A 55618-nucleotide genomic window follows, 5' to 3' on the forward strand; every position below is an offset into this window, starting at 1 on the left:
GTTGCAGCACCTGGGACCGGCGTACTTTCTGAAGTGGCCGCACACGATGTTGGACACGATGCCCTCGCTGATGCCGCTGAGGATACCCATGTCAATCCCTCCCGGCGGCGGGCGTCTCGGCCCAGCGGTCGTTGGTTCTGTTCTCTATCTTCGAAGTCGCAACGAGGCATCTGCCAGTGTCCGATGCCACGTTCACATCTACGACATTCATGTTCGCTTCGATGTTCCGGGTACGTTGATAACCATTATTGGTTGAGAATCGCAATTGATACTTACTTCGATCGATCCATGTCACTCCGCCATTGTAGTGGCCAGACGTGCTCCGACCGCTGGTCCCTCTCAGTTCCATGGGCGCATTGTCTCTTTGCTGATGAAAAGGACCCCGGCCGGGGACGGGTTAAAGATTATATCCCTCAGGAACCCGAAGTTCCAGCTGAATGGTGGACCTCAATCCCGCCCAGGAGCTTTTCACGGCGTTCTTCGCGATCTATTTCACTCTGACGATCGACCGGTCGTTCAAGGAGTATCGCGCCTACGATACCTTTTCGGCCTGGAAGGGCGATCGCTCGGCCATACGGCGGCTCCTGCTCGCCTGGACCTTTCTGATAGTGCTCCCCATATTCCAATACGCCATAATCATGGGCCTCCTCCCGAGGGTCGAGCTAAGATTCGACCTGGCTCCGACGGACATCCTCTCTATCGCCATCATCGGCCTCCTGTCCTTCTTCGAGTTTGGATATTACAGGATCTTCGAAGCGTTCATTCATCTCAGGCCTCATGCGTTCTTTCCCGAGGACTTCGTGAAGGAGGCCATACCAGAGGAGCGCCAGGAGTTCTGGTCACATTTCATCCCGGGGATCGGCTACATCGCGGCGACGCTGCTGCTGTTCATGTATGTGGTTGTATTCTACCATTGATCGCACCATATCTGCGGACGAGGGGGGACGCCCGGGCAAGGACGAGAAACCTCATTTTATTGGGCCCCGGAAAAAGTGGGAGGGGGGCCTCGCGCGGCATGAAGCGTTCGACCACCGAACGTCCCGTGGATACGCTGGCGAGCACCTCGTAGATATGCTCGACGATGGGACCACATGGAGAAGAACGGAGAACAGCTCGATCAGGAGGGTGAGGGGCGGCGAGGAACACCAACATTAATCGACGGTCGTGCAGGGGTGGTTATGAACGGGCTCCTGTCGCTCCCCCGATGTTCGAGTATGGAACTCTAAATAAAGCTGAAGCAAAGGAAAACAGTAGCTCCATGTTAGCAGCCAGGCTGATTTCGTTCCGAGAACGATGCGCTCAGCTCACCGCTTTCTTCACCAGATCGGCAATCCTAGCCTCTTCGGCGGGGGTCAAGTCCTTCAGCGCGAAGGCGACCGGCCACATGACTCCCTCATCAAGGTTCGCCACGTCATTGAAGCCGAGCGTCATGTACCTCTCCTTGAACTTCTCTCCGGCGCGGAAGAAGCAGACGATCTTGCCATCCTTGGCGTATGCGGGCATCCCATACCAGAGCCTAGGCGTCAGGGAGGGGACGCTGGCCATGATCACGGCGTGAGGCCGCTCGCCCATGGCACGGTATTCCCCTGGCATCGCGGCGATAACGTCCAGCACGGCGCTTTCACCCTCGGCTTGCTTGGCGGTGCTCTTGGCAGTTTTTTGCTCATCGTCCTGCACAAGTTGCGGTCGTGTGTTCCCCAAGTATGTCACCTCATTTTTCCGATGTAGAACGATCGTTTTTAAACGCATATAAATATTGAGAAAATTACGCTGGATGGAGGGGGTGTGCACAAAAAGGAGTTCACCAAAATGTTCAGCCAGCGCCGAGGGGCAGGTCCGGTGAAGCGGTCAGGCCAAAATCTCTGGGGGACATCCGAATTAGAATAGAGGCGCACACGGAGGGATTCGAACCCTCGACTTGCAGCTTAGGAGGCTGCCGCCATATCCAAGCTAGGCCACGTGTGCTTGTGTTCGCATAAGGGAATTGGATAGAAAAGGTTTGCTGAGGGGTTTGAGCTTACTGCTTCTCCTGGGGGAGTTCTTCCTCGGCGATCTCCTCCGGGGCAGCTTCTTCAGCGACCTCGGCGGGAGCGCTCTTGACGTACTCCTCGATGAAGCGGACGTTCAGGGCGCCCAGGGCCTCCCTGAGGTCGGCCACGACGCGGTACTTCGCGAGCATCCACTTCTGGTCGTACTTGCCGACATCGGGCAGGACAATGCTGACGTCCTTGCCGTCGACGGTGATGCCGAAGCCCTCGGTGGTGCCGTAGTCCATCTCCAGAATGCTCTTTACCTTCTCCTCGTCGCCCTCGGTCTTGGAGAGCACCTTGAAGTGGTACTTCAGGTTCTTGCCGGCGAGGCGCCTGTTGAAGTCGACGCGGACGCGTCCGGCGGTGACGGCGGTGATGATGCCGACGCGGTTCCTGATGTTGACCTCCATGCCGACGTGGGGCTCGATCTCCTGCTTCAGGAACTCCCTGAGAGGGAGCATCTCCACGAGCTTGGGGTCTCTCTGCCCGGCTGCCTTCTCGGCCGGGACCACAATGTCGTACTCCTTGCCGACCTCAGCGCCCTCAAGGGCCTCATCCAGGCCGGGGAACACTCTGCCGCCCCCGACCAAGATGGGGATGGGGACGTACTGGAGCTTCTCGTTGTAGACGCCGTTGTCCTTGGCGGTCTCGGCGTTGGTGGTGTCGAAGATCTCGTTCGAATCCTCGGTCCAGCCGTCGAAGTCGATGCGTACAATGTCTCCCTTGACGACCTTAGCGGCTTGGTTGGTATCTTCATTGGACATAAATATCACCCTGAATCAATGGCTGAATATGAGGTGGTGTCATTAATTCGTTGATTTTATAGTTTGTGGTGTTCCGGCAGGCCCTGTTTTCAATGTGTGTGGAGCATGCTCCCGCCGGACTGAATTTTACCCCTGCCTTCATCCGAGGCCGCCTCACACATAAAGTTCAAATCACAGTGTTGAATTCGAGGTCATAGGCCACCATGGCATAGCTCGGTAGCGCGGCTGACTTGTAATCAGCAGGTCGGGAGTTCGAATCTCCCTGGTGGCTCCAATTATCCCCATGAACGGCCATGCCGTGCTACATTCGGCTGGAATAATACTGGGTCAGGGAGATAACCAGCACGAGCTCCAGCACCAACAAAGATGAGACTACGAGGAGGACGCCGACATCCGCGCCAATGATCCCCAATATCATGATGACCGCCGATATGGCGAGCACGATGAGGAAATTGGCCTTTGACCCGGCCTTCTCCCGGACCCTCACGTTCCTTTCATCGTTCACTTCGATCTCCTTCCGCCTCATCGTTTCCCCGTCCTCGTTTATGAACAGCCTGATAACCACGTTGCCGATGCCCACGGATGCCGCCGCGGCACCGAGCCCGTAGCATAAGCCCGAGATCGTTTTCACGCTTTCGTCGACAAAGACAAAGGCCCCTATGGCGAGCAAAGTCGCGCCCAGCGCTGCCAGGAGCACATATGGCAAGAGATTCTTCCCGTTCATTGGTCACGCCCCCTCATAAATGAAGACCTCCTCGATGCTCAGGTCAAAGTACCTCGCGATCTTGAACGCCAGCTCTATTGATGGGTTGTACCGCCCGTTCTCCAGGGACCCGATGGTCTGTCTCGATACTCCCAGAAGATCGGCGAGTTCTTCCTGCTTCAGACCTCGCCGCCTGCGAAGCTCTTCAAGCCGGTTCTTCATTCCGTTGCCTGAATATGGAAAGTATACTTTCCATATTAAACTATCCATGGGGCCTGATAAGATCATCCAGCCGGGGCTTGACGGAGTCGATGCAGCACGTCACCAGTCCATGTCCTGCTCACAGCCAGACAGTGTCATCATCCCGGTAGTCGACCTTGAGCACAAGGAACCCGAAGTCCTCCTCCGCCGCGGGGGTCTCGTGCACCTCTCCCGGCTCGCATACCACAATGTCCCCGGGCTCCAGGGAGAGGCGGGTACCGCTGACGACGAAGGAGCCTCTGCCAAGGACATAGAATACCTCGGTCTGGACTTTGTGGTAGTGCGGCGGCACCGCCTCTCCCCTCCGAAAGCGGACCTCCTGGACCAGGTCGACGTTCTTCGGCAGGAACCCCTGGCCCAGCAGCCTCTTCTTGCGGTACCCTTTCCCTTCCACCCACTCGCCCGAGCTCGCCCTGAAGTGCTTCATTCCGTCACCTTGCGGCGTCGCGCAATGCGCTGGCGAGGATATCAATCCCTTCGTCGATTACGCTCTCGTCCGTGCTCAGGGGAGGCACGAAGCGTATGGCTGATCGCCCCGCTCCGAGGAGGACGAGCCCGTGCCTGAAGCAGAAATCGGTCACCCCATCCCTGAACTCGGAGGCCGGCTCCTTGGTGCGGCGGTCCTTCACCAGCTCGATGGCTTGCATCAGCCCCAGGCCGCGCACGTCGCCAATCGCGTCGAACTTTTCTTGCAGCTCCGACAGGCGCTTGTTCAGGTAAGCTCCCATCCTCTCCGCATTGGCTACCAGGCCCTCGCCCTCGATGACCTTGAACGTAGCGAGGGAGGCGGCACAGGCGAGAAGGTTTCCGCCATAGGTGTTGGAGTGGGCCGCCGGCCCGAAGTCCATGGGGGCGGGGAACACCGTGGCCGCGATGGGAGTGCCGGAGCCCAGGGACTTGGCGGTGCACAATACGTCCGGCACCACCCCGGAATGTTCGATCACCCACATCCTGCCGGTGCGGCCCATTCCGGCCTGGACCTCGTCATCCACCAGCAGGATGCCGTGCTCCCGGCATATCCTCGATATCTCCGGCACGAACGCCTTGGGCGGCACGATGTAGCCGCCCTCCCCCTGCACTGGCTCCACGAACAGCGCCGCCACCTCTTCGGGCGGCAGGAAGGTCGGGAAGTACACTTCCTCCAGGACCTTGGCGCAGTGCATGCCGCAGCTCTCCGGGCTCATGCCGTAGGCGCAGCGGTAGCAGTATGCGTAGGGGATGTGCTCGACCCCCGGCACCAGGGGAAAGTACCTCTCCTGCTGCACGGCCTTGCTCGCCGTCAGCGACAGCGCGCCCATGGTGCGGCCGTGGAAGCCACCGATGAAGGAGATGAACCTCTTCCTCCCAGTGTGCCAGCGGGCCAGCTTCATGGCCGCCTCGTTGCTCTCGGCCCCGCTGTTGCTGAAGAACACTTTCTTCTCATAGTTCCCGGGCGTCACCTCATCAAGCTTCTGGGCGAGCTCGACTTGGGCGTCATAGTAGAAGTCGGTGCCAGCGTAGTGGAACAGCCTGCCCGCCTGCTCCTGCACCGCCTTGACCACCGCGGGGTGCTGGAAGCCGACGTTGAGAACAGAGACCCCCGCGACGAAGTCTATGTAGGTGTTGCCATCCACGTCGGTGACGGTCCCTCCCCTGGCCTCACGAATTGCCAGCGGGTGGGCCTTGGTGGCGGTGGCGATGTAGCGACGGTCCTTTTCTATAAGAGCGCGAGCCTTCGGCCCCGGAGGCTCGACTACGATCCTGGCGTGCTTCCCCATGTCCTGTCGCTACAACGTTGGGCTCGGGCGATATAATACCGTTTCTGGCGTGGCGCGACATATCGGTTTACACCATAGTAACGATAACGATGACTCCACCTCCGACCAATGATGTCTCTTCATAGTCAGAGGCTTCAATTTCACGTAGTCTCGCATATCGAACTGGCGAAAGCAAACAGAAGACCCATAGAACCAAGCCAATGCCATGCCGCATCTAACATGAAGATGATCGATGAATGATGGGCCTAGGATTGCACAAGAGCTATCGGAAAGAATGACGTTGGATCAAAAAGGATGACATTCTATCATAGTCAACTTTTTTCTCAATTCTGTCCAGCCTCTGCTCGATTCGAACCGGCCCGTAGATATTGGCGCCGACATCCTAAGCCATAGGGGAACCTTCAGCCATGATTGTGGCTGAGAAAGAAAATAATGACATTTAATGCAACTTCCCTCCAGAGCGCCGAAAATGGTTATCGACTTTAAGGACTGGATGTCCGAATGGAATGGAGGCGCACACGGAGGGATTCGAACCCTCCGCCACAAAGTGATTTGTGGGGCGGATGGAAAGCCAAAGTTGCCCTCAATCTTCCGGGTTCATCTTTTCCGCGGACTCGATGCACTTCGACAGGATGGAGTACGCCTGCATCATGTCGTCGGCGTCGACGATGAAGATGGTGTCGGTGAACACGCTGACCGACTCCAGGACATTGATGCCCCCGTCGGCGAGGTTGTTGGCCAGGTACGCGAACACGCCGCTGGTCTCACTGATGCGCTCCGGCGATTTCACCGAGATCTCCACTAAGTTCATACGAGTCTTGACCACGTTCTCCGGCCCCACCGAGTTCACCACCTCGGCCTTCAGCTTCTCATCGGCGATGATGGTGATGGCCTGGGTACCCTGGATCACCTGCATGATCGACTTCTCGTTGAGGAGCTTCTTGAAGATGGCCTCCAGCCGGTGCAGGACCGTCCAGTCGTTCTTGGCGGTGACAATGCAGATCTTGGTCTTCAGCTCCAGGCGGGAGTTTCGCAGCACGCGGAGGATCTCGTTCTCATGGTCCTGCCTCCCCAGCTTCACGGCGTAGCGGCGGCAGGCGATCATGACGGCCTCCTCATTGGATATGTTGAGGTCTCTCATTATGAGCCGGGCCAATGAAGAATAGTTTATGAGATCCTTGGAAATGCAATCCTTGACGCTAGGGTGCGCGTCAATGTACACCCTGGTCCTCTCAGCTATGCTCTCCTTCTGCACTTCCTTTTTCATTGGGTCGAGAGAATAACGGGGTCTGCTCTTAAATGTTTTCACCAGGGACCGCTGGGGGGCCACCACGCCAGCGGCCGGGCGCCGAGATAGCTCATGATTTCCTCCCCTTCCCGCCGAAGTGATGCCATCACTTGAAATAAGGCGACCTTGCATTGAAATTGAACGATGCCTGAGCCGAGCGTCCTACTGAAGATCCAAGCGGCCCGCTCAGACGAGAAGGCCAGGAGCCTGGCGGAGCGGTTCAGGACCGACGGCTTCGCCCCGTTCGAGGAGCAGGATATATTGATAGGCTTCGTCAGGGCCGTAGAGGAGGACGAGAACGGATACACCATCACTATCGAGATGTCGGAAGCGGTGGTGGACGGCTACCTCCGCGGACAGCCTTGGGACTTCCCCGAGGACGAGTGGAGCCTCGACGACGAGTGAGCCCCTAATGTTTTTCACCGAGGGGATGCAATGGTCCAGCATGCATCGCAGTGTCCCCTTGACCAAGACGGTCCAATGTCCCAAATGTGGGCTTCGCCAGCAGATCACCTTCACGGACGATTCCGTGGGAGTGGAACAGCGGTGCATCGGCTGCGACGAGTTCGTATGGTTCGTTCTCCCCCCGGCCGGGTCGGTCATCAAGGACACTTTCAAGCGGCTTTTCGGGTGACGCCCGCGCCTACCAACCAGTCGCATAGCTGATGGAGAACACCGTGAATCCCAGCGCAGCCAGGAACAGGACCGCCGGCCACCTCCTGCGGTTCAGGTTCCTGGCATAAGCCGCCCCCAGGACGGCCATCATGGCGGTGGCCATCAGCCGCGACCAGTATATCCCGCCCTTGAGGTCCCCCAACAGGAGCAGCGGGGCCACCAGGGGGATGACGAACAGCACGTCTATCGCCACGATCCCCAGGGCATAGCGCCGGTCCGCTTTGCCCGGCCGGTACGAGGCGGTGCGGGGGTCCCGCTCGGGGACGCCCGCGGCGATCTCGTCAAGAATGCGCTTCTTCTGCTCCCTGCTCAGCCCGGCGGCGATGGTGTCGTCCAGGGCATCCATGGCGGAACCCCTGGTCCCCGGGTCGTTGAGGACCTGGAGGTCGTACACCACCTGGTCGGCCTTGGCCCGGTTTATCAGGTTCCCGTACATCACGGAGAGGCCGTCGATGATGCCCCATACGGCGTTCACCGAGAAGGCCAGGAGGATGACCGTGAGCACCTCGAGCCGGGAGCCGGCGATGCCGCCCAAGAGCCCCAGGGTGACCACCACCATCCATACGGCGTAGAAGCACTCGCCCAGCCGGTCGCCCAGGGGCAGGTACTCCTCATAATATTCCTTGATGCTCCTCGGTCCGAGGTCCATATCAGTGATCCGGGGGATAATCCCGGCCCGCCGTCATAATACATGCGCGAGCTCGGCCGCGCTCACAGGATGAAAAAAGGAAGGAAGGGGCGAGCTCAACCCTTGGCCGAGGAGGCCAGGAAGCTCTTGAAGATGCCGTTGAACTCCCGGAGGGACCGCTCGCTCACGATGAGCGGCGGGATCAGGCGGACCACCCTGCCAGCGCAGACGTTGACCAGGATGCCGCTCCGGAACGCCAGCTCCTGCAGCCTCTTGGCCTCGTCGCCCATCTCCATTCCGATGATGAACCCCTTCCCGCGGACCTCCTTCACGACGTCGGACCCCGAGGCGATGGAGCTCAGCTCCCGCATCCACTTTCCGCCGATGTCGGCGGCCCGGTCGGGGATCCTCTCGGCCTTCATGGTCTCGATGACCGTCCTGGCCACCGCGCAGGCGAGCTGGTTCCCTCCGAAGGTGGTGCCGTGCGTTCCGGGAGTGAAGGTCGACGCTATCTCCCGGGAGGTCAGGCACGCCCCGATGGGGACCCCGTTCCCCAGGGCCTTGGCCAGGCTCACTATGTCCGGCACCACGCCGTAATGCTGGAAGCCGAACCACTTGCCCGTCCGCCCCATCCCGGTCTGGACCTCGTCCACTATGAACAGGGCGCCCTTCTCGTCGCACACGTCCCGGGCGGTGCGGAAGAACTCCTCGCCGGCGGGGATCACCCCTCCCTCGCCCTGGATCGGCTCGCAGATGAACGCCGCGGTGTCCTTGGTCACCGCGCCCTTGAGGGCCTCGACGTCGCCGTAGTCGACGAAGTCGAAGGCCTTGGAGAGCAGGGGCTCGAAGCCATGCTGGTACTTCGGCTGGCCGGTGGCCGACAGCGACGCGGCGATGCGGCCGTGGAAGGAGTTGTTGGTCGATACCAGGCGGGTGCGCCCGGTATGCTTGACCGCAAGCTTCAGCGCGGCCTCGTTGGCCTCTGCCCCGCTGTTGACGAAAAGCGTGGCACTCAGGGGCGCCGGGGCGATGGAGGCGATAGATTCGGCCGCCAAAGCCTGCTCCCTGTTCAGGTACAGGTTCGAGGCATGCATGAGCTTCTGGGCCTGCTCGCAGACGGTCCTCACCACCGCGAGGTGGGAGTAGCCGAGCGAAACGACGGCGATGCCCGCTACCAGGTCGATGTACCTCTTGCCTTCGAGGTCGTAGAGGAACTCCTTCTCGCCGCGATCGAAGCACACCTGCTGGCGCGCGTAGTTCTGGAACAGGTATTGCTTGTCCAGTTCCTTGACTTGTTCGATATTCATAATCACTCGACCGTTATCTCGGTGCCGATCTTCTCGTGCTGGATCATCTTCCTCACCATGGAGTGCGGCTCCTTCCCGTTCAGCATGAGCACGGCGCTGACGCCGCTGCCGAGGGCGGCGCGGCACGCTTCCACCTTGGGGATCATGCCCCCGGTGATGACGCCCCCCGCGATGAGCTCGTCCACCTCGGACAGGGTAAGGGACGGGATGACCTCCCTGCCCCCCTCGCCCCCTTTCAGTATGCCCGGCACGTCGGTCACCAATATCATCTCGTCCGCGCCGACCGCCCTGGCCACGCTGGCCGCTACAGTGTCGGCGTTTACATTGAGCCTGCCGCCATCCTCGCCGGCGCATATGGGAAAGATGACCGGCACCTTCCCCGACGCCACCAGGGGCTCCAGGACCGAGCGGTCCACCCGGGACACCTCGCCCACGCGGTCCAGGTCGACCTTGATGTCCCTGCCGCCCTCGTCCTTGGCCGCCACCGGCGGCATCTTCGCCGCCACCACCGCGCGGGAGTCGCAGCCGCACATGCCCACGGCATCCACTCCCTCGCCCTTCAGCGACGCGACTATCTCGGAGTTGATGCGGGCCAGTACCTCAGCGGCCACCTGCAGCGCGGCGTCGTCGGTGACGCGCAGCCCGGAGACCTTCTTCACCTTGAGGCCGCGCCTCTCCATCTCCTGACTGATCTCCGGCCCCCCGCCGTGCACTATGATCGGCCAGACGCCGGAGCGCAGGAGCCGGGCGATGTCCTCGCTGAAGCGCTTCAGGTCGCCCTCGCCGCTCAGCGCGTTCCCTCCGAACTTGATGAGGATGCGCTTGCCCGTGGAACTCGACGCGTTCATGGCCGCCGCCTTAGGTGGTGTACTCGGCGTTGATCTTCACGTACTCGTAGGTGAGATCGCAGCCCCATGCCTCAGCGTACCCGTTCCCCACGCCCAGTTCCAGGGACATGGTGATGCGGGGCTGCGACAGGAGCCTGCGGGCGGTGACCTCGGCCTCGGAGCACGGCTTGACCTGGGGGACGCCCCCCTCGAAGAGGATGACCTCCTGTCCTGCGCTGCCGATGGTCAGCCTGACCTTGTCGATATCGAACTCGCTGCCGGAGTTGCCCAGCGCCGCGAGCACCCTCCCGAAGTTGGGATCGGCGCCGAAGATGGCGGTCTTGACCAGACTGGACGAGATGATCCACCGGCCGGTGGTCCTCGCTTCCTTGTCGGTCTTGGCACCGGAGACGTGCAGCTCGATGAGCTTCGTGGCGCCCTCCCCATCGATGACCACCATCTTGGCCAAGGACTGCAGGACGTACAGGACCCCTTTCCAGAACTCGTGATCGTCATCCACGGCCCTTCCGCCGGCGGCCCCGTTGGCCATCAGCACGGAGATGTCGTTGGTGCTCTGGTCCCCGTCCACGTTGATCATGTTGAAGCTCTTGTTGATGCAATCCTGGAACTTGTACAGCGGCGGCTTGGTCAGCACCGCGTCGGTGGTGATGAAGCTCAAGGTGGTGGCGTGCTGGGTCTTCATGGACGGCGAGATCATGCCGGAACCCTTGGCCATGCCGGCGATGGTGACCACGGTCCCGTCCTTGAGCGTTACCTGGCAGGCAGCCTCCTTGATGACCTTGTCGGTGGTGAGGATGGCTTGCGCGGCCTTGTGATCGTAGTCCCGCCCGCGCCCCATCTCGGCCGGCGATGCGTTGATCCCGGCCGCGAGCTTCTCCATGGGCAGGAAGCGCCCTATGACCCCGGTGGACGATACGCCCACCATCTCAGGCTCCAGGCCAAGCGCCTTGCCGGCGATCTCGGACATGGCGATGGCGTCCTTCATGCCCTGGGGGCCGGTGATGGCATTGGCATTGCCGCTGTTGATCACGAAGGCCTGCAGCTTGGGGCTGGACCGCTTCATCATCAGTTCGATGGGCGCCGCCCGCATCTTGTTCTGGGTGTACGCGCAGGCGGAAAAGGCCGGCCTTTCCGAATAGATCATAGCCAGGTCCAGCCGCTCCTTCTTTATGCCGCAGTGAACTCCAGACGCCTTGAAACCCTTGGGAGTTGTTACTCCGCCATCGATTATTTCCATCCTTCATACCCCCAGACCGGGATAGTCGAGCCCCATGGCCTCATCCAATTTGAACATTATGTTCGCGTTCTGCACGGCCTGGCCGGCACCGCCCTTGACCAGGTTGTCGAGGGCGCCCATCGCCACGACGGTGTTCTCCCCCACCAGCTGATGCCCTATCTCGCAGAAGTTCGACCCCGTGGTGGCGGGGATCGCCGGAGCGACGGAGGGGCGGACGAACCTGCGGCCGGAATAGAAATCAGAGTATGCCTTGTCCACGTCTTCGGCGGTGGTGCCCTCCTTGACCGAGACGTAGCTGGTGGTGAGCATGCCGCGCACGATCGGCAGCAAGTGAGGAGTGAACACGACCTCGGTGGGAACGCCGCGCACCCGTTCCAGGACCATCTTGATCTCGGGAGTGTGGCGGTGCGCGCCGATGCTGTATGGGGTGACGGACGCGCCGCAGGCGGGATGGTGGAGCCTCTTGGACGGCTCCTGCCCCGCGCCGGACGTTCCGCTCTTGGCGTCCACGATGACCTTGCCCTCGGCCAGTCCCGAGGCCATCAACGGCGCGAGGGACAGCACCGAGCAGGTGGGGTAGCAGCCGGGGTTGGCCACCAGCCGGGCGTTGGCGATGTCGTCTTTGAACAGCTCGGCCATGCCGTAAACCGCCTTCCCCAGCCCGGGGAGGTCGGTATGGGGGTGCCCGTACCATTTCTCGTAGGTCTGGGGGTCCCGGAGGCGGTAGTCGCCGCTGAGATCGATGACCCTGGTCCCGCTCTTCATGAGGGATGGGATTACCGCCATGGACGCCCCGTGGGGCGTGGCGGCGAACACCACGTCGTAGTCCGCACCGTCGGCCAGCTGGGCCTCGAAGGTGAGGTCGGTGAAGCCTTTCAGGAAGGGGAGTATCTTCGACACCGGCGTACCGGCGTTCTGCCTGGAGGTGACAGCCTCCAGCGATATCTCGGGGTGCCGGCAGAGAATGCGTGCCAGCTCGCTACCGGTGTACCCGGAACCTCCAACGATCGCGGCCTTTATCATTCCAGTTGTCCTCGTAGCTCGTGTTAAGAGGCTGTGATAAAAAGGTGCGAACCTTAAGGATGATGACCCAAATGAGACACTACACCCCCTAGCTGTTGCAGAAGGGACTAGCTGGCCCCTGAGCCTTCCCTGGTGTCTCCCAAGGGACTACGAAGGTGCTGTTTGTCGGAGGTCGTTCATCAATCCTTTATAATCTGTTCAAGGTGGACCGAAAGATCGTAATGCAGTCCAGCAACAAGAAGGGTAAGAGTTCAAGCTCCACCAAGAACAAGATCGTCCTGGCGTACTCCGGCGGCCTGGACACCTCTGTGGCCATAAAGTGGCTGGAGGACAAGTACGGCCTTGAGGTCGTGGCCGTGTCCATAGACGTCGGCCAGCCCGGGGATATGAAGGCGAACATGGAGAGGGCCAAGGGGATCGGCGCGGTGTCCGCGTACGCCCTGGACGCCAAGGAGGTGTTCGCCGAGGAGTACTGCTGGCCGGCCCTGAAGGCCAACGCCCTGTACCAGGGAGTGTATCCCCTGTCCACCTCCATTGCCCGGCCGCTCATCGCCAAGCTGCTGGTGGATGTCGCCAGGAAGGAAGGCGCGTCCCATATCGCCCACGGCTGCACCGCCAAGGGGAACGATCAGGTGCGTTTCGACGTCTCCATCGGCGCCCTCGCCCCGGACCTCAAGATAATCGCCCCCATGAGGGAGTGGGTCATGACCCGCGAGGAGGAGATCGACTACGCCAAGGAGAACGGCATTCCCATCCCCGTGAAGAAGGCGTGCCCGTACTCCACCGACGAGAACCTGTGGGGCCGCAGCTGCGAGTGCGGCGTGATCGAGGACGCTTCCAAGGAGCCTCCCGAGGACTCCCACGAGTGGACGGTGTCCCCGCTGAAGGCGCCCAACAAGCCCACCTACGTCGAGATAGGGTTCGAGAAGGGCGTCCCCGTCTCCCTGGACGGCAAGAAGCTCCCGTCCGTTGAGCTGATCGTCCGCCTCAACAAGCTGGCCGGCGGGAACGGGGTGGGCCGCATCGACCACGTGGAGGACCGCCTGGTCGGCATCAAGTCCCGCGAGACCTATGAGTGCCCCGCCGCCGTCGTTCTAATCAAGGCCCACCAGGCCCTGGAGGGAATGGTGCTGACCAGGGACACGCTTTCCTACAAGAAGGGCGTGGAGCAGCGCTTCGCCGAGATGTCGTACGACGGCCTATGGTTCTCCCCGCTCGTGGAGGCGCTGAACGCCTTCGTGGACAAGACCCAGGAGTACGTCACCGGCACCATCAGGGTGAAGCTGTACAAGGGCAGCGCCGAGGTGGTGGGACGCGAGTCGCCGTACTCGCTGTACAACGAGGGCCTGGCCACCTACGCCAAGGGTGACGAGTTCGACCACACCTCTGCCAAGGGCTTCATCTACGTGTGGGGCCTGCCCCTGAAGACCGTGGCCGCCGCCCACAGGTCCAAGGTGAAGATCGTGGAGGCGCCAGCGAAGAAGAAGGTCGCCGCCGCCAAGACCGCCGTCAAGAAGGCCAAGAAGTAACGGCCAAACCCCTTTCCCAAATTTATTTTATTCACCTGCTTATTGCACACTCGTTCTGGAACAACAAAGAGGGATGTCATTGAGCAACGATCAGAAAGTATTGTGGTCGGGACGGTTCAAGGAAGGCGCGGCCGAGTCCACTCTGGCCTTCACCTCATCGCTGGATGTGGACCAGCGGCTGGCAAGCTATGATGTCATGGGCTCGATAGCTCACGCCCGCATGCTCGCCCGGCAGGGCATCATCTCCAAGGAGGACGGCGAGAAGATAGAGGCGGGCCTCAAGGAGATCCTGGCCCAGGTGGAGGACGGCACCCTCCCCATCGACCCGAAGCTGGAGGACATCCATTCCAACGTCGAGTTCCTGCTCACCGACAAGGTCAAGGACGCCGGTGCCAGACTGCACACCGCGCGGAGCCGCAACGACCAGGTCGTCACCGACGTCCGCATGTTCCTGCGCGACGCTGTCCTGGACACCGTCATCGCCATCATGGGGCTGGAGAAGGCCCTCATCGACACCGCCAAGGAGAACGCCGAGACCCTGATGCCCGGCTTCACCCACATGCAGCACGCCCAGCCCATCACCGTGGGCCACCACCTGATGGCGCATCAGGCCCGCCTGCAGAGGGATGCCGAGCGCCTCATGGACTCGTACCAGCGGCTGAACGTCAGCCCGCTGGGCTCGGCCGCCCTGGCGGGGACGACGTACAGCATCGACCGCCGGTACACCGCCAAGCTGCTGGGCTTCGAGGCCCCCTGCGCCAACTCTATCGATGGCGTCTCGGACCGCGATTTCGTCGCCGAGTACCTCTTCAACGCTTCGCTGTGCGCGGTGCACCTGTCGTCCCTGTGCGAAGAGCTGGCGTACTGGTCATCGCCCGAGTTCGGCTTCATCGAGATGGCCGACGCCTACTCCACCGGGAGCAGCATCATGCCGCAGAAGAAGAACCCCGACGTGGCCGAGCTCACCCGCGGACGGGCGGGGGCCGCCATCGGGGACCTGGTGAACATCCTGGTGACGATGAAAGGCCTCCCGCTCTCGTACAATCGGGACCTCCAAGAGGACAAGGGCGCACTGTTCGCCTCGTACGACCGCCTGGTCCCCTGCCTGCGCATGTGCGGGGCCATGTTATCCACCCTGAAGTTCAGGAAGGACCGCATGCTCGAGGCCGCCAAGGAGGGGTTCCTCAACGCCACCGACCTGGCCGACTACCTGGTGGTCAAGGGCATGCCGTTCCGCAAGGCCCACGAGGTCGTGGGCGGGGCGGTCCGCTACTGCATCGACCGCGGGAAGCGGCTGGACGACCTGTCCCTCGACGAGCTGGTGACGTTCAGCGGCCTCATCGGGGAGGACGTGTTTGAGGTCCTGCCCATCGAGAAGTGCGTGCGCCGCCGCCGTTCCCTCGGCGGCACCTCGCCGGACGCTATGCCGGAGCAGGTCCACCATGCCACCGAGTCGCTGGAGCGCCAGGGCGTGTTCGCGGCCAGGGAGCGGGAGAACATCCGGAAAGCGTTCGCGAACCTGGCCCGGTCGGCCTGAACGCCGCGCTGCCGCCCCGGACCCGTGAACAAGTTATTTATCCGCGGCGCTGAGAGTCCAATAGCGGAGGGACCGACGAATGGTATGGGACACCGGCAGGGCCATCATCACCGCGATGGTGAGCACCATCGTGATGATCCTGCTGAGCGTGGTCTACTTCGCCATAACGCTCTTCTTCGTCAGGACCGCTGCGGACATAATATTCGCGGAGAGCGTCAGCGTGGACTGGGCGGTGCTGGCGGCGGCGATAATAACGTTCGGCTCGATGGTCGGCGCGGTGCTGGGCTCCCGGCAGTGAGGCTTATTCGTCCGGCCGGCCCAGAGCGTTCCATTCCAGAGTGTGCTTGATCCCTGCCTTGGACAGCATCTTGCTGATCTTCTCGCCCAGGCGGACGACCTCGCTGCTGGCGTTGTTGGACTTGATGTAGAACTGGTTCTCCCCTATGGGGAAGATGAGCCTCATGCGGCCCTTGCGGTTGTACCCCTCGGGCTTCTCGTTCCTGCGAAGCGCCTGGACGTTGAGGAAGATGAACATCTGCATAACGTCATCGTCATCGGGCATCTGGTCCGTTTCCTCGAGGAAGTTGGTCAGGATCTCCGGGAACACTTCCTCAAGGTCCTTGAACTCAAATGAATCGTCGAAAACGAAGTGCCCGCTGGTCGCCTTCATTGTCTATTCGTAAGGTAGGTGTGTATTTAAAAGTTGCCACACCGCACGTCGCTGGACATGAAAAACCTGGGCGGGCCCAACGGGTGCGGTGCAGTTATATCAGCAGTAGTGGATTGGTGGAGGCATGCTCGTAGCAATGACCATCGCGGGCTCCGATTCCTCGGGCGGGGCGGGCATCGAGGCGGACATAAAGGCCATGGCCTCCCTCGGCGTGCACGCCGCGTTCGCGCTGACCGCCGTCACGTCCCAGAACACCCAGAGGGTCGCTTCCATCTTTCCCATCCCTCCTGAGGTGGTCGTCTCCCAGATCGACTCCGTCCTGGAGGACGTGCCGGTCTCGGCAGCCAAGACCGGCATGCTGTTCTCCGCACCCATCGCGGAGGCGGTGGCTCAGCGCCTATCCGGGGAGGACGTCCCTCTGGTGGTGGACCCGGTGCTGGTAGCGGGGGTCGGGGACCCCCTGGGCCGCGCGGACCTGGTGGACGCCATCAAGGAAAGGATCGTCCCGCTGGCCACCATCCTCACGCCCAACGTGCCTGAGGCGGAGGCGCTGGTGGGGCGTAGGATACGCAACGAGGATGACGTGAGGAGAGCCTGCCGCGAGCTGGGGGACATAGGCGCGGAGGCGGTGCTGCTCAAGGGAGGGCATCTTGGCGACGGGGAATGCGCCACCTGCACCGACACTTTGTACTTCAACGGCAAGTTCCTGCAGCTGGAAGTGCCCCGCCTGGAGGTCCGCGGGCACGGAGGGGGGTGCATACTGTCCTCCTTCCTGGCGGCCAACCTGGCCAAGGGCATGGGGGTTTGGGAGGCGGCGGTGGCGGCGAAGATCATCATCAATGAGGCGGTGCGCTCGAACTATCCCGTGGGGAAAGGCGTCCCCGTGGTGGACCCCATCGGCAGGGTAGTAAGGAACGCCCAGCGGTGGGACGCGGCGGACCGCCTGAAGCGGGCCGCGGAGAGCTATGCCGGGCTGGTCCCGGCGGAGTGGGTCCCGGAAAGGGGGAGCAAGATCCTCTACGCTCTGCCGGGAGCGGCCGTCCCCGGCGACGTATGCAGCGTGGACGAGAGGATCGCGTACGGCGCGCGGGCCGGGGGCGTAAGCTTCGATACCTCGCCCGAGGACGCCGCGCCGGTGCTCACGGCCATGCGCTTCGACGAGGGCGTCCGTGCCAGCCTGGACCTCCCGGCCTCGGAACGGCAGGAGAAAGCGCTAAGAAAGAGTGGGCTCAGCGTGGTGGCGGCCGACGCAGTGGCCAAGGAGCGGGAGAGCGGCCTCCTGAGCATGGAAGATGTATTAAGGGAGCTACGTTTTGTACCTGACGCGGTTCTGATAAAGAGCGGCCCCCGATCGCCGGCGATATACCTGCTGGCCCAGGGCCCTGAGGAACTGCTCGCCAAGCTCGGGCGCGTTCTAAGGTGATGGATTTGCGCATCGCGATGTTCACCGACTCGTACCTCCCTTCCAAGGACGGGGTGGTCACCTCCATACTGCTCACGAAGCAGGAACTGGAGAAGCTGGGACACGAAGTGTTCATATTCGCCCCGGAGCCCTGGGACTACCGGGACCGGGAGAGCGGGGTATACTACTTCAAGTCCAGGGGCTTCAAGAGCTACCCTGGCTACATGATCCCCATGTTCCCGACCAACAAGTGCGAGATACTGAGGGAGCTGAACGTCGACCTCATCCATACCCATGGCCTTCTGTTCATGGGCTTGCGCAGCATGTTCGCCGGGAGGACGCTGTCCAAGCCGGTGGTGGTGACGTTTCACACCATGGTCACCGACGCGGCCAAGTACTACGCCAGGATACCTATACCGGACTGGATGACCAACCGGCTGTTCTGGATATACCTCCGGGAGCTGCTGGAGAGAGCTGACGCGGTGGTAGCCCCAACCGACGCCATACGCACCGAGCTTTTGAACTACGCTCCCGACATGAAGCGCATCGAGGTCATTCCCACCGGGGTGGACACCGCCCGCTTCAGCCCCGCCAACGACGGCTCCGAGGTCAGGAACAAGTATGGCCTGGACGGGGAGAAGGTGCTCCTCCACCTGGGCAGGATCGCCTGGGAGAAGAACCTGGACCTGGTGCTGAAAGGGTTCAGGAAGCTCTCCGCCGAGGACCGCGACATCCGGCTAATGATCGTAGGGGAGGGGCCAGCCAAGAAGCACTACCAGAAGATGGCCTCGGAGCTGGGGATCGAGGAGAAGACCATATTCACCGGCTTCGTTCCTGACGCCGACCTGCCGCAGTATTACGCGGCCTGCGACGCCTTCACCATCGCGTCGAAGTTCGAGACCCAGGGCCTGGCGGCCTTGGAGGCCATGGCCAGCGGGAAGCCCGTGGCCGGGATCGACTACCGGGCCGTCGCCGAGCTGGTGACCCCCGGCCAGGACGGCTTCCTCTTCGATGACTCGCCGGATTCGTGCGCCGATGCCATGTCCGCGGCGCTCTCGAGCGGCGAGGATGTCCGGAAGAACGCGCGCAGGAAGGCCGAGGCCTTCGGCATGGAGAAGAGCGCGGTCAAGCTGGTGGACCTGTACAAGTACGCCGTCGAACACAAGGCCAACGGCCATTAACGGAAAGGTTTTCTAATGGGGACAGGCTGTACCCACCCGAATGGACTTCAGCTCCTTCGGTGACCTAATCAGTGAGCTTTTCAAGCCCTTGGGACTGTGGGGGGCGCTAATCTGCATATTCATACTGTTCTATGTCGACTCGATCCTCTTCCCCACTCTCCCAGAGCTGTTCACCGTGATCATCTTCAACTCAGGGATACAGACCGGTGCGGATCAGTTCCTGTTCGGGGTGGGCATGCTCGCCACCATAGTGATCGCGGAGGTCCTGGGCGTCCTGACGCTGTATTCGGTGGTAAAGTTCGTCAGGCTATCAGGCAGGATAGAGAGAGCGGTCCGCAAGTTCCGCGATTTCCTGGTGGTCCCGGACGAGAGGATGATCCTGGTGAACAGGGTCGCTCCGATCCTTCCGTTCCTGGGAGCCTTCGTGGCGCTGTGCGGGTGGAACCTGAGGAAGTCCCTAACCTACGTGATGATAGGCGGCTCCTGCAAATACGGCGTCATATTGGTCCTCAGCGGCCTGTTCTTCATCTACCTGAGCAACGATATTGCGTGGCTGGTCACCCTGACGATGATCGTGGCGGTCATAGCATTGAGCATGGTGGCCACTTACATCCGGAAGAAGAGGATGGATAATGCGTATCGTCCAGCTTAACCCGTACCACTATCCGTACATGGGCGGCATAGAGCACCGCGTCCATGAGGTGTGCAAACACCTCTCCCGCCGCCATGAGGTCGTAGTGCTCACGGCCCAACTGGACGGGGCAAAGGAGGTGGAGGAGATCGACGGGTACACCGTCCGCAGGCTGCCCTCCCGATTCCTGAACATATACAATCCCCCCTTCGTTTCTACCCCGGGGGTCTTGGAGGCGCTGAACGGCATAGAGCCGGACCTGGTGGACTTCCATTTCCGATGGGCGCCTTCCTACACCCGGGCCATGACAGAGTATGACGGGAGGTGGGTCTTCACATTCCACAATACCTTCGGCGAGGGAAAAGGGCTCATAGGGGCCGCCAGCACGGTCAACGATTCCCTCTTCGCCCGGCACATCAGGGACCGCCGGGTCATCTGCGTCACCGACTTCGTAAAGAGGGACCTACTGTCGCGCGGCTTTGACGAGGCGCAGCTGGACGTGGTGCCAACGGGGGTGCACCTGGCCGAGGGGAACGGGCATGATGACGGCTTCGTCCTGTTCGCCGGCAGGCTGGTCGGCACGAAGGGGCTGCCCTATCTCATCAAGGCCATGGCCCAGGTCGACGGCAGGCTGGTCATCATGGGCTCCGGCCCGGACCGCGATAGGCTGGAGTCCTTGACCGGGAGGCTGGGCCTGGAGGACCGGGTGCAGTTCACCGGGCAGGTCGACGAGGACACCAAGCAGAGGCTGATGTCCTCCTGCTCGGTGTTCGCCATGCCCTCGCTGTTCGAATCGCTGGGCCTGGCGGCGGCGGAGGCGATGTCTTGGGGCAAGCCCGTAGTGGCCACCCAGGTCGGCGGCCTCCCCGAGATCGTGGGCGACGGCGGGATACTGGTGCCCCCCAAGGACCCCCCGGCGATGGCGGGGGCTCTGAACCTCCTGCTGTCGGACCGGGAGAAGCGCAGGGAGGTAGGGGCGAAGGCCCGCGCCCACATGAGGAAGTACGACTGGAACATCGTGGCCAGGGACCTTGAGAAGGTATATCTCCGGGCCGCCGAGGAGTAGGTGGACCCATGGGGCCTGGGACCGCGGTCCTCCTCGTCCTGATCGTGGCCGCCGCGACCACCGCCGCGCTGCTGTCCCGGGGGCGTTCACCTTCCGTTCTGCTAAAGAGCCTTTCCGCGGCGTGGCCCTGGCTCTTGCTCCTGGTCATGTCCAACGCCGTTGAGCTCGCCATGAATAGGGCGGTGCCGTTGAGCTCGCCGGTGGGAGTGCACATCACCTCCTTTACCAGCTCCTTTCTCCCCGGCATCCCGTCCTGGCTACAAGCCGTCCTTCCCGCCGATCCCCTTGTTCTGGCCCTCGGCCTTGCATACATCCTGGGCCTTCCCTTCGTGCTCATCGTCGTCCCTCTCACTTTGGCGTGGAGGGGCGAGGTCCCCGCCCTGAGGACCTACTGCCTGTGCCTCGCCATCGCGTACGTGTCCGGGATCGCCCTTCACCTGGCGTTCCCTTCGGCCAGGCCGTCCCTGCATCCCGGCTCGGGCATACTGCCGCTGCTGTATTCCGATCCGGTCCTGGGGCCGCTGCACTCCGACCTGGGGACGCCCGGCCGGAGTTTTCCTAGCTGGCACGTCACCCAGCTGAGCGCGGCGCTGTTCGCTCTCATCGACAGGAGACATGCGCGCGTGGCGCTGTCGGCCGTCCTGGCTATCACTGCGCTGGCGGTCCTGTTCCTGGGGGTCCACTGGCCCGCGGACGTCATCGGAGGTCTGATTTTGGGAGCGGGGGCTGCGCTCATCGGCAGGGAGACAATGAAAAGATGGGAAGAAGGTTCAAAGGGTTTCAGGACACGCTGAGGATTGTGACCACGAAGTATATGGTGGTCCCCTTGACCTCGGCCTTGCTGTCGGTGTTGATGGTCACCTTTCCGTCGGCGACCTGGTACACGATGAACTTAGAGGAGTCGCCCCCATCGTAGCCCTTCACGTACCCGGCGCTGGACCCGTCAAGCTGGTGCACGACCGTGATGCTGCCCCCGCTGACGGTTGCGGTGATGTCCCACCCATAGGATGCATCGTCCGAGTTGGCGTAGGCCTTGTAGGTGCTGCCGCTGGTCACATCGTTCCAGACGGTGACCTGGCCGGTGACGGGATCCACACCGATCACCCAGACATCCCACCCGTACCGGGGGTCCGTGATCTTGGAAACGGACGTGGCGTCCACGCCGAAGATAGTCTTGAACTCGGCCGTAGTCAGAACATCGGTGACAGGGACGGTCTCCGTCAGATCAAAGGTCACGAGCTTGGTGCTGTCGATCGCACCGTAGCCCAGGGATACCGGGATGGAGATGTTCTTCGTCTGCCCGGCCTTCAGGCCCAGGATGCCATATTCGAAGCCCTTGATGTACCCGCCCTGGCCGACGGTCAGCTCCAGAGGCTTGTCGCTGGTCCCCGAGAAGCTGAACAGAGGGGTCTTCGGATAAGTGGTGTTGTCGACGGCTACAGAGTAGATGGAGGTGTCGAACACGCGCCCGTCCGGCAGCTTGCCGATATAGCTCAGCTTGACCTTGGAACCGATCTTTACTTCCGTGCCGCTCGCCGAGGCGTCCCCGGTAACGAACAGGAACGCTCCAATAGTAGAGGCCAGGAGAACTACCACAATGATGATGGCCAAGATGCTCTTGGCTCCGCTCTTTGAGCTTGTAAGCGATCGCCTTCCGCTCTGCATCGCGCCAGAGATTTCACTCTCTGGATTTAACATTATGGTCCATAGAACCCCGGACCGATGACAGGGCCGCGGACCGCAGGGGGCGGACCCATCCATCCGGGACGCGCGCTCGGGGGCGGCACGACCGCCCCGCCTGGCACCATGCCGCGAGCGTGTTGCCGTTCGTAAAAGAACAAATATAGGGCAGGAGTTACTTGCCCCCTCGATGAAGACCTTATTCATTCACGCTGATTTCCTGGAGTTCAACGTCAAGAAGCCCACGCCCGTCGCCGATCAGATCACTGACGAGGAGAAGCACGGGCGGTACGACGAGGTTCTCGTGGCGTTCATCAGCGTGGAGAAGCAGGACGAGGCGGAGCCCGAGGCGGTCGCCAAGCAGGCCGTTGCCAACATCAAGGATATCGTCGGCAAGGTCGGGGCGCAGAGGGTGGTCCTGTACCCCTATGCCCACCTGTCTTCATCCCTGTCCTCCCCGGCCGCCGGTAAGAAGATGCTCCGGGACATGGAGAAGCTTCTGATGGACGATGATATCGAGACCCACCGCGCTCCTTTCGGCTGGTACAAGGCCTTCGACATCGCCTGCAAGGGCCACCCCCTCTCGGAGCTGTCCAGGGACATCAAGGTGGCCGAGAAGAAGGCCGAGGCCATCGACCCCGCTGCGCTGCTCAAGCAGATCTCCAAGGCAAGGCTCAGCAAGGAGAACCTGAAGGAGAACGACCACCGGATCATCGGGCAGAAGCTGGACCTCTTCAGCTTTTACGATGTCGCTCCCGGAATGGTCTTCTGGCACCCCAAGGGGCTGATCATCAGGAACGCCCTGATCGACTTCTGGAGAGAGGAACACAGGAAGGCAGGGTACCAGGAGATAAAGACGCCCCAGGTCATGAGCGACATCCTGTGGAAGGTCTCCGGGCACTGGGGCCACTACAAGGACAATATCTTCCTGACCAACTACGACGACCGGCAGTTCGCGGTCAAGCCCATGAACTGCCCGGGCGGCCTGCTGGTGTTCAGCAGCAGGGAGAGGAGCTATAGGGAGCTCCCGCTGAGGATGTCCGAGCTGGGGGAGGTCCACCGGCTGGAGCTTTCCGGGGTGCTGTCCGGCCTGTTCCGGGTCATCCAGTTCACCCAGGACGATGCGCACATATACTGCACGGAAGAGCAGCTGGAGCAGGAAATCAACGGGGTCATCGACCTCATCGACAAGTTCTACAAGCTGTTCGGGTTCGAGTACCGCATGGAGCTGTCCACCAAGCCGGAGAACTCCATGGGCGATCCCGCGCTGTGGGTGAAGGCGGAGGCCGCTCTCAGGAACGCACTGGATGACCGGGGCGTAAAGTACGAGGTCAATGAGGGGGACGGCGCGTTCTACGGCCCCAAGATCGACTTCAAGATAAAGGACTCCCTGGGCCGGGAGTGGCAGACCGCCACTATCCAGCTGGACTTCCAGATGCCCGAGCGGTTCCAGATCAAATACGTGGGGGACGACGGCAAGGACCACACCCCCATAATGCTGCACCGGGCCATCTACGGCTCCCTGGAAAGGTTCATCGGCATATTGCTGGAGCACCTGAACGGGAACCTGCCGGTCTGGCTCGCTCCCATCCAGGCACGCGTCATCGCCTTCAAGGACGACAACGCCAAGGCGGCCGAGGACGTTCGCAACAAGCTCTTCGACCAGGGGTACCGGGTCGACCTGGACGTGAGCTACGGCACGGTGGAGGGGAAGATCAGGGACGCCGAGCTGCAGAAGATCCCCTACATCATCGTGATCGGGGACAAGGAAGAGCAGAACGACACCCTGGCCGTCCGGCGGCACGGGACCAAGGCTCCCCGGTACGGCGTCAAGTTCGACGACTTCGAGGCGCAGCTGAGAGAGGAATGCCGCCTGAAAACCGCTTAACCTTCTTCAATCATCTCCTCGAGAAAAGTGTTATGCTTGCCCAGGGGCTCCGTTCCTTCGATGAGCGCCCCCGGACTCACCGATGAAGCGCAGCTTGCTCGCCAAAGCTTGTGGCTGAAGGAGTATCGCCTGTGGCTCCTGGACACATTTGTCCTCCCGACATTTGCGGCCGCTAAGCCGGCCGCTCTGGACGTCGGCGGCGGCCCCGGCGTGATGGCCGAGGACCTCTCCTCCCGCATGGACATCACGGTGCTGGACCGGGACCGCGGGATGGCCAGGAAAGCGAGGGGCAAAGGCCTTGAAGCTCTGCAGGGGGATGCTTGCACGCTCCCTTTCGCGGACGGCTCCTTCGATGTCGTCTGCTGCTCCTTCCTCTTGCTGTGGACCAAGGGCCCGGAAATAGCGCTGAGAGAGATGGTCCGGGTGTCCCGGGGCTGGGTGCTGTGCCTGGCCGAGCCGGACCACGGGGGCCGGATCGATCATCCTGCGGCCTTGGCACCGGTCCGCGACCTGGTGGTGGAAGGGATGAGGCTGGAGGGGGCCGACCCGCTCATGGGGCGAAAGCTGTCGGGCCTGTTCCACGCCTGTGGCCTGGTACCCCGGATCGGCATCTACCCCGGCGCCTGGAACATCGAGGAGATCCGCCGGAACGCCGAGGAGGAGTGGGGGTGGATAGTCGATGCCGCAGGTGAGGGGCAGGGGCTCGAAAGCGTCAAGGCGGCGTGGGCTGAAGCTTTGGATGAGGGCAGCCTCTTCCAGTTCGATCCCATCTTCTACGCCATCGCCAGGAAGGGTCATGCCCCGGGGCGGGGGTCGAGGCAAGAGTAGTCGCCATGCTCCCGGGCCAGGGGGCAGCCGCCCCCGCAGGTGTCCCGGAGCCCGCAGTCCACGCACTTGCCGTCGAGGTAGTTCCGCTCCCGGATGTCCCTGCACAGGCGGTGGTTCCAGATGTCCGCCCAATCATCCACGAGGATGTTGCCAAGCGGCCGGTAGTAGCTCTGGCACGGCAGAACGGCCCCGTCCGGCTCCACGGCCATGTTCAGGGAGCAGGCGGTGCACTGCTTGATCCCCAGCCCCAGGTTGATGGGGTTCAGTTCGCAGTAGGGGGTCGGGGTGTACCACGTCATCCTCACCCCCGCCTCCTCAGCCACGGCCTTCAGCCGCACCAGCGCATCCTCCAGCTGCCGCATCTCCACGCCTTCGGCGTTCTTGCCCCGGCCTGAGCGTATCAACCCGTTGAAGGCGATGTTCTTCACTCCCAGGGAGATGAGGAAGCGCATCGTTCCCTCGATCTCCTCCAGGTTGGAACTCATGATGGTGGTGTTCGTGCTGACGTACAGGTCCTCGCACAGCGCCGTCTTCAGCCCCTCGATGGTTTCCTTCCACGCCCCAGTGTCCCCGGCCAAGCGGTCGTGAACGTCATCGCGGTGCGAAAGCACGGTTATCTGTACATGGTCCAGGCCTGCTTCCACCAGCTCGCGGAGGTACCCGGGCTCGCGGAGCTTGCGGCCGTTGGTCACCAGCCCCGTCACCTGTCCGAACTCCTCCGACGCGGTCACGAGTTCGCGGAGGCCGGGGAACAGGGTCGGTTCGCCGCCGGTGAACACCACGTGCGGCACCCCTGTCTCCCAGAGGCGCGCGATGGCTTCCTTCCACCGCTCGGTCCCGAGTTCGTCGAGCTGCCTTGGCTCGTTATAGCAGTGGCCGCATCGGTTCTGGCAATGGTAGGTCAGGATAAGGTCCATGCGGTACGGGGCGGGGAAATCGTCCGCCCCGATGGTGGGCTTGTTGGGCCCTATGGTGCACATGACCTCATCATCCCCTTGGATGAATCGCTCCAGCCGCTCCTTCACCTGAGCGTAGTGCCGCAGGGCGGTCTCGGCCCCCAGGCCCTTGTACCGGTGCGTCATGTACCGCGCCGCGTCCTTCTCGGAACGGCCCTCCAGCAGGCAGCGGGCGTAGTCCAGGGCGGTGCCGTTCAGCTCCACCAGGCGGGAGGCGTCGACGATGAGGACGCCCCGGTGGCACGCATCCACTCTCAGATGGAAGCGGTGGTGGGCCAGGTCGCCCTTCCCGTCGAAGCGGTGGGCCCCCGGCTCCAGGCCCCTGCCGAGCAGGTCGCTCCACCGGTCGCGGAGAGGCATCAGCGCCCTCCTCCCGCGCAGGCGCATGCACAGGCGCAAGCACAAGCGCAGTGGCAGCTGGCCCCGTGCCCGCCCGAGCCTTGGGCGACCGGCGGAGGTATGGGAACGGGATTGGTGTAGGGAACGACCTCGCGGGTCAGCCCCCTGATGTCCCTCACCACGTTCTCGCTGGAGGTCCGCACCTTGTCCACGTAGTCCTGGGCAATGGTCTTCACCCCCGGACCGGCTTCCTGCGGCCAGCCGGGGATCGGACCGTAGCGGGGATACAGGAGGATGGGGAGGGGGAAGATGTCCCTGCGCATCCTCGCTTCATAATCACGGTCCAGCATCATCCAGCCGTTGCTCTCTTGGAGGGATCGGGAGAACTCCTCGGGCGTCTTGGCCTCGATGACCTGCTTCCAGGCCTTGTCGGCAATGGAGCGGTAATATGACCTGGTCGCCTCTATGTCGAAGCCTTGCACCTTCTTGGAGGTGGCGCGGATGAGGTCCACCATGGTGCCGCGGAGCCCCGTCCGGGACACCGTGCCGTCGCCCTCGATCGCTCCCAGGTACGCCGTCTCGTAGTCATGGTCGCCCTGGTCGGAGAGCTTCTCCAGGCGCATGGGCATCTGATCGGACAGCACCCGTACCTTGTTCTTATTGATAAGCCCGAAGAGGATCATGGTAGCGATCGTATCCAGGGGTTTTTCCAGCACCACCGCCGCCTCGATTGCGGTAAGGTCCCTGCGGGGTCCCGCCCCGACCACGTTCATCTCCGGCTCGAAGTAGTCCTCCCTCCTTTTCCTGGCCTTGGCGATGCTGACGATGATGACGACCATAACCACGGCGATGAGGATGAGGGGCAGCAACAGGCATACGAGCGTGCCAAGGTCCCCGAGAAGGCCGCCCGAGCCGCCCGGCTCGAAGAAGGCGTCCACGTATTCCTGGGGGAACCCGGCGCCGACGTTGTAGGCGCCCCTCTCCTGGTCCACCGGATCCACACCGGTGAACTGCCAGGTGGCGGCCATCCGTCCGGTCGCCTCATCGATATAGAGCGCGTCGTAGGGATGGTCCTGCAACCACATGACCTGGGAAATATTGGTGAAGCCTGCGGGCATCAATATGGTGGCGTTCAGGAGCCCAGTGTTGCCGACCTGCATGTCCGGATCGAACCAGGCGGGCTTGAACTGCACCCCCACGGTCCCGTCCACGACCTCGTTCCGGTACACCATGTGCGGGTTGTTCACGTGGAAGTTCAGGACGAAGGAGCCGGTGCGCTCTATCTCCTCAATGGTGACTTCATCGAACTCCACGGCCAGGCCGACGTCGACATACGGGGAGGGATGTATCAGCTTGGGCGAATAGGCCACCCCGTCGACCACTATGCTGGCCTGGGCCGAGTTAGCGTCGTAATAGCTGTTGGGAAGCCCCACGTCCACGCCGTCAAGGAACGCCACATTGTCGAAGCGGAAGACGTAATCGATGTCCACGCTGCCGTCCTGGATCACGGTGACGTTCACCCGCTCCTCGGCCACGGAGAAGGAGTACTCCTGGGCCTCCGCCGCGAACGTCGGAACGAGCGGGAGCGGGACGAGAACGCTGAACAATATCAAGACGGAGACAAGGAGGGAGCGCGATGACGCTGCCCATCTCTTGGAAGGTGGGGTCACCACTTCGGTTCCTCCTCGAACGCATAGATGGTCCCGCAGTAGGGGCACTTGACCACCACGCCTCCGTCCACCACCCTGAGGTCCTTGTCCTCCAGCGCCGCGCCGCAAGAGCGGCACTTCAGCTCCCTCTGTTTCAGCTCTCCGGAGCCGCCCATCTTAACATTGAAGGTCTGGTTTATCAGCTTGGGCTTGGACGCCTCGATCCTCTCATAACGGTAGACAAAGAAGAGGAGCAGGGCCGCTATAGCGAGGAACACTCCGCCCGCCAGGATGTTCTCCGTCCCCGAAGCGATGACGAATATCGCTCCGAGCAATATCATGAAGATAGCCAGGAAAAGCAGCAGGGCGGACGCGATGCGGTTCATGCGAACCGCCTCATGCTGATGCCGAATCATAAAGCTGACCTTTCCGCAGTGAGATGAAAACGTTGTAAACCGGCCTTCCAAAACAGGCGCATCATGTACCGAGGACGGGATCCGATCTGATGGCCGCACCGGGAGGTCACCCAAGCTCGAAGCTGGTAACCCCGAAGACCTTGCCCAGGGGGACATTGGGAGCATATTTCGTATATATGCGGGCAGTGGTGAATACCTCCTCCATGTGATGGTCCTGGGCCATGGCCATCCCCTCAACGTTCGGCTCCGGGACGTCCAGGAAGAACCTCTCGCCCGGAACTTTCGATATCAGGCCTCTGAGGATCTTCTCGGCCGTCCTACCATCCTCGGCAAAGAGGGGGCCGATCTTATGGGCGACCCCGCACTCCCTTATCACGCCATAGCCTGCGAGCTCCCCTCCCCGGAACGAGGCCAGAGCAACTGAATCCTCTTGAGCGGTGAAGTAACGCAGGAAGGCTTCACGGGGAGCGGAGAAGATGGCCTGATCATAGGAGACCACCTGGTCGAGGTTCAGCTCGGTGATGGGCTGTAGGCCATCAGGCCTTTCGCCTCCGCCCCACCCCTGGAAGCGGTGGTTCCAGTGCGCGAACTTGAAGCCGTATTGCAGGTAGGTCGGGAGCATCGCTTTAACGCCGTCAGCCCCCAGGTTCCTCTCCCGGGAGCTCTCCAGAACGAACCTGAGGATCGCCCTGCCGATGCCGCTACCCCGCAGGTCCTTTCGCACGATGTAGAATCCGCCGAACCTGAGGTCCCCAGGATAGTCGACGAGGGATACAGAAGCTACCATCTCATCGTCGATCGTACCTGCGAAAAAGCCGTCAGGATATGACCGATAAAAGACCCCAGCATCATGAACACCGGGATTCCAGCCCTCCTCGGCCGCCCATCCAACGGCCGTGTCGAGCTCCTCCCGGCTCATTCTCCGGATTGTCAACGGTCCCTCAGGTCGGCACATAGCGTTCGCGGGGTCCACATGAACGGACGAATATTATATTTCTCCCATGAAATATGGTTGGGTTAAAAGAAAAATAGAGAGGTCCAGAGACCTCTCTATTGGATTTTCCGTTGCCTCAGGGCGCCTTCGGCCTCCTCGCGTACATCAAGGAGAGAGCGACCGCGGTTATCCCGACGATCAGGCCCACCGCCCCCAGGACGAGCGGCAGGGAATCCCCCTTGACCTCGCTGAGTTCCTTCTGGGTGGAGGACAGATCGTCCTGCGCCACATTGAGATCGGACAAGGCGCCCTCAAGTGCCTCGTTTAGGTCGTCCACCTGTCCCTGCAGGCGGTCTAGATCTTTCTGCTGCTGGTCGACGTAGGTGACGTGCACGGATGAGCTCACCTCAGGGAAATCGCCCATCGACCTCGCCTTGATCGTGTTGTCGCCTTCCAGGAGAGCGACCACTGCCGAGAACGTGCCGTCGTTCCCCACGATCACCTGTAAGCCGTTGATGATCAATCCGTATCCCGGGGTCGCCGTCCCGGTGACCAGCACCGTGGGCGTATGGACCACCGAACAGCACGCCGGCGAGGTTATCTTTACCTCGAACGACTCAAGGGCCAACGGGTACAGGTCCTGGCTGCTGCCGTGGTCTATGTCATACGGCGCGTCGACGATACCGTCCTTATCCAGGTCGGGCGAGGTCCAGTCGCTCCAGTAGTTGCCGTAGTACGGGTACGAGGAGGAGTTCCAGTAGTTCGTTCCGCTGATGTCGACGGCCTGGGGGACTTTAATGTTATCCTTGAAAATGTTGCCGTAGATGATGTTGCCCGAGCTGCCGGTCGCAACGACCCCATACTGCAAGTTGCCAATGAGGCTGTTGTTCACGATGGTGTTCCCATCGCTTCCCATTTCTATGAAAATGCCTTGCCAATCGCCGGAGCACATGTTTTTCTCGATGAAGTTGTCATCCGAGCCGTCGCTCAGCAGTATGCCAGTACCACTATCGTCGCCGCTGCAGTTGTTGTCCTTGATGACATTATTATTCGAGGAACGGAGGTAGATGCCGTGATAGTTACTACCACTGCAGTTATTGTTCGCGATGATATTATCATCAGAGAATTGTAGTTTCATCCCAGGACCAGCATTGCCGTTGCACTTGTTGCTACCTATCGTGGTGTTTTTTACATTGTAAAGCGTCAATCCTGTACCGGTCCCCCAGGGATCGCTGACATAATCAGCATCATATAACGTGCAGCCGCGAATGACCAGATGAGCGGTGGTGTTGCCGATGTAGATGGCAGCTCCACATCCAGTAGCGTTGATGTCCAGGTTCTCGATGATGTATGGATCAAGGGCGGTCCCGGAACCGTCCCATCCTTCCGATTGTATGAGGTCCTCAAGCTCCGCATCGCTGTCCACGCATATGACGTCGTGCGGGGCAAGCGCATCGTCCGCCAGTGTCGTGGCAGTCGCTCCGGATAAGGCGATGATCGATGTGATCAGGGTCATCGCCGCAATAATACTGTTCCTTTTGCTAGCATGGTTCATAACCCAACCTCCGAATGATATTTATTTAGAGCTATTATAGATTCTCTATTTATAAAACATCTATAGCGGTTGCCAGCATGATGCCTCAGCGCACGCTGGATACAGGTGATCGCCACCCGCCATCGTTCGAGATGATCGAAAAAATAGAAGGAAGAAGGTGTTTACTGGGCCGAGCGGACCAGGTCGACGATGGCGTCCCCGGCCTGCTTGGTGGTGAGCGCGCCGCCCATGTCAGGCGTGACCATTTTTTGCTTCATGGCCATCTTGACCGCCCACTCGATGAGCTTGCCGATGTCCGGCCGCCCCAACTGGTCGATCATCATCTTCCCGGCCAGGATGGCGGCGATGGGGTTTGCTTTCCCCTGGCCGGCGATGTCCGGCGCGGAGCCGTGCACCGGCTCGAACATGGAGACCCCGTTCGGGTTGATGTTGCCCGAAGCGGCGACGCCGAGGCCGCCCATGATCTCCGCCCCGATGTCCGTCAGAATGTCCCCGAACATGTTCGGACAAGCGACGATGCCGAAGCGCTCCGGCGCCCGCACCAGGGCCATGGCCATGGCGTCGACGTACATGTACTCGACCGGGATGCCGTGCTCCTTGGACTTCTGGGAGAACACCTCCCTCCACATTCCGTACAGCGAGGTGCACACGTTGGCCTTGTCCACGGCGGTCACCTTGGGCCTGCCCATCTTCTTGGCCAGTTCGAAGGAGTAGTCGGCGAAGCGCTCGATGCCCCTGCGGGACATCATGCCGATCTCGAAAGCATAGTCGTCCGCGGAGGTCGAGCTGGAGGAGAGCGTGAGATCGATGTCGTACAGCTTCCTCTTCAGCTCAAGGTCCACGGCGTCGCTCCGGCCCTTCAGCACGCCGCCCGCGCCCATGTAGAAGTCCTCGGTGTTCTCCCGGAGGAAGATTATATCGAAGTTCTTCTCCCCCTTGAGGGGGGTGTAGGGGTGCCAGGCCTTGGATGGCCGCATGTTGATGTACTGGTCGAAGGTTGTGCGCATCTTGATGAGGATGCCTTTCTCCAGTATGCCCGGCGCGACCCGGGGGTCGCCGATGGCGCCAAAGTACACCGCCTGGTTCCTCTTCATCAAGGCGATATCGTCGTCGGTCAGGAGCTCTCCGGTCCTGAGGTACCGGTCCGAGCCGAGGTCCATATACTCCAGCTGCAGCTCCACGTGCTCAGTACCGCAGGCCGCCTGGAGCACCTTCACTCCCTCGGCGATGACCTCCTTGCCGATCCCGTCGCCAGGCGCCACGGCTACTTTGAACATCTTTTGGCCTCCTTCAGGCGCGCCATCAGGCCGCCGGAGCTTATGAGGTCCTTGACGTACTGGGGGTACTGCGGGAACGTCCACGACTTCCCGGTGGTCTCGTTCCTCACGGTCCCTTTGTCCACGTCCACCGACAGCACGTCCCCTTCGGACGCCTCCACCTTGCATTCGACCAGCACCAGGCCGAGGTTTATGGAGTTGCGGTAGAAGATGCGGGCGAACGACTCCGCCACCACGCAGGTGATCCCGGCTTGCAGTATGGACCGCGGGGCATGCTCCCTCGAAGAGCCGCACCCGAAGTTCTTGCCGGCCACGATGATGTCGCCCTTCCGGACGTTCTTGGCGAGGTCGGGGCGCACCCTCTCGAAAAGGAAATCGCCCAGGCAGTTGTTGTTCTGGCTGATGAGCCGGTCCGCGGGTATGATCTGGTCCGTGTCCACGTGGTCCGCGAACTTCCAAACGTTGCCTCTGATAGCATCCATGTGAATCACCTCAGTCCGGGGCCACGATCTTCCCGGCGATGGCGCTCGCGGCGACGACCGCCGGCCCGGCCAGGTACACCTCGGAGTCCTTGTGCCCCATGCGGCCTATGAAGTTGCGGTTGGTGCTGGCGACGCACTTCTCACCTTTCGCGAGCACGCCCATGTGCCCGCCCAGGCAGGCCGCGCAGGTCGGCCCCGAAACGAACGCCCCGGCCTCCACGAACTGGGCCAGGAGGCCCTCGTCCAGGGCTTGCTTGTACACCGGAACCGACGCGGGCACCACGATCATGCGCACGTCCGGGTGGACCTTCTTGCCCCTGATGATCGCCGCGGCCGTCCTCAGGTCCTCGATGCGCCCGTTGGTGCAGGAGCCCAGGAAGGCCTGGTCGATGGTGACGTCGACGTCCCTGGCGCTCCGCCCATTGCTGGGCAGGTGCGGCATCGCCACCATGTAGTCGAGCGAGCCCAGATCGTACTCCAGGGTCTTCCAGTAGCGGGCGCCCTCGTCGGCGGCGACGGGGGCGTAGGGGCCGCGCACCTTTCCCTTGAGGAACGCTTCGGTGGCCGCGTCGCACGGGAATATGCCGGCCTTTCCGCCGGCCTCGATGGCCATGTTGCTGATGGTCAGCCGATCGGACACGGTCACGTTGGCGACCCCGGGGCCGGAGAACTCGAAGGCCTTGTAGTTCGCGCCGTCCACCCCGATGTCGGTGATGATCTTGATGATGAGGTCCTTGCCGGAAACTTGCTTCCTGAACTTCCCGGTGAGCTTGACGTTGATGGCCTCGGGCACCTTGAACCACAGCCGGCCCTCGGCGAAGCATGCCGCGGCCTCGGAACTGCCGATGCCGGTGGAGAACGCGTTGATCCCGCCGTAGGTGCAGGTGTGGGAATCCGCTCCCACTATCAGCCGGCCGGGGGCGGCGTAGCCCTCGTCCACCATGACCTGGTGGCACACCCCGCTCCGTCCGACCTCGAAGTAGTTCTTGATCCCGTACTTCTTGACGAACCGGCGCATCTCCGCGGCCTGCTCGGCCGAGGCGACATCCTTGTTGGGGACGAAGTGATCGGGGATCAGAACGATCTTATCGCGCATGGGCTCGCACTCCAGCGCCTCGAACTCTTGGAAGGCGAGGGGGGCGGTGACGTCGTTGGCCATGACGTAATCGATCTCCGCCTCCACTATCTGGCCGGCGCGCGCGTCGGTGCCGGACCTGGCGGACAATATCTTCTCGGAAATGGTCTTGGGTGCTGTCATCGTGATCTTACTCCTTCTTGCGGCAGTACAGGCGGTCCAGCGCCTCCATGGTGGCGTCGACGCTGGACTGCACTATGTCGGTGCCCACGGCCTTGCCGACGGACATGGCCTTGCTGCCGCCGTTCTTTCCCACCTTGACCGTCACCTCGCAAAGGGAGTCGCTGCCGCCGGTGATGGCGCTGAGGCGATATTCCTCCAGGGAGATGTCGTTGCCCATTACCGCCTTGATGGCGTTGATGGCCGCGTCGACCGGGCCGATGCCGGTGGACGTGCCGGTCTTCTTCTCCCCATTGATGTCGATGGACACGACCGCGGTGGGCGTGGTGTTCATACCCGTGAACACTGCGAACTCTTTTAGCTTTACCTTCTTGGACTCCCTCTGCCCCATGATGTGCGAGGCGAGGGCCACCAGCTCGGCGTCGTCAACGTCCTTGCCGCTGTCGGCGAGCTTCTTTACCTTGCTGACTATCTGCTCGATCTGCTCATCGGTGAGATCGATCCCGTATCCCTCAAGCTTGTCCTTGACCGAGTGCGCGCCGCTGTGCTTGCCGATGACGATATTGCGCTGGACGCCGACCAGCTCGGGGCCGAAGGCTTCGTAAGTGGAGGGGTCCGCGAGAACCCCGTGAACGTGAATGCCGGACTCGTGCGCGAAGGCGTTGCCGCCGATGATGGCTTTGTTGTCCGGGACCGGGATGCCGCTGAGCCTGCTGACCAGCTTGGAGAGCGGCCCGATCCTGCGGGTATCGATGGACGTTTCCACATTATAGAACGCCATCAGACCGAGGACCGTCTCCTCGAGCGCGGCGTTGCCCGCCCTTTCCCCCAGCCCGTTGACCGTGACGTGGACCTGCTGCGCGCCGCTGCGGACCGCGGCGAGGGAGTTGGCCACGGCGAGGCCGAAATCGTCATGGCAGTGCACCGCTATGGGCACCTTGGTCACGGTCATCAGCTCGGCGATGAGGTACTCCATGGCCGGCGGCGATATCGTCCCCACGGTGTCGGGCACGTTGATCTTGTCGACCTTGGCCTCCTGCACGGCGATGTGCATTTCCTTGAGGAAGTCCAGGTCGGTCCTGGTGGCGTCCTCGCAGGAGAACTCCACGGTAACGCCCCTGCCCTTGGCGTACTCCACCGACTCCACCGCCCTGGCCTTCACTTCCTCCCGGGTCATCCTCAGCTTGTGCTGGAGGTGGCAGTCGGAGGTGGCAATGAAAGTGTGCACATAGTCAAGGCCGCAGTCGACCGCAGCGTCTATGTCCTTCTTGTTGCAGCGCGCGAGGCCGCATATCCTGGGGCTGAGGCCAAGGGCCTCGATCCTCCTGAACGCCTCCTTCTCCCCATCGGAGGCGGCCGGGAACCCTGCCTCGATGACGTCCACGCCCAGATCGCTGAGCGCCTGGGATATCGCGACCTTGTCCTCTACCGAGAGCGCCACCCCCGGGGTCTGCTCTCCGTCCCTCAGGGTGGTATCGAATATCATCACCCGTTGGGGCAGGGTGCCCGCTACGGCCTTGGCATTGAAGGGGCTGGTGTACACTCTCTTTCGGTCCAGTGAATTTCTCGGACAGGATGGGGATTGCTCTATCGCGCTTCGGTCGATCATAAGAATCGCCTCGGACGGCCCTGTTCGCAGCAATGGCACTAGTATTCACGCAAAAACGATGCCAGGTCATTGCCTATGACGAACATTATGGGCCTCTTGTGTGGCTACATCTCGTAAATGATTTTGGCTATTTAACATTTACAATAGTTAGAGATCGCCGAGGCGGGGATCTCAAACCCCCCTCTTGCCCCCCCATATTATCTTGTGCAGCTGCGGGAGCACCCGCACCCACAGCCGATCCTCCAGCACCCACTTGGCCAGCTCTTTGAGGTCTGTCCCGCCCACCGGCGTCATGATGACCGGGCAGTTGACCTCGTGCTCCCTCAGTATCTTCTTGGCGAACAGATAGTCCACGCGGTCGGCGATGACGAACTTGAGCTGGTCCCGCGGAGAGAGGAAGGAGAGGTTGTCGTACATGATGCGGTGGCTCATGCCCGAGCTGGGGCACTTCACGTCCATGGATATAAGCAGCTCCTCCGAGGAGGGCAGGGACTCCAGGGCCACCGCGCCGTTGGTCTCCACCGTCACGTGGTAGGAGTCCTCCAGCAACGCCTCCACCAGGCGGCTGACCCCTTCCTGCACCAGCGGCTCCCCGCCGGTCAGGCAGACGAACGGCGCCCCGAGCTCCTCCACCCGGTCGACGATCTCATCCACGGACATCTCCTCCCCGCCTTCCTGCGCGTACTTGGTGTCACACCACTCGCAATCGAGGTTGCAACCGGCGAACCTGACGAAGGTGGTCGGCACACCCATCAGGGTCCCCTCGCCCTGTAGGGAATAGAACATCTCGATGACTTTCATGGCCCGGCCTCGTATTCCACCGGATCGCTGTATCCGGCCTCTTCGAACCCCTTCAGGCGGAGCAGGCAGGAATCGCAGTGCCCGCAGGCCCTCTTCCCACCTTTATAGCATGACCAGGTGAGATGTAGCGGAGCGTCCAGCTCCTTTGCCAGCTTCACGATCTCGGCCTTTGATTTCCTGAGTATGGGGGCCTTGATCTCGATCGGCCGCCCTTCCACGCCGGACTTGGTCCCCACGCGCAGCACCTTCTCGAAGGCCTCGAAGAACTCGGGGCGGCAGTCCGGGTACCCGGAATAGTCGATGGCGTTGGCGCCGATGAATATGACCTCACCGCCCTCGGTCTCGCACAGCCCTGCCGCCAGGCTGAGCATGATGATGTTCCTCGCCGGGACGTAGGTGACCGGGATATCGTCGCCTATGCCTTCCGCGGAATCGCGCAGCGGGACCTCCACGTCCGGGCAGGTGAGCGCGGAAGTGCGCAGGAAGCTTAGGTCCAGGTCCATCACGATATGCCTCTTCAGGCCGTAGTGCTTCGCCACCGCCTTCGCGGACTCCAGCTCGCGGGAGTGCCTCTGACCGTAGCTGACGGTAAGGGCGACCACATCGTAGCCCTTCGACAGCGCGTAGGCGAGGGTGGTGGTGGAGTCCAGGCCGCCGGACAGCAGGACGACCGCTACGGTCACGCCCGCACCTCCCTTCGAGCCCAGGCAGTCTGGCCCCTCTCCTCGTCCAGGCCTATCTCCACCGCCTCGACGTTGGAGGGGAACTCCAGGGCCTTGACGAGCTTGTCCAGGAACATCTCGGCCATCTCCTCCGCGGAGGTCTGGGCGATGTCCAGGACGGCGACGTCCTCGGAAGGGAACACATACCTCTTGCCGCCGACAGCGACCTCGACCTCGGGCCCCTGCACGATCTTCACCGTGGGCGATCTTCCGGGAAGAAGCACACGGTGGTCCAGTTCGTCCACCATGCCCCGAAGGGCCTTCTTCAGGTCCACGAAGTCCATTATCATGCCGTCCGAGCCTTTCTCCCCGTGCAGGACGAGGTGAAGGATGTAGGAATGGCCGTGCAGCCGGCCGCACTTGTGGTGGCCAGGGATGAAATGTGATGCGGAGAACTTGATCCCCGAGTATTCGCCGTCTATCTCGATCCTCATCATCTAACGGAGACGCATATCTCCATTAAATTATTTCTCAAACCCTTGGCGGCCGTATCGCTCGGTCCCGTTCATCCGCCAAGGCCGCGGCGAGGGCTACGGAATCGACATAGCTGGCCTTGGCTCGGGAGGTATCGATGTACACCCGGTCGATGTTCAGGACCGGCGCCCCCATGGCCACGCCGCCGCCCAAAAAGTGGAGGGTGCGGAAGATCAGGTTCCCGGATATGCCGTCCGGGGCGATGATGACATCGCAGTCCTTCACGGCATCCTCGATGAGGATCTGCACGTCCTTGGCGCGGAGGCCGTCCTCCGCCAGGATCGAAAGCGCCTGCAAGGCGTCATCGATGGTCCGATCGACCTCGGCCATGCGCCCCTTGTCGCTGGAACGGCCGCCTGACATCATGCCTATGACCGGCTCCACTCCCAGACGGCGCACCGTCGCGGCGCACAAGCGGGCCAGCTCGACCTTCTCCGGGACAGTCCATCCCTCGTCCACCCCCACCGGGGCCAACAGGAACAGGCGCCCTCCCTCCGGCTTCATGAACGCCGCCCGCAGCACCTTGGGAACGCCGAACGCCTCGCGCACCGCGCTCATGGCGTCGTTGGAATCAAGGTCCCCCCGCACCGCCGCGTCGATCCTACCGTCCCGCAGATCCCTGGCCATCTCGACCGGGTCATCGTAGATGGTGACGGCCCCATGCCCCGTACGCTGGGCCGCTTCAGCACTGTCGATGACCTTCCGGCGGTCCTCGCCGGCGCCCATGCCAATGCGCAGGTGGGGCCTCAGGCCCCGGGAGATGACGGAATCCGTGGTGAGCATCGGGCGTGGAATGACCGTCCACTGTATTATCTTTGCGTGAAGGGGCCATTTTCAAATAAAACAGGGGGGCAATGGGTGCATACCCACGCCCCCCAAATAACTGCAAAGCCCTAGCGGGACATGCGATGAGGAAAATTATCCGGTCGATGATGTGGCGAGAGGATCAGGCATGAATGCTGGATGAGCGTCCATCTAGCTCACCGGTGATGAAATCCATGCGGTAGTCCGACCAGTCCCTGATGCCCAGAACTATCTCCAGCTCCACCGGGGTCAGGATCGGCTTCTGGTACCTGAGGTAGTCGTCCACGGCGATGCGCGGGCACGCGGTGGACACGTACGCGTCGGCCTGGTAGGGCATCAGGAGCTCGGGGTCGAACCGTTCCATCATGACAATGTCCGCGGACTTACCGCGAGACTCCAGCAACTTCTTCAGCCTCAGCGCCAGGTCCATCCTGACCTGCCCGACCTTGGTTGACACCAGGACGAGGTAGCGCTGGGCCTTCTCAGCTCTCACAATGGCCCCGTGCCTCTGCCGCAATATCTTGTCCTTGAGGCCGCCCATGTCCCTGACCTCACCAATAAGGGGATCGAGAACGAGGACCTCCTTCCCGGTCTCTATGGCGACGCTCAGGGGATGGAAGTCCCCGCTTCCGATATACAGGAACTGCTCCACCTCTCCGCCCACCGCCCCGGCCGCGCTGATATTGCAGCCCAGCAGCTGGCCGTCGAACAGCACGCGGTTGTCGCCCCGGCCGATCAGCGCGCTCTTCCCGCGCGACTCCAGCCATTCCCTGACCGCGTCAAGGCCGCGAACATGCTGTACCGTGGTGATCAGCCCGACGCGGCCCTTCAGGCGCGGCAGCACCCTCTCCAGGAGGGGTACCATGTCGACCTCGAAGTAGACCTCGACGAACAGCACCCTGGGATCCTGCCCCATGGCCGGGATCTCCGAATGCCCGAACTGGACCAGGGCGTCGGCGTACGTCGGGAACCGCGAGTCCACGTCGCAGGCGCCGTAGCAGGGATCGCCGATGAGCAGGAAGGTGGCACCGGTAGCTTTCTCCAGCTCCGCCTTGATGCGCTGGCCGTGGGGCTTGAGGCCCTCGGGCATCTGCAGGGCGACAACGGCCGCGCCGCGCTTCCTTATCCAGTCAGCAACCTCCTCCAGCCTGAAGTCGTACAAGTATGGCCCCCGTCTGTTTCGATCCATGCACCTGCGAGGGATGCGACTAAATGATATAAAGAAGGGGTTAAAGGGATTTGTGTGAGGTTTAAGCTATCAGCTCAGCGCCCTTCGCCACTTCCATGTAGCAGGGGGAGGGGAGCTTCATGGAGGCCTTCCACAGGGCCTCCTTGCCGGCGGGGAAGGCCTGGGGTACGAGCCTCAGGGTGATGACGGTGTCCCCGCTCTGGACCCTGGCGGCGGTGCCCACGGCCTTGCCGAAGGCGCCGCGCATGCCACCGGACACACGGTCCGCGCCGGCGCCGGTAGCCATCTTGTGCTCCCTCAGCACGATGTGGGGGAACAGCCTGATCTTGAGGTGGTAGGTAGAAGGGTTGGTTCCCTTGGACAAGGCCCTGTTAGCAGCCACACGGGCCGCTTCCAGCGAAGTGTGCCTGATCTGGCAGGGCTCCTTTACCCTGAGGTTTAGGACTATGGGGAAGTCCCCACTGGTGTTGCCGAGGTCGTAGGTGCTGATACGAGGGGCGGGAACGCCACCCATATACTCCCTGCGGGTGTAAGCCTGACCCCTTATCTGACGGTACATTCTTGCGGGCTTCCGTGACATACTGGTTCACCTGTGAAAGTCGATTTGAAGATTTGCTTACATTATTGTTATTGTATTTAAGCATGATGGCTAGTGCGGAAGCCTTGTACGCCCATGGAATGAAGTCTGGGTTCAAGCCGGGGGCGCGCGCTCGCCGGCCTGCACCAGGCAGTGGTCCTCGACCCTGCCGTCGACCAGCTCCATCTTTACGCGAACCTCTCCCCGGTCCAGGAAGATAGAGGCCTTCCTCAGCTGGGACTGGTACACCGATATGCGCTTACCGGAGGGGGCGATCCTCATCTCCACACACTTCAGGAGGCCGAGGTTCTCCAGGGTCCTGATGCGGTTGTAGCAGGCAGAGATCGGTATGCCCAAGCTCTCGCTCATCTCCGACGCGGTCCTGGGCTTCTCGATGGCCCATACCATTATGCGGGCGGCGTACTCGTCGTTCATGACGTTCGATACGGTAAAGGCATCCATCCTATCCCTCGCGGGGGAATAACATTGATGTCATATAATTTATTGCATAGATTATTAATGATTTAATTTACATCGGTAGAAAAATCTCAGGAACGATATTGATTCATGAAGGCCGCTGTGCCATCGGGAAAAATATGTTATACCTTCAACTCCAAGGATATCGGTGATGGGAGCCATGGAGATCGAAAGGTTGATGGGAGAGAGGGCTAAAGCCCTTATGGAGAACAATCCGGACCTGGAGATCGACCGCTCCAAGGAGGAGGGCGATTGGGGCCTTCTGACCCTCAGGGAGGGCGGGACCCTCGTAGGGTTCGAGTTCCTGGAAACGGAAGAGAGCATTGGCAGGCCGGACGCCTTGCTGCAGTACTTCGACGCTGCCAATGACGGCTACTATGTCGGCGTGGTGGTACCAGAAGAGAAGTTCGATGACGTGACCGACCTGATCTATAGCATGGGGGAGGGGCAGGTGACGGTCCTGACGTACGAGGACCTGGGCATAACCCCCTACACCCTAGCCTGAAAGAGGACGACCGCACTCCCCGGATAGCTCAAGATGCACCGCCGCCGGTCTTTCTCCATTTTTTGATGGTTCCGACCATACTTTTCACGACCGATCATCCGGATCCGTCCGGATCAATGGGTGAGGACGGAGATGGGGCAGCGACGTCCCCGGCCGGGGACATACCATCATCCAGCACCCTGTTCGCGGCGAAACCTATTTCATATTGGTACATCTGTTGCATCGGCGTTGAAGGGCGAACGATGGCCAAGAAAAGGATCTCCAACAAGGAAATGAGGAACATCGCCAAGGCGCGGATGGAGAGGCTCCTGGACCTGGCCGTCGTGGAGGCGAGGGAGGGGCATGACGAGCGCAGCCGGAGGTACGTGTCCCTTGCCCGAAGTATCGCCATGCGGACCAACACGCCCATGATGAAGGAGAGGCACTATTGCCGCGACTGCTCCATCGCTCTTCTTCCGGGCCGCAACTGCACGGTCCGCCTTCGCTCCAACCGGGTCACGGTCCATTGCCTCGCCTGCGGGAGCGTCAGGCGAGTGCCATATCTCAGAGAAAAAAGAGGCGAGACAGATGGTAGAGAAGCTGAGCAAGAAAGAGCTGGTCAAGAAAGGGAGCGAGATAAAGCCCACCATTCACGTGGGGAAGGAGGGCCTTACCGAGGGGATCGTGGAAGAGGTCCGAACCCAAATAAAAAGGCACAAGATGGTTAAGGTCAGGGTCCTTCCCGCGGCGGACATGGACAAGGACGAGGTCGCCGCCGCGCTGGCGGAGAAGGCCGGGGCCAGGTGCGTGGAGACCAGGGGCTTTACCGTGCTGCTGTGCGACCCCAAGATCGCGGAGGACCGGCCTAGCGCCGGCGCAAGCAAGGGTTTTTGAGCAACAAGGCCATTAGCGCGACCTAAGGTGTGACTGGGCTTGCTAGACACCGACCTGATACGTAACGATCCAGAGCTCGTGCGGGCGTCCCTGAGGAACAGGAATTATTCGGAGGCCGCTCTGGACGAGTTCCTCAGCATCGACAATGAGTGGCGCAGACTGGTGGACGAGGGCAACAATCTCAAGCATGAGCGCAACGTCGCATCCGAGAGGATCCCCAAGCTCAAGGGCGAGGAGAAGCAGGAGACCATCGCCAAGATGCGCCAGGTAGCCGAGAGGATCAAGCAGATCGACAGCTCCGTGCTGGAGCTGGAGGCCAAGCGCGCGGAGGTCGTGCTCAACATACCCAACATCCCTGACGCCAGCGTGCCGGTGGGAAAGGACTCCGCCGACAACGTCACCATCAGAACATGGGGCAAGGTCAGGAAGTTCGACTTCACCCCCAAGAAGCACTATGAGCTGGCCGAGGACCTGAACATCATTGACTTCGCCCGCGGGGCCAAGGTCACCGGCAGCGGGTTCTTTATCCTCAAGGGCGACGGGGCCAGGCTGGACCGCGCCATCACCCAGTACATGCTGGACCTCCACCACGATCAGGGTTATACTGAGATCTTCCCGCCGGCCATCGTCAACAAGGCCGCGGTCATCGGGACGGGGCAGTACCCCAAGATGAAGGATGACATGTACTGGTGCGAAAGGGACGACCTGTGGCTCAACCCCACCGCCGAGGTGCCGGTCACCAACATCCACCAGGACGAGATCTTCGAGAGGGCCCAGCTGCCCATCCGCTACACCGCCTACCTCCCTTCGTTCCGCCGCGAGGCGGGAAGGAACGCCGACACCAGGGGCATCATCAGGGTCCACCAGTTCAACAAGGTCGAGCTGGTGGAGTTCGTGCATCCCGACAATTCCTTCACCGATCTGGAGGTCCTCCGGGACAACGCCGAGGCAGTGCTCCAGGGCCTGGAACTCCCGTACCGCGTCATGCTGCTATGCACCGGGGACATGGGCTTCGCCAGCGCCAAGACCTATGACCTCGAATCGCACGCCCCAGGAGCGGACCAGTGGCTTGAGGTGTCATCGTGCTCCTGCTTCACCGACTTCCAGGCCCGCAGGGCCAGGATCAAGTTCCGGCCGGAGCCGCACCTCAAGAGCGAGTTCGTGCACACCCTCAACGGGTCCGGACTGGCCCTCCCAAGGACGATGGTCTCGGTCATGGAGAACTACCAGAACAGGGACGGCACCATAACCATCCCCAAGGTCCTGCGGAAGTACATGCAGGGGCAGGAGCTCATCGAGTGAACTCGCCCCCTCGCGTTAGGCTCAATCCACCAGGGACTTGTGTCCCTCTGTCTGGAAGATCTCCTGTATCTGGAATATGATGTCCGAACGTATCTGAGGGTCCTTCTGGACGTCCTTGCTGTACACCACCACCTCATACATGATGCTGTGGCCTTTGATCTCCACCGCCCTGACCTCGGGCTTGGGGTCCTTGGCCACTCCCTCGACCCTGCACACGGCCTCGCGGACGTAGCTCGACACTCTCTCGTGCGGTATGCCGAAGGATACCTCGAACAGGACGTCGATGGCGTGGCTCGACGCTCTCGAATAATTGTAGATCCTCCCCTGGATGATCTCCATATTGGGGATGTCCACCAGCTCCCCGTCCATGGTCTTGACCTTGGTGAACACCAGGCCCTTGTCGATCACATCGCACATCAGGCCGTCCGCCACGCGGATGCGGTCCCCCACCTCGAACGGGCTGGTGTCCATGAGGGCGAGGCCGGACACTATGTTCTGGACGGCGGAGTAGGACAGGCCTATGGCCAGGACGAGGAAGACCAAGGTGACTATCACCAGGAGGATGCCCACCAGCTCCATGTCGATCATGAGGAAGATGTTGAACAGCACCACCAGGAAGGCGATGGTCACCAGCGAGTACTTGATCCCGTCCTTAAGTAGCTCGATGACCTGGGGGTTGAACTTCTTCGAGCGGAACTTGAAGTCCTCCAGGATGTTCTCCACGAGCTTGATGACGAAGGCGATGCCGATGACGATGGCCAGGGTGACCAGTATGCCCTGCTCGTTGGCGACGAGGAAATTCCCCAGGCCGTCAAAGGTGGTCTGGAGGTCGGTGAGCGCCGACAGCACGATGAGCAGGACCAGGACGGTCGAGAGTATATACACCACATAGCTCAGCAGAAGGCTGGAGAACTCCAGGGCCGAGGGGAGGCCCGCCCCGTCCGAGGTCATCCGTGACCGACGGGATATCCGCCTCAGCACCTTTACAGCGAAGCCGGCGAGGACCACTATGACCAGCACCAGCAGCGCATCGAACACGTACCTGGTGGCCGCGCCCCACCAGGGTTCGTCATTGAAATTCGCTACGAACGAGGCCACCACGAAGGCCAATATAAGCAGCAGCGCGACGATAAGGGCCTGGGCCATGCGCCTGGCGTAGTCGAGCACCTCCGAGTCGAAGTACTTGCCCTCGCGGGACCTCCACTCATCGATGTTCTTGTTGAGATACGACCAGACGTACAGCGAAACGGTGAACGCGCCGACCAGGGCGAGCAGGGCCCAACCGTAATCGTTCATCCACCCGCTCCCCCCGTCCAAGGCGAGGAGCGAAGGGTTCCAGACCATGCTCCCTGCTATCTGCCGCCATGTAGATGAACTTATCATGGACGAGCTGGTCAGGCCTTCGTTATCGTCCCCTTGAGCATCCAGACGCTTACGCTGTCCGAGGCCGAGAACGCCCCTGTTTTGATCCGGGGCCCCGGGAGGTCGGAGATCACCATGCCGAACCTTATTGTGCCGCCGCCGCTCCCTACGCCGAGGACGCCCAGGCTGCAGCCGATGGTGACGGCGGCCTTCATTTCGGTCTCGCCGGCCACTGCCTCGATCACGCCCGGCGCGCCCACACTGAGATAGGCCGCGAACTGGATGAAGACATGCTCTCCCAGCGCGTCCGCCGGCACCGGGACCCTCTTCATCGCCCCCAGGGGGTTCAGGGGGTCGCATAGCATCTGTCCCACCGCGTCGGCGGCCCACGCGAAGCATTCCCTCACGGCCTTCCCGTCCGCGACCAGGGCGAGGCCGACCCCCGCACCCAGGCTGCCGGAGTAATCCTCGAGGCCGAAGCGGAGGAATATCTTCACCGATGACACCGCGTCACCCACCGCGTCGAGCATCTTCTCCCGGAGGGAGGACAGGGCGGTCCGGAAGAGGTCTTCCACGGTCCGGGCGTCGGGGACCGCGGCGGGCGTGGACCAGAAGGCGTCCTGGAACGATGCCGTGAGCATGGACCCCAGACCGCTGGTGTCTAGCTCGCGGAACAGCACGCCCCCGTTGGAGCGGCCCAAGGTCCCCTGCTTGAACTCCCAAGTGCCGGAACCGTCGTAGGCGCGCTGCCAGGTCCTCCCGTCATCAGCGAGGTCCTTGACCCAGGGGGCCGAGTCCACCCGCTTCCCGGAAGGGTCCAGCAGGGCCAGGGACTCCTGTAGTGGGAACCCTTGCCCGCCCCCGTTGTCGAGGGCCTGGCCGGAGAACGTGTACACATAGTAGCCGCGGGCAGGGATGACCACGTTGGAAAGGAGGTCGTTCCGCACGTTGCCGTGCGAGGTCACCAGGGACCATCCGCTCAGATCGATCGGTCTATCGGTAGGGTTGAACAGCTCCACCTTCTCTTTGGAGCGGTCCTCACCAGCGGGGTTCTGCTCGAACTCATTGATCATGATGGCGCTCTTGCTCAGAAGGTTGAACGAGACCTCGATGCCGCCGTCAATGTGGAACTTGGCGCCGGGGACCGGGCTGGGGATCAGCTTCAGAAGCTCCCCCAGCCCGGGAATATCGCTCAGCGCCACCGAGACCTTCTGCTCCCGCCGGACCTCCGGAAGGACCAGCTCGATGACCCTGTCGCCGGAGAACCCCCTCGCCTCCACCATGTGGGAATAGACCTTCATCAGGGGATCGACTATGATCTCGATCCTCCAGTCATCCCTGCTCATGGCCACGTTCCCCAGGATGGTGTGCGAGCCGTCCGCGAGCTTGAGTACGCGCAGCGAGGAGGTTATGAGGGCGCCGAAGGAGGACAGTGAGGCGTCGATCCGGATCTGGTCGTCGATCTCCGCCAGCGCCGAGTCCCGGGGTGCGATGACCAGCGATGCGGCGATGCCGAAGAGGCTCAGGCGGACGGTGGTGCCTCCCAGCACCGACTGTGTGACGTCGGCGATGGCGCCGATGAGACCGTTCAGCGTCCCGGTGATGAGCCGCTCCAGCGCGTCCACCCCGGCCATGAGAAGGTCGTTAAGGGCCTCCAGCGGCCTGACCGCGGTGGTGAGGGTTACCGTGAGCATCTGGGCGAAGATATTGAAGGCCCGGCTGGCCATGCCAGAGATTATCTGCGCGCCCGACACCATGAAGTCCCAGGCCTTGGTGATGAACTTGACGATGTCCCCCAGCAGCGTGGCGGTGGGGCGATAGTCGACGCCGGTGAGGCCCCAGGCGCTGCTGGTGACCACGATGAGCTGGCCGGCCACCGTTATGTCCATGGCGCAGGGGACGTCAGCGATGGCGGCGCCGTCGAAGCTCCCCGCGGCGACGCTCAGGGTCACGCGGACCGAGCCTTGGTACGATACCTCCCATTGAGTGAGGTACGGCGAAAAGGTCAGATTGCCGAGGTCGGTGACGTGGCGGTTGGGGCAAGCGGTGTCGGCCCGGTCGTAGTCCCAGGGCCGGGTTATCGCCACCGATAGACCGTTGACGCCGTCGGTGGAGAGAGATAGGAGGTCCGAGATGACCTGAAGGTGTTCGGTCCGCTCCATCCCGTTCCGGGAGACCAGCTGGAACCCTTCCTGGCCCAGCGGGACGTTGATCTTCCCGCCCCACATCTGGGCCGCCGTGCTCATATCGCCGACCATTTTCGTCATGCTGCAAGTGATGACGGCCTCGATCCCCGGGATATTGGCCGCCCCGTAGGAAATGGCCTTCACCACGAGGTTCTCGAAGAAGCCCGTGTCGGTCTTCCTTTCCATGGCATACTGGAAGGGGGCCAGGACCTTGCTCTGGGCCCGATCGGTGAAGGCACCCTCTATGATGTCCAGGCCCCATGCGGGGTGCCTCAGCCCCATTTCGATGGCGAGCCTGGCCTTCTCCCTCGACGCCTCCGAGAGTTCGGGGTACCGGTCGATCTGCTTGACCAGGACCTTGCTCAGTTCCTGCGCCCCGTAGCGGACGGACCAGTTCATGCACAGGACCTCCGTCCAGTGACGGTCCATGAACTCAGCGGCTGCCACGGCCAGATCGTCGCGGGAGGCCTCGATGCTTTTGACGTGGTCCATGGCCGGCCTCAGCCAGTCAGGGTTCTCCCGGAAGGACCTCATGATCTGGGCGGCCATCTCTTCCATGAACCCCCTGCCGTCAGAGGGGTCGAGGACCAGGCCCGCGGGGCTGAGGGTGCAGTGGGTGGCCACCGCCTCGGCCACCTCGGCAATGAACTCCCTGACCTCGCGGACCAGCCAATAAGTGCTGGAGATATATTGGCGATAGAACTCCCCCCATGCTTCGGACGCGAAGACATCGACGTCGGGGAAATCGATCGCGTAGGTCCCCCCGAAGGTCTGGTAGTACCTATTGTTATTCTCGTCGAATAAGGTGAGCTCGAACTCGGGGAGGGTTATGAGGGCGTTACCGCTCCCGTAGTTGAACCAGCGATACTTGGCCTCCGGGTACCCCGCCTCCTCCATGACCTCGGAGATGTAGTTCATGATGTCGTCCTGCGCGCTGTCCCCTCCGGTGATGAAATCAGCAAGGTCCCAGACGCCCCAGATGAACCCCTCGACCGCATCCTCCGCAAAATTCGTTATATCTATTACGTGAAAATAATCCAGCGCGGAGAATATCATCCGGTCCATGACCGTGAGGATGGCCTGAGATACCAGGGGAGCGAGGTCGATCTCGCCGTCGCCGTAGGTGCTGAGGAACAGGTCCGCGGGGTCCAGTCCGTTCTTGAGGTCGCCATCGAGCGCCTCCTGCAGCTCCGGGAACTCCGCCAAGGCGGCCTCGTCGGCAGAGCGGAAGATCCGCAGTTCCTCAATGACGATAGCCAGGTTCACCGCCCGCACCACGTCCTCATCCGACAGTACAGCCTCGGTGCTCCGCGCTCCCACCTGAGCGCCTATACCGTACCCCATCAGAACGCGCTCCTGGGCCAGCGCGGAGAGCATGTAGCCTACCATGTTCTGCAGGTCGCCCAGCGGAGCGGCGGAGGAGGTCAGGCGGGCCAGGCGGTCGAAGAGGAAGGGCAGGGGAAGGTAGATGTCCTGGTCGATATCCTGCCCGAACAAGATGCGACCGTGGTGGTTGGACACGTTGAGCACGAAGCCGCCTGACAGAGCGAAGAAGGCCGGGAGACTCACTCTCCCTCCTATATCGGTATCCCCGCCATAGGCGATGTAAGCATCCGCCAGGCTGGCCTGCATGAACTTGAGGGTGACGTTGTTCAGGTGCATTGCGACGCGGAACCTGCCCGAATCATCAGGATAGCTCTCGTTCAGGGCAGCGTTGAACGCCTCGCTGAACCTCTGGGACAGCAAGGCCTCGTCCAGGTCCCTGGTCTCCCGGATGGCGTCCAGGGCCGCCGAGTAGGCGCTCCTTTTGACGTCCTCGCAGGCGGCCGCGGCGGTCTCCTTCATCCTCTGGATCGTTTCGACGGGGAGGCGGGCGTCCTCATGGGAATCGTTGTAGGAGAAGATTATGACTACGCTGATCGAAGACAGTACCAGCAGGAGCACCGCCACCAGGGAGAATGGCATGCTGCCGTCGGTTCCGTTCGCTCGTCCGCAACGCCCCTTCCTCAGCCCGCTCCGCTTCGCTAACATCGGAAGATGTCACGGCCGGGAGGATAAAAAGGCCTTGAACTAACTGCATACTACATCGCGGCAGCGCGGAGGGGGCAGGTCATTCCTCACGATTCGATTCCCAGGGACATGTGGAAGAAGTGCTCGAAGTACGTCACCAGGAACTGGTTGTCGGAATAGCCGCATATGGTGAGGTCGGGTGACGCCAGCATGGCCAGCTCGCCGTCCGTGATGGCGTCCGTGGCGAAAAGGTCCTGCTTCCTGAAAACCTCAGTGGCCTCGGGCACTTTGGCGGATGGCTCCGCCACCACCGTTATCTTGACGCCGCGGTTCATGGCGCGGGCGAGCCTGGCGGAGTGGGCGCCGAGGATCTCCCGCATTACCGGGGAGGAGATGAACAGGGTCTCCTTGGCGACATCGATCATCTCCCCCATCTTGGCGAGGACTTTGTCCTTGCCGGTGATGGTGTAGATCAGCTGGGGAGTGCCTCTTTCCGACAGCAGTCCCTTGAGCGCCTCTATCTTCTCGAACGCCTGGTCGAGCTCGGCAACGGTGCGGTCCCGGATGTCCCTCGGGGGAACGGGATAGAACACCGCGGGGCGCCCTCCCCCAGTGGTGGCGAAGGCCTTGACCCGGAGGGAGGTGAGGACCTTGTACGCCGAGGTCCTAGGTATCCCCGCAGCCTCGGCGATCTCCTCCGCTGACCCATGGGAGCGCATCACCAGGGCGAGGTAGGCCTTGGCCTCGTAGCTAGACAGCCCCATCCTCATCAGGAGCGACTGTATCTCCTGCCGCGCCTGTGTCATGTTCACACGGTCCAGACGCAGAGCGTCCAAAAGCTCGTTATGTTCCATTTGTAGCTCCATATGCTACAATAGTATTAAATTATCCTAGGAGAGTCCGCTCCCAACGGGATGACACTCGTATGATAGTCAAAGAGAGTGCGCTCAAGAAAGGATTGCCCAAGGATACGCAGTCCCTTTGCCCTGAATGCAAGAAAATAGTGCCAGGCCGCATCTTCGAGTCCGAGGGGAAGGTCCTCATCGAGAAGACCTGCCCTGAGCACGGAAAGGTCACCGACGTTTACTGGTCAGATGTGGGCCTGTACCTCAAAGCGGAGAAGTTCGCCTATGACGGCACGGGGGTCAGCAACTGTCTCATCAAGGACGCCAAGACCTGTCCGGACAACTGCGGGCTGTGCAACCTGCACACCAGCCACACCGTCCTGGCGAACCTGGACCTCACCAACCGATGCAACATGAGATGCCCCATCTGCTTCGCCAACGCCAACCAGGCCGGCTATGTCTACGAGCCGAGCTACGATGAGGTCGTCAAGATGCTGGAGACCCTGAGGGCCGAGAAGCCGGTCCCCTGCACCGCGGTGCAGTTCTCCGGCGGGGAGCCGACCATCTACCCGCGCTTCTTCGATGTCGTCAAGAAGGCCAAGGAGCTCAAGTTCGCCCAGATCCAGGTCGCCACCAATGGCATAGAGATCGCCAAGGACCCCGAGTTCATTAAGAAGGCCGCCGAGGCAGGCCTGAACACCGTCTATCTGCAGTTCGACGGGCTGGACGATGAGATTTACAAGAAGGTCAGGGGACGGTCCATGCTGGACGTCAAGATGCAGGCCATCGAGAACATCCGCAAGATGGAGGCGCACCGCCCCTCGGTAGTGCTGGTGCCCACCCTGGTCCGGGGCTTCAACGACCACCAGATCGGCGACATCATCCGCTTCGCCGTCAAGAACCGCGATGTGGTGAGGGGCGTCAACTTCCAGCCCGTAGCCTTCACCGGCCGCATCGACCAGAAGGAGAGAGAGGAAGGGAGGTACACCATACCCGACCTGGTCAAGGACGTGGAGAAGCAGACCGGGTTCGCCACCCAGGAGGACTGGTATCCTGTCCCCGTAGTGGTTCCGATATCCACCTACGCCTCCGCCATTCTGGGGGCGGAGAAGGTGACCTTCACCACCCACCCCCACTGCGGCATGGCCACCTATTGGTTCATCAAGGACGACAACACGGTGATCCCGCTGACCCAGTTCGTGGACGTGGAGGGCCTGTTCGCCGAGCTGTACGAGCTGTCCAAAAAGACCGAGGGCGCCACGTTCCCCAAGCTCTCGCTGGTCAAGGCCCGGAGCATACTGAAGCGCCACATGGACGAGAGCAAGATGCCCGAGGGCCTCACCACCAACAGCTTCATCCAGGTGCTCACCAACGTGTTCAACAACAACACCAAAGAAGGCCTGGCCAAGTTCTCGTGGGGCATGATGCTCATCTCGTCCATGCACTTCCAGGACGACTACAACTATGATATCGAGCGGGTGAAGCGCTGCGCCATTCACTATGTGGTCCCGGATGGGAGGATCATTCCCTTCTGCGCCTACAACGGCGGACCGACCTACCGCACCGAGATCGAGAAGAAGTTCTCCATCCCCCTGGAAGAATGGAGGAAGGCCAAAGGGGCCGAATATACCTGAGAGGGATGAAAATGATCGTGTCTATCGAGAAATGCCACCACTGCGGGGCCTGCGTGGGCTCCTGCCCCCAGAACGCCATCTACCTCAACGATGTCGTCCTGACGTTCAACGATGACTGCAACCGCTGCGGCCGCTGCGTAAAGCTGTGCCCGGTCGGCGCCTTGGAGCTGGAGGAGAAGAGATGAAGAAGATCGAGTGCGACGTGGTCGTCGTGGGCGCCGGCCCCGCCGGCAGCATGACCGCCAAGTGGGCCGCCAAGGGCGGCGTGGACGTGGTCATGATCGAGAAGCGCCAGGAGATCGGGTCCCCGGTCCGCTGCGGCGAGGGGATATCCAAGGCCTGGATGCCCGAGGTCGGCATCAAGGTCGACCAGAAATGGATCGCCCGTGAGGTAAAGGGCGCCCACATCGTCTCCCCCACCGGGCACACCTTCGTAGTGGACGAGAGCCAGGCCGGCAACGAGGTCGGCTGGGTGGTGGACCGGGTCCTGTTCGACAAGGCCCTCGCCGCCGATGCCGCCAGGGCCGGCGCGGAGATCATGCTCAAGACCGCCGCCACCTCCCTCATCAGGGAGGAGGGCAAGATCGTGGGGATCAGGGGCGAGTCCTATGGCGAGCCTTTGGAGATCAGGGCCGGCTGCGTGGTCGGCGCCGATGGCTACGAGTCCCAGATCGGCCGCTGGGCCGGCATCGACACCTCGCTGAAGGCCGCGGACATAGATACCTGCTACCAGTACCGCCTGACCAACATCGACTACGATCCCGACTTCTGCCTGTTCCAGCTCGGCTCCGACGCTCCCGGCGGGTACGTGTGGGTGTTCCCCAAGGACGATGACACCGCCAACGTGGGCATCGGGGTCCAGATGTCCAAGGTGAAGAACGTCGCCGATGTCAAGATGTACCTCGACAAGTACATCGCCAAGCACCCCGGCCTGAAGAAGGGTCAGCCCTTGGAGGCCGTGGCCGGCGCCGTTTCCATCTGCGCGCCGCTCGACTCGGTGTCGATGGACAACCTCATCCTGGTGGGCGACTCGGCCCGCATGATCGACCCCATCACCGGGGGCGGCATCTCCATGAGCTGCCAGGCCGGCATGTTCGCCGGGAAGGTGCTGGCAAAGGGCGTCCAGGCCAAGGATTTCTCCATGAACGTGCTTCAAGAGTACGAGACCCTGTGGAGGGACCGCATGGAGAACAAGCTGTGGAGGAACTGGATGGCCAAGGAGAAGATGGTCACCCTGTCCGACGACGCGCTGGACAAGATCGTCCACACCCTGTCCGAGGTCGGCGTGAAGAAACTTTCCGTCCAGTCGCTCCTGGAAGTGGTGAAGGGCCGCTACCCCGACCTGGTCAAGGAGTTCGAGGACCTGATCTAAGGTCAAACCCCTTTCCAATCTCTTTCCCTCTTATTCTCCATCAACCCTGACGCCGTCCACCCCGGTGTGCACGACGTACGGTATCCCGCCCCTGCTGGCTATGGCTGCGGCGACCTTGTCCGGCTTGTCCGTCAGCGCTATCATGCTGCCCCCGCCCCCCGCGCCGGTGAGCTTGGCCCCGTACGAGTGCGGCAGCGAGGCGTCCACCAGCTTCTGGAGGTCCGGGGACGACACCCCCAGGATGGCGAGGAGGTTGTGGTCCTTGGTCATCAGCCGGCCCAGCGCCTCCAGGTCCTTATTCCTCAGCCGCTCCGCGCCTTCCAGTGTGAGCGCGCCGATGTCGTCGACGATCTCCCTGGCGAAGGAGGAGTGGTCGGCGTACCTCTTCACTTTGGCCACCAGGGGGCCGGTGGGCTTGCGTATCCCGGTGAACCCGATCACCATGGTCATCTCCGGCACATCGCAGTGGTGGACGAACCACCTCCGGGTGTCCCGGGAGATCTCCCACAGCAGGTCTGGACCTTTTTGCGAATCGATGAAGATCCCCTGACCGTGCGTAGAGACGGAAGTGTCGATGGGGCTGGCGCGCCCCTGCACGATGGATTCCACGTCGAACGCCTTCCTGGCCACGTCCTCCTCGACCAGGCGGCCGTTCATGCTGGCCATGGCGCCCAGCGAGGCCACTGTGACCGCCGCGGAGGAGCCCAGGCCGGATCCAGACGGCACGTCCGAAGAGATCTCGAAGGACAGCGGACCCCCGCTCCAGTGCCCCCTCATGGCAGCCATGATGTAGGAGCTGTTGCGCTCCGTCAAGATCTCCCCGTTAACGGTGCTGTGTGCGGAAGGCGCCGCGGCGCACCGCAGCCTCATGCCTATGGCCAGAGCTATGGCGGGCTTGCCGAAAACCACGGCGTGCTCCCCCATGAGTATAATCTTGCCGGGGGCCGAGACGACGGTCATCCCCGAATGATGCACATACTGCCATTTAAACCGTTTCTCCCCCTATTTTCAGCTGGCACACGTCCTCAAGGGGCCAATTATGCATTATCAGGAAGGGGAACGGAAAAGTTTGATATACGGTCCGTTCCCAAGTTAGCGAAAACGGGGATAGTTAGAGGTCCAGAGGTACCAATATCATGTCAGATAGAAGCGCAGTGCTCACAACACTCAACGGACAAGTGGTCGAATGGATGGTGTTCGAGGACCATAAACAGGCCAAGGACCATTACGCGGCCGGCATAGGGAAGCTGAAGGAGATGATCCAGCATACCTCCGAGGACGCCCACTGGGAGATAATGCTGTGCGAGGTCAACCAGTACGCCCGGTCTAAGCAGAGCGGCGAGGAGGTCGCGGTGGAAGCCGGCGAGGAGACCGACTGGTATTCCAAATACCTTACCATCATGGCCAACCAGGCCCGCCGCATCAAGGGGGCCCGCCCGCGCCTGGACCTGCGCATGTGGCAGCGCCTGAGGAGCGGGATGGACGACATCCTTTCCGACGAGGACGAGGGAGCCGACAAGGCGCCGGAGCGCCTGGAGCGGCGCGAGTCCTCCGGCTATTGAAAAGCGTTCTTTTTGTTCGCGCGATGCCGCTGGCATCGCCCGCTCGGCCCGACACCTTAGGCCGAGCCCCTGCCCTGGCGGGCGATGGGGTCCGAGGTCCTGATCAGGGGGAGGCTGATAGCAATTATGACGAGGCCGGCTATCACGAACGGTAAGCTGGACACCGGGGCGCCGACGTTCCCGGCCAGCGCGGCCAGGGCGATGGGGGCGATGACGAAACCGAGGTCCCCGATGGTGCGGAACAACCCCATGGCCCCTCCCAGCTCCCGCGGTTCCGTCACGTCGGTGATCCAGGCGGCGATCGGGCCCGTAAGGCCGAGGGCGAGGCCCAGGGCCACTAGGATCAAGGCCAGGGCGACCATGTCCTCGGCCAGGGGGAACAGCGTTATCAGGACGCCGGTGATGAGGAGCGAGCTCAGCATGAACGGCTTACGGCCGTATGTATCGGTCAGGCGTCCGGCCAGTAGCATGGTGGAGAGGTTGGCCACCGCGCTCAGGGTGAGCACTATGCCCAAGTCCACCTCGTCCATGCTCAGATTGTTGAAGGCATACAGGGGGATGATGGTGCCCATGATCCCTTGGCGGGTCACGAACACCGCGAAGGTCCCCAGGTTGATGGAAACTATGTCGTACCGCTTCAGCAGCCGCCCCAGCTGCTTCAGGGTGATGGCCTGCTTGGCTTCGCCGGGAACGGCGGGAGGCTCCCCGATCCACAGCGCCACCATGACGAAGGATACCGCGCCGCATAGCCCGTAGGCCAGGAAGGGCGCGGCCAGGCCGAAGGATCCCGCCACCACCCCGCCCACCGCGGGGCCGCTCACCGAGCCGAGAAGGAACATGCTCATATACAGGGACAGGTGCCGCCCCCTCGCCTCTCTCGGCGCCAGCATGCTCACCATGGTGAGGGAGGTGGTAGTGTACATCGCCGAGCCCACCCCCTCCAGTATCCTGGCGGCCAGAAGGGTCTCGAAGTTGGGGGCCAGGCCGGCGACGAGGGAGGAGATGGCGATGATGAACAGGCCGGCAAGCATGAACCGGCGCATCCCGAAGCGGGAAGCGACCATGCCCGCGGGGATGTCCAGCACCACGCGGGCGATCGCAAAGGCGGCGATAAGGAGGCCGACCAGGGCGTAGGATATCCCGAAGCTCAGGGCGTACAGCGGGAGGACCGGGGAGATAATGGAGACTCCCATCATCACGAAGAACGCCGCCGCTGACAGTACCGCGGTCGCCCTCAGGTCGTCACGCATATCCTCGCCGTTCCAAAGGGTTCAGGAAGGGGTTTAGAGAGAGTATTTCTCTGACATCTCTTCCAGGGCCTGGTTGGGGCTCTGGCCCTTCAGCTCCTTCCGGGAGCTGTTCCACCACTTCTCCTCGAAGTCCCCCAGGGCCGCCATGAGCTCCCCCTCGGTGTCGAACTTCTCGCCCATCTTGGCGGTGAACTCGTCCTGGAAGGCCTTCAGCAGGTCCACGTTGTACTGGTTGTTCACCAGCGTCACCGCGAGGTAGTCGTCGAGG

General features: G+C 61.9%; 57 protein-coding genes, 2 tRNA genes and 1 pseudogene (2 of these 60 only partly in view). 22 read left to right on the plus strand and 38 right to left on the minus strand.

Features of this window, described 5'->3' with window-relative positions; all coding sequences use genetic code 11:
* Positions 1 to 90 carry the 5' end (the start) of a hypothetical protein gene (locus WYS_RS06050; RefSeq protein ID WP_019177273.1) on the minus strand. Its footprint begins 270 nt before the window's first position, so 90 of the gene's 360 nt are visible here — the first part of the coding sequence; its start codon is at positions 88 to 90; its stop codon lies beyond the left edge, outside the window.
* A 347-nt stretch (positions 91 to 437) separates the two neighbouring features.
* On the opposite strand from WYS_RS06050, the gene WYS_RS06055 reads away from it, so the two are divergent.
* Complete coding sequence (locus WYS_RS06055; protein WP_019177274.1) at positions 438 to 917, plus strand: hypothetical protein; 480 nt, start codon at positions 438 to 440, stop codon at positions 915 to 917.
* A 382-nt stretch (positions 918 to 1299) separates the two neighbouring features.
* Here WYS_RS06055 and WYS_RS06060 read toward each other — a convergent pair whose 3' ends face one another.
* The 3 genes from WYS_RS06060 to WYS_RS14565 all read right to left on the minus strand — a co-directional run bounded on the left by WYS_RS06060 (position 1300) and on the right by WYS_RS14565 (position 2794).
* Positions 1300 to 1749, minus strand: a complete 450-nt coding sequence (locus WYS_RS06060) for an iron chaperone (RefSeq protein WP_019177276.1) — start codon at positions 1747 to 1749, stop codon at positions 1300 to 1302.
* Positions 1750 to 1890: 141 nt separating this feature from the next.
* Positions 1891 to 1965 (minus strand) — tRNA-Arg (locus tag WYS_RS06065).
* 52 nt (positions 1966 to 2017) lie between these two features.
* Positions 2018 to 2794 carry a peptidylprolyl isomerase gene (locus WYS_RS14565; protein WP_019177277.1) on the minus strand — a complete coding sequence of 259 codons (777 nt, stop codon included), beginning with the start codon at positions 2792 to 2794 and terminating at the stop codon, positions 2018 to 2020.
* 197 nt (positions 2795 to 2991) lie between these two features.
* On the opposite strand from WYS_RS14565, the gene WYS_RS06075 reads away from it, so the two are divergent.
* Positions 2992 to 3068, plus strand: a tRNA-Thr gene (locus WYS_RS06075).
* 27 nt (positions 3069 to 3095) lie between these two features.
* Here the strand turns inward: WYS_RS06075 and WYS_RS06080 are convergent.
* From WYS_RS06080 to WYS_RS06100, 5 genes are all read right to left on the minus strand, one after another.
* Positions 3096 to 3518, minus strand: coding sequence for a hypothetical protein (locus WYS_RS06080; protein ID WP_019177278.1), 423 nt, complete (start codon positions 3516 to 3518; stop codon positions 3096 to 3098).
* Positions 3519 to 3521: 3 nt separating this feature from the next.
* Positions 3522 to 3719, minus strand: coding sequence for a helix-turn-helix transcriptional regulator (locus WYS_RS06085; RefSeq protein WP_019177279.1), 198 nt, complete (start codon positions 3717 to 3719; stop codon positions 3522 to 3524).
* 118 nt (positions 3720 to 3837) lie between these two features.
* On the minus strand, positions 3838 to 4185 hold the full coding sequence (locus WYS_RS06090; RefSeq protein ID WP_019177280.1) for a cupin domain-containing protein: 348 nt from the start codon (positions 4183 to 4185) through the stop codon (positions 3838 to 3840).
* Positions 4186 to 4189: 4 nt separating this feature from the next.
* Positions 4190 to 5515, minus strand: coding sequence for an acetyl ornithine aminotransferase family protein (locus WYS_RS06095; protein ID WP_019177281.1), 1326 nt, complete (start codon positions 5513 to 5515; stop codon positions 4190 to 4192).
* Positions 5516 to 6098: 583 nt separating this feature from the next.
* Complete coding sequence (locus WYS_RS06100; RefSeq protein WP_019177282.1) at positions 6099 to 6782, minus strand: DUF7523 family protein; 684 nt, start codon at positions 6780 to 6782, stop codon at positions 6099 to 6101.
* 165 nt (positions 6783 to 6947) lie between these two features.
* Here WYS_RS06100 and WYS_RS06105 point away from each other — a divergent pair, with 165 nt between their 5' ends.
* On the plus strand, positions 6948 to 7208 hold the full coding sequence (locus tag WYS_RS06105) for a hypothetical protein (protein ID WP_019177283.1): 261 nt from the start codon (positions 6948 to 6950) through the stop codon (positions 7206 to 7208).
* Positions 7209 to 7248: 40 nt separating this feature from the next.
* Entirely contained in the window at positions 7249 to 7437 is a 189-nt protein-coding gene (locus tag WYS_RS06110; RefSeq protein WP_026068858.1) for a hypothetical protein, read from the plus strand.
* Positions 7438 to 7446: 9 nt separating this feature from the next.
* Here the strand turns inward: WYS_RS06110 and WYS_RS06115 are convergent, their stop codons facing one another.
* The 5 genes from WYS_RS06115 to argC form a co-directional block, all read right to left on the minus strand.
* Complete coding sequence (locus tag WYS_RS06115) at positions 7447 to 8127, minus strand: hypothetical protein (protein WP_019177285.1); 681 nt, start codon at positions 8125 to 8127, stop codon at positions 7447 to 7449.
* Between the two features lie 95 nt (positions 8128 to 8222).
* A complete protein-coding gene (locus WYS_RS06120; RefSeq protein WP_019177286.1) occupies positions 8223 to 9413 on the minus strand; it encodes an aspartate aminotransferase family protein in 1191 nt (396 codons plus the stop codon).
* A gap of 2 nt (positions 9414 to 9415) precedes the next feature.
* Positions 9416 to 10261, minus strand: coding sequence for an acetylglutamate kinase (gene argB, locus WYS_RS14570; RefSeq protein WP_019177287.1), 846 nt, complete (start codon positions 10259 to 10261; stop codon positions 9416 to 9418).
* 10 nt (positions 10262 to 10271) lie between these two features.
* Complete coding sequence (gene argJ / locus WYS_RS06130; RefSeq protein ID WP_019177288.1) at positions 10272 to 11498, minus strand: bifunctional ornithine acetyltransferase/N-acetylglutamate synthase; 1227 nt, start codon at positions 11496 to 11498, stop codon at positions 10272 to 10274.
* A 3-nt stretch (positions 11499 to 11501) separates the two neighbouring features.
* Positions 11502 to 12521 (minus strand): N-acetyl-gamma-glutamyl-phosphate reductase, encoded by a 1020-nt coding sequence (gene argC / locus WYS_RS06135; RefSeq protein ID WP_019177289.1) that lies wholly within the window; start codon positions 12519 to 12521, stop codon positions 11502 to 11504.
* Between the two features lie 221 nt (positions 12522 to 12742).
* Here argC and WYS_RS06140 point away from each other — a divergent pair, with 221 nt between their 5' ends.
* The 3 genes from WYS_RS06140 to WYS_RS06150 all read left to right on the plus strand — a co-directional run bounded on the left by WYS_RS06140 (position 12743) and on the right by WYS_RS06150 (position 15885).
* Positions 12743 to 14050: an argininosuccinate synthase gene (locus WYS_RS06140; protein ID WP_019177290.1), complete on the plus strand. Its 1308-nt coding sequence runs from the start codon at positions 12743 to 12745 to the stop codon at positions 14048 to 14050.
* Between the two features lie 73 nt (positions 14051 to 14123).
* Complete coding sequence (gene argH, locus WYS_RS06145) at positions 14124 to 15587, plus strand: argininosuccinate lyase (RefSeq protein WP_019177291.1); 1464 nt, start codon at positions 14124 to 14126, stop codon at positions 15585 to 15587.
* Between the two features lie 79 nt (positions 15588 to 15666).
* Complete coding sequence (locus WYS_RS06150; RefSeq protein ID WP_019177292.1) at positions 15667 to 15885, plus strand: hypothetical protein; 219 nt, start codon at positions 15667 to 15669, stop codon at positions 15883 to 15885.
* Between the two features lie 3 nt (positions 15886 to 15888).
* Here WYS_RS06150 and WYS_RS06155 read toward each other — a convergent pair whose 3' ends face one another.
* The gene (locus tag WYS_RS06155) at positions 15889 to 16257 is read right to left on the minus strand and encodes a hypothetical protein (RefSeq protein ID WP_019177293.1); all 369 of its coding nucleotides are present in this window, start codon (positions 16255 to 16257) and stop codon (positions 15889 to 15891) included.
* A gap of 124 nt (positions 16258 to 16381) precedes the next feature.
* Between WYS_RS06155 and thiD the strand changes: the two genes are divergently transcribed.
* Genes thiD through WYS_RS06180 form a run of 5 tightly spaced genes read left to right on the plus strand, consistent with a single transcriptional unit; the run spans position 16382 to position 21331 of the window.
* Complete coding sequence (gene thiD, locus WYS_RS06160; protein ID WP_019177294.1) at positions 16382 to 17680, plus strand: bifunctional hydroxymethylpyrimidine kinase/phosphomethylpyrimidine kinase; 1299 nt, start codon at positions 16382 to 16384, stop codon at positions 17678 to 17680.
* Between the two features lie 5 nt (positions 17681 to 17685).
* Positions 17686 to 18840 carry a glycosyltransferase gene (locus WYS_RS06165; protein ID WP_162137705.1) on the plus strand — a complete coding sequence of 385 codons (1155 nt, stop codon included), beginning with the start codon at positions 17686 to 17688 and terminating at the stop codon, positions 18838 to 18840.
* A 40-nt stretch (positions 18841 to 18880) separates the two neighbouring features.
* Entirely contained in the window at positions 18881 to 19492 is a 612-nt protein-coding gene (locus tag WYS_RS06170; protein ID WP_019177296.1) for a hypothetical protein, read from the plus strand.
* On the plus strand, positions 19473 to 20537 hold the full coding sequence (locus tag WYS_RS14575; RefSeq protein WP_019177297.1) for a glycosyltransferase family 4 protein: 1065 nt from the start codon (positions 19473 to 19475) through the stop codon (positions 20535 to 20537). Before WYS_RS06170 ends, WYS_RS14575 begins: the two co-directional genes overlap by 20 nt.
* Positions 20538 to 20545: 8 nt before the next feature.
* Positions 20546 to 21331, plus strand: a complete 786-nt coding sequence (locus WYS_RS06180; RefSeq protein ID WP_019177298.1) for a phosphatase PAP2 family protein — start codon at positions 20546 to 20548, stop codon at positions 21329 to 21331.
* Here the strand turns inward: WYS_RS06180 and WYS_RS14580 are convergent.
* Complete coding sequence (locus tag WYS_RS14580; protein ID WP_162137706.1) at positions 21318 to 22148, minus strand: FKBP-type peptidyl-prolyl cis-trans isomerase; 831 nt, start codon at positions 22146 to 22148, stop codon at positions 21318 to 21320. The genes WYS_RS06180 and WYS_RS14580 overlap by 14 nt on opposite strands.
* Positions 22149 to 22407: 259 nt before the next feature.
* Here WYS_RS14580 and thrS point away from each other — a divergent pair, with 259 nt between their 5' ends.
* Together thrS and WYS_RS14590 are read left to right on the plus strand one after the other, a co-directional pair.
* Positions 22408 to 24105 carry a threonine--tRNA ligase gene (gene thrS / locus WYS_RS14585; protein WP_019177300.1) on the plus strand — a complete coding sequence of 566 codons (1698 nt, stop codon included), beginning with the start codon at positions 22408 to 22410 and terminating at the stop codon, positions 24103 to 24105.
* A gap of 60 nt (positions 24106 to 24165) precedes the next feature.
* Positions 24166 to 24933: a class I SAM-dependent methyltransferase gene (locus WYS_RS14590; protein ID WP_019177301.1), complete on the plus strand. Its 768-nt coding sequence runs from the start codon at positions 24166 to 24168 to the stop codon at positions 24931 to 24933.
* On the opposite strand, the gene WYS_RS06200 is transcribed toward WYS_RS14590, so the two are convergent.
* From WYS_RS06200 to WYS_RS06275, 16 genes are all read right to left on the minus strand, one after another.
* The gene (locus WYS_RS06200) at positions 24900 to 26249 is read right to left on the minus strand and encodes a radical SAM/SPASM domain-containing protein (RefSeq protein WP_162137707.1); all 1350 of its coding nucleotides are present in this window, start codon (positions 26247 to 26249) and stop codon (positions 24900 to 24902) included. The two genes, WYS_RS14590 and WYS_RS06200, sit on opposite strands and share 34 nt — an antisense overlap.
* Positions 26249 to 27901 (minus strand): hypothetical protein, encoded by a 1653-nt coding sequence (locus WYS_RS16305; RefSeq protein WP_187120199.1) that lies wholly within the window; start codon positions 27899 to 27901, stop codon positions 26249 to 26251. Before WYS_RS16305 ends, WYS_RS06200 begins: the two co-directional genes overlap by 1 nt.
* Positions 27895 to 28263 carry a hypothetical protein gene (locus WYS_RS06210; protein WP_019177304.1) on the minus strand — a complete coding sequence of 123 codons (369 nt, stop codon included), beginning with the start codon at positions 28261 to 28263 and terminating at the stop codon, positions 27895 to 27897. The genes WYS_RS16305 and WYS_RS06210 overlap by 7 nt, the downstream gene beginning before the upstream one ends.
* A gap of 136 nt (positions 28264 to 28399) precedes the next feature.
* The gene (locus WYS_RS06215) at positions 28400 to 29248 is read right to left on the minus strand and encodes a GNAT family N-acetyltransferase (RefSeq protein WP_026068861.1); all 849 of its coding nucleotides are present in this window, start codon (positions 29246 to 29248) and stop codon (positions 28400 to 28402) included.
* 115 nt (positions 29249 to 29363) lie between these two features.
* On the minus strand, positions 29364 to 30782 hold the full coding sequence (locus WYS_RS06220) for a NosD domain-containing protein (protein WP_019177306.1): 1419 nt from the start codon (positions 30780 to 30782) through the stop codon (positions 29364 to 29366).
* Positions 30783 to 30943: 161 nt separating this feature from the next.
* Positions 30944 to 32059 (minus strand): isocitrate/isopropylmalate dehydrogenase family protein, encoded by a 1116-nt coding sequence (locus WYS_RS06225; protein WP_019177307.1) that lies wholly within the window; start codon positions 32057 to 32059, stop codon positions 30944 to 30946.
* Entirely contained in the window at positions 32047 to 32541 is a 495-nt protein-coding gene (locus WYS_RS06230; RefSeq protein WP_019177308.1) for a 3-isopropylmalate dehydratase small subunit, read from the minus strand. Before WYS_RS06230 ends, WYS_RS06225 begins: the two co-directional genes overlap by 13 nt.
* Positions 32542 to 32551: 10 nt before the next feature.
* Positions 32552 to 33799, minus strand: a complete 1248-nt coding sequence (locus tag WYS_RS06235) for a 3-isopropylmalate dehydratase large subunit (protein WP_019177309.1) — start codon at positions 33797 to 33799, stop codon at positions 32552 to 32554.
* Positions 33800 to 33806: 7 nt separating this feature from the next.
* Complete coding sequence (locus tag WYS_RS06240; RefSeq protein WP_081579863.1) at positions 33807 to 35405, minus strand: 2-isopropylmalate synthase; 1599 nt, start codon at positions 35403 to 35405, stop codon at positions 33807 to 33809.
* A 171-nt stretch (positions 35406 to 35576) separates the two neighbouring features.
* Positions 35577 to 36206 (minus strand): 7-carboxy-7-deazaguanine synthase QueE, encoded by a 630-nt coding sequence (locus tag WYS_RS06245; protein WP_019177311.1) that lies wholly within the window; start codon positions 36204 to 36206, stop codon positions 35577 to 35579.
* The gene (gene queC / locus WYS_RS06250) at positions 36203 to 36889 is read right to left on the minus strand and encodes a 7-cyano-7-deazaguanine synthase QueC (protein ID WP_019177312.1); all 687 of its coding nucleotides are present in this window, start codon (positions 36887 to 36889) and stop codon (positions 36203 to 36205) included. Before queC ends, WYS_RS06245 begins: the two co-directional genes overlap by 4 nt.
* Positions 36886 to 37362 (minus strand): 6-pyruvoyl trahydropterin synthase family protein, encoded by a 477-nt coding sequence (locus tag WYS_RS06255; protein ID WP_236993913.1) that lies wholly within the window; start codon positions 37360 to 37362, stop codon positions 36886 to 36888. Before WYS_RS06255 ends, queC begins: the two co-directional genes overlap by 4 nt.
* Positions 37363 to 37399: 37 nt before the next feature.
* Positions 37400 to 38185 carry a methanogenesis marker protein Mmp4/MtxX gene (gene mtxX / locus WYS_RS14595; RefSeq protein WP_019177314.1) on the minus strand — a complete coding sequence of 262 codons (786 nt, stop codon included), beginning with the start codon at positions 38183 to 38185 and terminating at the stop codon, positions 37400 to 37402.
* A 163-nt stretch (positions 38186 to 38348) separates the two neighbouring features.
* Positions 38349 to 39395, minus strand: coding sequence for a diphthamide biosynthesis enzyme Dph2 (gene dph2 / locus WYS_RS06265; RefSeq protein ID WP_026068863.1), 1047 nt, complete (start codon positions 39393 to 39395; stop codon positions 38349 to 38351).
* 61 nt (positions 39396 to 39456) lie between these two features.
* Complete coding sequence (locus WYS_RS06270; RefSeq protein ID WP_026068864.1) at positions 39457 to 39975, minus strand: 50S ribosomal protein L16; 519 nt, start codon at positions 39973 to 39975, stop codon at positions 39457 to 39459.
* Positions 39976 to 40086: 111 nt separating this feature from the next.
* Entirely contained in the window at positions 40087 to 40434 is a 348-nt protein-coding gene (locus WYS_RS06275; protein WP_019177317.1) for a helix-turn-helix domain-containing protein, read from the minus strand.
* Positions 40435 to 40600: 166 nt separating this feature from the next.
* Here WYS_RS06275 and WYS_RS06280 point away from each other — a divergent pair, with 166 nt between their 5' ends.
* From WYS_RS06280 to serS, 4 genes and pseudogenes are all read left to right on the plus strand, one after another.
* Complete coding sequence (locus WYS_RS06280) at positions 40601 to 40954, plus strand: hypothetical protein (RefSeq protein WP_019177318.1); 354 nt, start codon at positions 40601 to 40603, stop codon at positions 40952 to 40954.
* A gap of 296 nt (positions 40955 to 41250) precedes the next feature.
* Positions 41251 to 41463: pseudogene (locus WYS_RS16630) on the plus strand (ribonuclease P protein component 4); the annotation flags it as partial.
* A 58-nt stretch (positions 41464 to 41521) separates the two neighbouring features.
* On the plus strand, positions 41522 to 41827 hold the full coding sequence (locus tag WYS_RS16450) for a YhbY family RNA-binding protein (RefSeq protein ID WP_019177320.1): 306 nt from the start codon (positions 41522 to 41524) through the stop codon (positions 41825 to 41827).
* Between the two features lie 39 nt (positions 41828 to 41866).
* On the plus strand, positions 41867 to 43129 hold the full coding sequence (serS, locus tag WYS_RS06295) for a serine--tRNA ligase (protein WP_026068865.1): 1263 nt from the start codon (positions 41867 to 41869) through the stop codon (positions 43127 to 43129).
* Positions 43130 to 43150: 21 nt separating this feature from the next.
* Here the strand turns inward: serS and WYS_RS06300 are convergent, their stop codons facing one another.
* The 3 genes from WYS_RS06300 to WYS_RS06310 all read right to left on the minus strand — a co-directional run bounded on the left by WYS_RS06300 (position 43151) and on the right by WYS_RS06310 (position 49541).
* Positions 43151 to 44473 (minus strand): mechanosensitive ion channel family protein, encoded by a 1323-nt coding sequence (locus tag WYS_RS06300; protein ID WP_019177322.1) that lies wholly within the window; start codon positions 44471 to 44473, stop codon positions 43151 to 43153.
* 50 nt (positions 44474 to 44523) lie between these two features.
* Positions 44524 to 48708 (minus strand): lamin tail domain-containing protein, encoded by a 4185-nt coding sequence (locus WYS_RS06305; protein ID WP_019177323.1) that lies wholly within the window; start codon positions 48706 to 48708, stop codon positions 44524 to 44526.
* Between the two features lie 86 nt (positions 48709 to 48794).
* Positions 48795 to 49541: a TrmB family transcriptional regulator gene (locus tag WYS_RS06310; protein WP_019177324.1), complete on the minus strand. Its 747-nt coding sequence runs from the start codon at positions 49539 to 49541 to the stop codon at positions 48795 to 48797.
* Positions 49542 to 49612: 71 nt separating this feature from the next.
* On the opposite strand from WYS_RS06310, the gene tes reads away from it, so the two are divergent.
* Genes tes through WYS_RS06325 form a run of 3 tightly spaced genes read left to right on the plus strand, consistent with a single transcriptional unit; the run spans position 49613 to position 52538 of the window.
* A complete protein-coding gene (gene tes, locus WYS_RS06315; protein WP_026068867.1) occupies positions 49613 to 51166 on the plus strand; it encodes a tetraether lipid synthase Tes in 1554 nt (517 codons plus the stop codon).
* An 11-nt stretch (positions 51167 to 51177) separates the two neighbouring features.
* On the plus strand, positions 51178 to 51351 hold the full coding sequence (locus WYS_RS06320; protein WP_019177326.1) for a DUF362 domain-containing protein: 174 nt from the start codon (positions 51178 to 51180) through the stop codon (positions 51349 to 51351).
* Positions 51348 to 52538, plus strand: coding sequence for an NAD(P)/FAD-dependent oxidoreductase (locus WYS_RS06325; RefSeq protein ID WP_019177327.1), 1191 nt, complete (start codon positions 51348 to 51350; stop codon positions 52536 to 52538). The genes WYS_RS06320 and WYS_RS06325 overlap by 4 nt, the downstream gene beginning before the upstream one ends.
* 30 nt (positions 52539 to 52568) lie before the next feature.
* On the opposite strand, the gene mvk is transcribed toward WYS_RS06325, so the two are convergent.
* Entirely contained in the window at positions 52569 to 53498 is a 930-nt protein-coding gene (mvk, locus tag WYS_RS06330; RefSeq protein ID WP_019177328.1) for a mevalonate kinase, read from the minus strand.
* Between the two features lie 176 nt (positions 53499 to 53674).
* On the opposite strand from mvk, the gene WYS_RS06335 reads away from it, so the two are divergent.
* Positions 53675 to 54100 (plus strand): hypothetical protein, encoded by a 426-nt coding sequence (locus tag WYS_RS06335; RefSeq protein WP_147654462.1) that lies wholly within the window; start codon positions 53675 to 53677, stop codon positions 54098 to 54100.
* A 56-nt stretch (positions 54101 to 54156) separates the two neighbouring features.
* Here the strand turns inward: WYS_RS06335 and WYS_RS06340 are convergent, their stop codons facing one another.
* Together WYS_RS06340 and WYS_RS06345 are read right to left on the minus strand one after the other, a co-directional pair.
* Positions 54157 to 55350: an MFS transporter gene (locus WYS_RS06340; protein WP_019177330.1), complete on the minus strand. Its 1194-nt coding sequence runs from the start codon at positions 55348 to 55350 to the stop codon at positions 54157 to 54159.
* 33 nt (positions 55351 to 55383) lie between these two features.
* On the minus strand, positions 55384 to 55618 hold the final stretch of the coding sequence (locus tag WYS_RS06345; protein ID WP_019177331.1) for a hypothetical protein. Its footprint extends 371 nt past the window's final position; 235 of the gene's 606 nt are visible here — the last part of the coding sequence; its start codon lies off the right edge, out of view; its stop codon occupies positions 55384 to 55386.

The organism is Methanomassiliicoccus luminyensis B10 (genome assembly GCF_000308215.1).
In the GTDB taxonomy this organism is placed as follows: domain Archaea; phylum Thermoplasmatota; class Thermoplasmata; order Methanomassiliicoccales; family Methanomassiliicoccaceae; genus Methanomassiliicoccus; species Methanomassiliicoccus luminyensis.

Bases quoted from the DNA above. Each gene is read 5' to 3' on its own strand.
- WYS_RS06055 (WP_019177274.1), top strand. From the start codon at position 438: ATGGTGGACCTCAATCCCGCCCAGGAGCTTTTCACGGCGTTCTTCGCG.
- WYS_RS06060 (WP_019177276.1), bottom strand. From the start codon at position 1,749: ATGCGTTTAAAAACGATCGTTCTACATCGGAAAAATGAGGTGACATAC.
- WYS_RS14565 (WP_019177277.1), bottom strand. From the start codon at position 2,794: ATGTCCAATGAAGATACCAACCAAGCCGCTAAGGTCGTCAAGGGAGAC.
- WYS_RS06080 (WP_019177278.1), bottom strand. From the start codon at position 3,518: ATGAACGGGAAGAATCTCTTGCCATATGTGCTCCTGGCAGCGCTGGGC.
- WYS_RS06085 (WP_019177279.1), bottom strand. From the start codon at position 3,719: ATGAAGAACCGGCTTGAAGAGCTTCGCAGGCGGCGAGGTCTGAAGCAG.
- WYS_RS06090 (WP_019177280.1), bottom strand. From the start codon at position 4,185: ATGAAGCACTTCAGGGCGAGCTCGGGCGAGTGGGTGGAAGGGAAAGGG.
- WYS_RS06095 (WP_019177281.1), bottom strand. From the start codon at position 5,515: ATGGGGAAGCACGCCAGGATCGTAGTCGAGCCTCCGGGGCCGAAGGCT.
- WYS_RS06100 (WP_019177282.1), bottom strand. From the start codon at position 6,782: ATGAAAAAGGAAGTGCAGAAGGAGAGCATAGCTGAGAGGACCAGGGTG.
- WYS_RS06105 (WP_019177283.1), top strand. From the start codon at position 6,948: ATGCCTGAGCCGAGCGTCCTACTGAAGATCCAAGCGGCCCGCTCAGAC.
- WYS_RS06110 (WP_026068858.1), top strand. From the start codon at position 7,249: ATGCATCGCAGTGTCCCCTTGACCAAGACGGTCCAATGTCCCAAATGT.
- WYS_RS06115 (WP_019177285.1), bottom strand. From the start codon at position 8,127: ATGGACCTCGGACCGAGGAGCATCAAGGAATATTATGAGGAGTACCTG.
- WYS_RS06120 (WP_019177286.1), bottom strand. From the start codon at position 9,413: ATGAATATCGAACAAGTCAAGGAACTGGACAAGCAATACCTGTTCCAG.
- argB (WP_019177287.1), bottom strand. From the start codon at position 10,261: ATGAACGCGTCGAGTTCCACGGGCAAGCGCATCCTCATCAAGTTCGGA.
- argJ (WP_019177288.1), bottom strand. From the start codon at position 11,498: ATGGAAATAATCGATGGCGGAGTAACAACTCCCAAGGGTTTCAAGGCG.
- argC (WP_019177289.1), bottom strand. From the start codon at position 12,521: ATGATAAAGGCCGCGATCGTTGGAGGTTCCGGGTACACCGGTAGCGAG.
- WYS_RS06140 (WP_019177290.1), top strand. From the start codon at position 12,743: ATGCAGTCCAGCAACAAGAAGGGTAAGAGTTCAAGCTCCACCAAGAAC.
- argH (WP_019177291.1), top strand. From the start codon at position 14,124: ATGTCATTGAGCAACGATCAGAAAGTATTGTGGTCGGGACGGTTCAAG.
- WYS_RS06150 (WP_019177292.1), top strand. From the start codon at position 15,667: ATGGTATGGGACACCGGCAGGGCCATCATCACCGCGATGGTGAGCACC.
- WYS_RS06155 (WP_019177293.1), bottom strand. From the start codon at position 16,257: ATGAAGGCGACCAGCGGGCACTTCGTTTTCGACGATTCATTTGAGTTC.
- thiD (WP_019177294.1), top strand. From the start codon at position 16,382: ATGCTCGTAGCAATGACCATCGCGGGCTCCGATTCCTCGGGCGGGGCG.
- WYS_RS06170 (WP_019177296.1), top strand. From the start codon at position 18,881: ATGGACTTCAGCTCCTTCGGTGACCTAATCAGTGAGCTTTTCAAGCCC.
- WYS_RS14575 (WP_019177297.1), top strand. From the start codon at position 19,473: ATGCGTATCGTCCAGCTTAACCCGTACCACTATCCGTACATGGGCGGC.
- WYS_RS06180 (WP_019177298.1), top strand. From the start codon at position 20,546: ATGGGGCCTGGGACCGCGGTCCTCCTCGTCCTGATCGTGGCCGCCGCG.
- thrS (WP_019177300.1), top strand. From the start codon at position 22,408: ATGAAGACCTTATTCATTCACGCTGATTTCCTGGAGTTCAACGTCAAG.
- WYS_RS14590 (WP_019177301.1), top strand. From the start codon at position 24,166: ATGAGCGCCCCCGGACTCACCGATGAAGCGCAGCTTGCTCGCCAAAGC.
- WYS_RS06200 (WP_162137707.1), bottom strand. From the start codon at position 26,249: ATGCCTCTCCGCGACCGGTGGAGCGACCTGCTCGGCAGGGGCCTGGAG.
- WYS_RS06210 (WP_019177304.1), bottom strand. From the start codon at position 28,263: ATGAACCGCATCGCGTCCGCCCTGCTGCTTTTCCTGGCTATCTTCATG.
- WYS_RS06215 (WP_026068861.1), bottom strand. From the start codon at position 29,248: ATGTGCCGACCTGAGGGACCGTTGACAATCCGGAGAATGAGCCGGGAG.
- WYS_RS06220 (WP_019177306.1), bottom strand. From the start codon at position 30,782: ATGAACCATGCTAGCAAAAGGAACAGTATTATTGCGGCGATGACCCTG.
- WYS_RS06225 (WP_019177307.1), bottom strand. From the start codon at position 32,059: ATGTTCAAAGTAGCCGTGGCGCCTGGCGACGGGATCGGCAAGGAGGTC.
- WYS_RS06230 (WP_019177308.1), bottom strand. From the start codon at position 32,541: ATGGATGCTATCAGAGGCAACGTTTGGAAGTTCGCGGACCACGTGGAC.
- WYS_RS06235 (WP_019177309.1), bottom strand. From the start codon at position 33,799: ATGACAGCACCCAAGACCATTTCCGAGAAGATATTGTCCGCCAGGTCC.
- WYS_RS06240 (WP_081579863.1), bottom strand. From the start codon at position 35,405: ATGATCGACCGAAGCGCGATAGAGCAATCCCCATCCTGTCCGAGAAAT.
- WYS_RS06245 (WP_019177311.1), bottom strand. From the start codon at position 36,206: ATGAAAGTCATCGAGATGTTCTATTCCCTACAGGGCGAGGGGACCCTG.
- WYS_RS06255 (WP_236993913.1), bottom strand. From the start codon at position 37,362: ATGAGGATCGAGATAGACGGCGAATACTCGGGGATCAAGTTCTCCGCA.
- mtxX (WP_019177314.1), bottom strand. From the start codon at position 38,185: ATGCTCACCACGGATTCCGTCATCTCCCGGGGCCTGAGGCCCCACCTG.
- dph2 (WP_026068863.1), bottom strand. From the start codon at position 39,395: ATGGATCGAAACAGACGGGGGCCATACTTGTACGACTTCAGGCTGGAG.
- WYS_RS06270 (WP_026068864.1), bottom strand. From the start codon at position 39,975: ATGTCACGGAAGCCCGCAAGAATGTACCGTCAGATAAGGGGTCAGGCT.
- WYS_RS06275 (WP_019177317.1), bottom strand. From the start codon at position 40,434: ATGGATGCCTTTACCGTATCGAACGTCATGAACGACGAGTACGCCGCC.
- WYS_RS06280 (WP_019177318.1), top strand. From the start codon at position 40,601: ATGGGAGCCATGGAGATCGAAAGGTTGATGGGAGAGAGGGCTAAAGCC.
- WYS_RS16450 (WP_019177320.1), top strand. From the start codon at position 41,522: ATGGTAGAGAAGCTGAGCAAGAAAGAGCTGGTCAAGAAAGGGAGCGAG.
- WYS_RS06300 (WP_019177322.1), bottom strand. From the start codon at position 44,473: ATGGTCTGGAACCCTTCGCTCCTCGCCTTGGACGGGGGGAGCGGGTGG.
- WYS_RS06305 (WP_019177323.1), bottom strand. From the start codon at position 48,708: ATGTTAGCGAAGCGGAGCGGGCTGAGGAAGGGGCGTTGCGGACGAGCG.
- WYS_RS06310 (WP_019177324.1), bottom strand. From the start codon at position 49,541: ATGGAACATAACGAGCTTTTGGACGCTCTGCGTCTGGACCGTGTGAAC.
- tes (WP_026068867.1), top strand. From the start codon at position 49,613: ATGATAGTCAAAGAGAGTGCGCTCAAGAAAGGATTGCCCAAGGATACG.
- WYS_RS06320 (WP_019177326.1), top strand. From the start codon at position 51,178: ATGATCGTGTCTATCGAGAAATGCCACCACTGCGGGGCCTGCGTGGGC.
- WYS_RS06325 (WP_019177327.1), top strand. From the start codon at position 51,348: ATGAAGAAGATCGAGTGCGACGTGGTCGTCGTGGGCGCCGGCCCCGCC.
- mvk (WP_019177328.1), bottom strand. From the start codon at position 53,498: ATGACCGTCGTCTCGGCCCCCGGCAAGATTATACTCATGGGGGAGCAC.
- WYS_RS06335 (WP_147654462.1), top strand. From the start codon at position 53,675: ATGTCAGATAGAAGCGCAGTGCTCACAACACTCAACGGACAAGTGGTC.
- WYS_RS06340 (WP_019177330.1), bottom strand. From the start codon at position 55,350: ATGCGTGACGACCTGAGGGCGACCGCGGTACTGTCAGCGGCGGCGTTC.